This window comes from Cupriavidus sp. OTU4054, assembly GCF_038440175.1.
GTDB classification, from domain to species: Bacteria; Pseudomonadota; Gammaproteobacteria; order Burkholderiales; family Burkholderiaceae; genus Cupriavidus; species Cupriavidus pauculus_D.
On sequence record NZ_JASATF010000011.1, the window covers coordinates 56,635 to 112,940 of the forward strand.

The 56,306-nt window shown below is 59.4% G+C and carries 56 protein-coding genes (2 of these 56 only partly in view); 19 read left to right on the top strand and 37 right to left on the bottom strand.

What is annotated here, in order from left to right:
- The 20 genes from AAHB16_RS14840 to AAHB16_RS14935 all read right to left on the bottom strand — a co-directional run.
- Positions 1 to 273: the 5' portion of a hypothetical protein gene (locus AAHB16_RS14840; protein WP_342051263.1), read on the bottom strand. Its footprint begins 123 nt before the window's first position; only the first 273 of its 396 coding nucleotides appear in the window; its start codon is at positions 271 to 273; its stop codon lies off the left edge, out of view.
- Entirely contained in the window at positions 254 to 409 is a 156-nt protein-coding gene (locus AAHB16_RS14845) for a hypothetical protein (protein ID WP_342051264.1), read from the bottom strand. Before AAHB16_RS14845 ends, AAHB16_RS14840 begins: the two co-directional genes overlap by 20 nt.
- Positions 402 to 638 carry a hypothetical protein gene (locus AAHB16_RS14850; protein WP_342051265.1) on the bottom strand — a complete coding sequence of 79 codons (237 nt, stop codon included), beginning with the start codon at positions 636 to 638 and terminating at the stop codon, positions 402 to 404. The genes AAHB16_RS14845 and AAHB16_RS14850 overlap by 8 nt, the downstream gene beginning before the upstream one ends.
- A gap of 457 nt (positions 639 to 1,095) precedes the next feature.
- On the bottom strand, positions 1,096 to 1,950 hold the full coding sequence (locus AAHB16_RS14855) for a hypothetical protein (protein WP_342051266.1): 855 nt from the start codon (positions 1,948 to 1,950) through the stop codon (positions 1,096 to 1,098).
- A gap of 250 nt (positions 1,951 to 2,200) precedes the next feature.
- A complete protein-coding gene (locus AAHB16_RS14860; protein ID WP_342051267.1) occupies positions 2,201 to 2,521 on the bottom strand; it encodes a hypothetical protein in 321 nt (106 codons plus the stop codon).
- A 164-nt stretch (positions 2,522 to 2,685) separates the two neighbouring features.
- Positions 2,686 to 2,868: a hypothetical protein gene (locus AAHB16_RS14865; protein WP_342051268.1), complete on the bottom strand. Its 183-nt coding sequence runs from the start codon at positions 2,866 to 2,868 to the stop codon at positions 2,686 to 2,688.
- 745 nt (positions 2,869 to 3,613) lie between these two features.
- Positions 3,614 to 5,347 (bottom strand): phosphoadenosine phosphosulfate reductase domain-containing protein, encoded by a 1,734-nt coding sequence (locus tag AAHB16_RS14870; protein ID WP_342051269.1) that lies wholly within the window; start codon positions 5,345 to 5,347, stop codon positions 3,614 to 3,616.
- Between the two features lie 79 nt (positions 5,348 to 5,426).
- Entirely contained in the window at positions 5,427 to 7,457 is a 2,031-nt protein-coding gene (locus AAHB16_RS14875) for an H-NS family nucleoid-associated regulatory protein (RefSeq protein WP_342051270.1), read from the bottom strand.
- A gap of 49 nt (positions 7,458 to 7,506) precedes the next feature.
- Positions 7,507 to 7,911, bottom strand: a complete 405-nt coding sequence (locus AAHB16_RS14880) for a hypothetical protein (protein WP_342051271.1) — start codon at positions 7,909 to 7,911, stop codon at positions 7,507 to 7,509.
- Positions 7,912 to 8,202: 291 nt separating this feature from the next.
- The gene (locus AAHB16_RS14885; protein ID WP_342051272.1) at positions 8,203 to 8,424 is read right to left on the bottom strand and encodes a hypothetical protein; all 222 of its coding nucleotides are present in this window, start codon (positions 8,422 to 8,424) and stop codon (positions 8,203 to 8,205) included.
- 27 nt (positions 8,425 to 8,451) lie between these two features.
- Positions 8,452 to 8,820: a hypothetical protein gene (locus tag AAHB16_RS14890; RefSeq protein WP_342051273.1), complete on the bottom strand. Its 369-nt coding sequence runs from the start codon at positions 8,818 to 8,820 to the stop codon at positions 8,452 to 8,454.
- Positions 8,821 to 8,825: 5 nt separating this feature from the next.
- Positions 8,826 to 9,134: a hypothetical protein gene (locus tag AAHB16_RS14895; RefSeq protein WP_342051274.1), complete on the bottom strand. Its 309-nt coding sequence runs from the start codon at positions 9,132 to 9,134 to the stop codon at positions 8,826 to 8,828.
- Between the two features lie 7 nt (positions 9,135 to 9,141).
- A complete protein-coding gene (locus tag AAHB16_RS14900; RefSeq protein ID WP_342051275.1) occupies positions 9,142 to 9,318 on the bottom strand; it encodes a hypothetical protein in 177 nt (58 codons plus the stop codon).
- A gap of 72 nt (positions 9,319 to 9,390) precedes the next feature.
- Positions 9,391 to 9,864, bottom strand: a complete 474-nt coding sequence (locus tag AAHB16_RS14905) for a hypothetical protein (RefSeq protein ID WP_342051276.1) — start codon at positions 9,862 to 9,864, stop codon at positions 9,391 to 9,393.
- A gap of 119 nt (positions 9,865 to 9,983) precedes the next feature.
- Positions 9,984 to 10,208: a hypothetical protein gene (locus tag AAHB16_RS14910; RefSeq protein WP_342051277.1), complete on the bottom strand. Its 225-nt coding sequence runs from the start codon at positions 10,206 to 10,208 to the stop codon at positions 9,984 to 9,986.
- A gap of 15 nt (positions 10,209 to 10,223) precedes the next feature.
- Positions 10,224 to 10,490, bottom strand: coding sequence for a hypothetical protein (locus AAHB16_RS14915; protein WP_342051278.1), 267 nt, complete (start codon positions 10,488 to 10,490; stop codon positions 10,224 to 10,226).
- A 30-nt stretch (positions 10,491 to 10,520) separates the two neighbouring features.
- Positions 10,521 to 10,829 carry a hypothetical protein gene (locus AAHB16_RS14920; RefSeq protein WP_342051279.1) on the bottom strand — a complete coding sequence of 103 codons (309 nt, stop codon included), beginning with the start codon at positions 10,827 to 10,829 and terminating at the stop codon, positions 10,521 to 10,523.
- Positions 10,826 to 11,347, bottom strand: a complete 522-nt coding sequence (locus AAHB16_RS14925; RefSeq protein WP_342051280.1) for a hypothetical protein — start codon at positions 11,345 to 11,347, stop codon at positions 10,826 to 10,828. Before AAHB16_RS14925 ends, AAHB16_RS14920 begins: the two co-directional genes overlap by 4 nt.
- An 89-nt stretch (positions 11,348 to 11,436) precedes the next feature.
- Positions 11,437 to 11,838, bottom strand: coding sequence for a hypothetical protein (locus AAHB16_RS14930; RefSeq protein WP_342051281.1), 402 nt, complete (start codon positions 11,836 to 11,838; stop codon positions 11,437 to 11,439).
- A 311-nt stretch (positions 11,839 to 12,149) separates the two neighbouring features.
- Positions 12,150 to 12,515 (bottom strand): hypothetical protein, encoded by a 366-nt coding sequence (locus AAHB16_RS14935; protein WP_342051282.1) that lies wholly within the window; start codon positions 12,513 to 12,515, stop codon positions 12,150 to 12,152.
- 252 nt (positions 12,516 to 12,767) lie between these two features.
- Between AAHB16_RS14935 and AAHB16_RS14940 the strand changes: the two genes are divergently transcribed.
- The 4 genes from AAHB16_RS14940 to AAHB16_RS14955 are packed head-to-tail and all read left to right on the top strand — an operon-like array spanning position 12,768 to position 14,143.
- Positions 12,768 to 13,208, top strand: coding sequence for a phage protein NinX family protein (locus AAHB16_RS14940; RefSeq protein ID WP_342051283.1), 441 nt, complete (start codon positions 12,768 to 12,770; stop codon positions 13,206 to 13,208).
- A 21-nt stretch (positions 13,209 to 13,229) separates the two neighbouring features.
- The gene (locus tag AAHB16_RS14945) at positions 13,230 to 13,433 is read left to right on the top strand and encodes a hypothetical protein (protein WP_342051284.1); all 204 of its coding nucleotides are present in this window, start codon (positions 13,230 to 13,232) and stop codon (positions 13,431 to 13,433) included.
- Between the two features lie 48 nt (positions 13,434 to 13,481).
- Positions 13,482 to 13,742 (top strand): hypothetical protein, encoded by a 261-nt coding sequence (locus tag AAHB16_RS14950; RefSeq protein ID WP_342051285.1) that lies wholly within the window; start codon positions 13,482 to 13,484, stop codon positions 13,740 to 13,742.
- 11 nt (positions 13,743 to 13,753) lie between these two features.
- Positions 13,754 to 14,143: a hypothetical protein gene (locus AAHB16_RS14955; protein WP_342051286.1), complete on the top strand. Its 390-nt coding sequence runs from the start codon at positions 13,754 to 13,756 to the stop codon at positions 14,141 to 14,143.
- Positions 14,144 to 14,423: 280 nt separating this feature from the next.
- Here AAHB16_RS14955 and AAHB16_RS14960 read toward each other — a convergent pair whose 3' ends face one another.
- Together AAHB16_RS14960 and AAHB16_RS14965 are read right to left on the bottom strand one after the other, a co-directional pair.
- Entirely contained in the window at positions 14,424 to 14,810 is a 387-nt protein-coding gene (locus AAHB16_RS14960; protein WP_342051287.1) for a hypothetical protein, read from the bottom strand.
- Positions 14,811 to 14,832: 22 nt separating this feature from the next.
- Positions 14,833 to 15,198, bottom strand: coding sequence for a hypothetical protein (locus AAHB16_RS14965; protein ID WP_342051288.1), 366 nt, complete (start codon positions 15,196 to 15,198; stop codon positions 14,833 to 14,835).
- Between the two features lie 511 nt (positions 15,199 to 15,709).
- On the opposite strand from AAHB16_RS14965, the gene AAHB16_RS14970 reads away from it, so the two are divergent.
- Both AAHB16_RS14970 and AAHB16_RS14975 read left to right on the top strand, forming a co-directional pair.
- On the top strand, positions 15,710 to 16,183 hold the full coding sequence (locus AAHB16_RS14970; protein WP_342051289.1) for a hypothetical protein: 474 nt from the start codon (positions 15,710 to 15,712) through the stop codon (positions 16,181 to 16,183).
- 241 nt (positions 16,184 to 16,424) lie between these two features.
- Entirely contained in the window at positions 16,425 to 16,787 is a 363-nt protein-coding gene (locus AAHB16_RS14975) for a hypothetical protein (protein WP_342051290.1), read from the top strand.
- A gap of 310 nt (positions 16,788 to 17,097) precedes the next feature.
- On the opposite strand, the gene AAHB16_RS14980 is transcribed toward AAHB16_RS14975, so the two are convergent.
- Positions 17,098 to 18,471 carry a hypothetical protein gene (locus AAHB16_RS14980; protein WP_342051291.1) on the bottom strand — a complete coding sequence of 458 codons (1,374 nt, stop codon included), beginning with the start codon at positions 18,469 to 18,471 and terminating at the stop codon, positions 17,098 to 17,100.
- A gap of 814 nt (positions 18,472 to 19,285) precedes the next feature.
- On the bottom strand, positions 19,286 to 19,747 hold the full coding sequence (locus AAHB16_RS14985) for a hypothetical protein (RefSeq protein WP_342051292.1): 462 nt from the start codon (positions 19,745 to 19,747) through the stop codon (positions 19,286 to 19,288).
- 234 nt (positions 19,748 to 19,981) lie between these two features.
- Here AAHB16_RS14985 and AAHB16_RS14990 point away from each other — a divergent pair, with 234 nt between their 5' ends.
- On the top strand, positions 19,982 to 20,644 hold the full coding sequence (locus AAHB16_RS14990; RefSeq protein ID WP_342051293.1) for a hypothetical protein: 663 nt from the start codon (positions 19,982 to 19,984) through the stop codon (positions 20,642 to 20,644).
- Positions 20,645 to 21,692: 1,048 nt separating this feature from the next.
- Here the strand turns inward: AAHB16_RS14990 and AAHB16_RS14995 are convergent.
- The 11 genes from AAHB16_RS14995 to AAHB16_RS15045 all read right to left on the bottom strand — a co-directional run bounded on the left by AAHB16_RS14995 (position 21,693) and on the right by AAHB16_RS15045 (position 39,333).
- On the bottom strand, positions 21,693 to 23,939 hold the full coding sequence (locus AAHB16_RS14995) for a DotA/TraY family protein (RefSeq protein WP_342051294.1): 2,247 nt from the start codon (positions 23,937 to 23,939) through the stop codon (positions 21,693 to 21,695).
- 76 nt (positions 23,940 to 24,015) lie between these two features.
- Positions 24,016 to 25,305, bottom strand: a complete 1,290-nt coding sequence (locus tag AAHB16_RS15000) for a hypothetical protein (RefSeq protein WP_342051295.1) — start codon at positions 25,303 to 25,305, stop codon at positions 24,016 to 24,018.
- A gap of 12 nt (positions 25,306 to 25,317) precedes the next feature.
- The gene (locus AAHB16_RS15005; RefSeq protein WP_342051296.1) at positions 25,318 to 25,620 is read right to left on the bottom strand and encodes a hypothetical protein; all 303 of its coding nucleotides are present in this window, start codon (positions 25,618 to 25,620) and stop codon (positions 25,318 to 25,320) included.
- Positions 25,621 to 25,780: 160 nt separating this feature from the next.
- Positions 25,781 to 27,094, bottom strand: coding sequence for a hypothetical protein (locus AAHB16_RS15010; RefSeq protein WP_342051297.1), 1,314 nt, complete (start codon positions 27,092 to 27,094; stop codon positions 25,781 to 25,783).
- Positions 27,063 to 27,581: a hypothetical protein gene (locus AAHB16_RS15015; RefSeq protein ID WP_342051298.1), complete on the bottom strand. Its 519-nt coding sequence runs from the start codon at positions 27,579 to 27,581 to the stop codon at positions 27,063 to 27,065. Before AAHB16_RS15015 ends, AAHB16_RS15010 begins: the two co-directional genes overlap by 32 nt.
- A gap of 37 nt (positions 27,582 to 27,618) precedes the next feature.
- Positions 27,619 to 28,335 (bottom strand): hypothetical protein, encoded by a 717-nt coding sequence (locus tag AAHB16_RS15020; RefSeq protein ID WP_342051299.1) that lies wholly within the window; start codon positions 28,333 to 28,335, stop codon positions 27,619 to 27,621.
- Between the two features lie 14 nt (positions 28,336 to 28,349).
- Positions 28,350 to 28,592 carry a hypothetical protein gene (locus tag AAHB16_RS15025; protein ID WP_342051300.1) on the bottom strand — a complete coding sequence of 81 codons (243 nt, stop codon included), beginning with the start codon at positions 28,590 to 28,592 and terminating at the stop codon, positions 28,350 to 28,352.
- Positions 28,593 to 28,638: 46 nt separating this feature from the next.
- On the bottom strand, positions 28,639 to 30,603 hold the full coding sequence (locus tag AAHB16_RS15030; RefSeq protein ID WP_342051301.1) for a DNA topoisomerase: 1,965 nt from the start codon (positions 30,601 to 30,603) through the stop codon (positions 28,639 to 28,641).
- Between the two features lie 53 nt (positions 30,604 to 30,656).
- On the bottom strand, positions 30,657 to 37,046 hold the full coding sequence (locus AAHB16_RS15035; protein WP_342051302.1) for a strawberry notch C-terminal domain-containing protein: 6,390 nt from the start codon (positions 37,044 to 37,046) through the stop codon (positions 30,657 to 30,659).
- A 145-nt stretch (positions 37,047 to 37,191) separates the two neighbouring features.
- A complete protein-coding gene (locus AAHB16_RS15040; protein ID WP_342051303.1) occupies positions 37,192 to 37,908 on the bottom strand; it encodes a hypothetical protein in 717 nt (238 codons plus the stop codon).
- A gap of 51 nt (positions 37,909 to 37,959) precedes the next feature.
- Entirely contained in the window at positions 37,960 to 39,333 is a 1,374-nt protein-coding gene (locus AAHB16_RS15045; RefSeq protein ID WP_342051304.1) for a YqaJ viral recombinase family protein, read from the bottom strand.
- A gap of 168 nt (positions 39,334 to 39,501) precedes the next feature.
- On the opposite strand from AAHB16_RS15045, the gene dnaG reads away from it, so the two are divergent.
- From dnaG to AAHB16_RS15085, 8 genes are all read left to right on the top strand, one after another.
- Positions 39,502 to 41,250 carry a DNA primase gene (gene dnaG / locus AAHB16_RS15050; protein WP_342051305.1) on the top strand — a complete coding sequence of 583 codons (1,749 nt, stop codon included), beginning with the start codon at positions 39,502 to 39,504 and terminating at the stop codon, positions 41,248 to 41,250.
- Positions 41,251 to 41,321: 71 nt separating this feature from the next.
- Complete coding sequence (locus tag AAHB16_RS15055; RefSeq protein WP_342051306.1) at positions 41,322 to 41,741, top strand: hypothetical protein; 420 nt, start codon at positions 41,322 to 41,324, stop codon at positions 41,739 to 41,741.
- Positions 41,741 to 42,229, top strand: a complete 489-nt coding sequence (locus tag AAHB16_RS15060; protein WP_342051307.1) for a hypothetical protein — start codon at positions 41,741 to 41,743, stop codon at positions 42,227 to 42,229. Before AAHB16_RS15055 ends, AAHB16_RS15060 begins: the two co-directional genes overlap by 1 nt.
- Positions 42,226 to 42,759, top strand: a complete 534-nt coding sequence (locus tag AAHB16_RS15065) for a lytic transglycosylase domain-containing protein (protein ID WP_342051308.1) — start codon at positions 42,226 to 42,228, stop codon at positions 42,757 to 42,759. Before AAHB16_RS15060 ends, AAHB16_RS15065 begins: the two co-directional genes overlap by 4 nt.
- Positions 42,759 to 44,168, top strand: a complete 1,410-nt coding sequence (locus AAHB16_RS15070) for a secretion/conjugation apparatus DotM-related subunit (protein WP_342051309.1) — start codon at positions 42,759 to 42,761, stop codon at positions 44,166 to 44,168. The genes AAHB16_RS15065 and AAHB16_RS15070 overlap by 1 nt, the downstream gene beginning before the upstream one ends.
- 21 nt (positions 44,169 to 44,189) lie before the next feature.
- Positions 44,190 to 45,317 carry a hypothetical protein gene (locus AAHB16_RS15075; protein ID WP_342051310.1) on the top strand — a complete coding sequence of 376 codons (1,128 nt, stop codon included), beginning with the start codon at positions 44,190 to 44,192 and terminating at the stop codon, positions 45,315 to 45,317.
- A complete protein-coding gene (locus tag AAHB16_RS15080; RefSeq protein WP_342051311.1) occupies positions 45,314 to 45,793 on the top strand; it encodes a hypothetical protein in 480 nt (159 codons plus the stop codon). Before AAHB16_RS15075 ends, AAHB16_RS15080 begins: the two co-directional genes overlap by 4 nt.
- A gap of 249 nt (positions 45,794 to 46,042) precedes the next feature.
- On the top strand, positions 46,043 to 48,739 hold the full coding sequence (locus tag AAHB16_RS15085; protein ID WP_342051312.1) for a TraM recognition domain-containing protein: 2,697 nt from the start codon (positions 46,043 to 46,045) through the stop codon (positions 48,737 to 48,739).
- A gap of 68 nt (positions 48,740 to 48,807) precedes the next feature.
- Here AAHB16_RS15085 and AAHB16_RS15090 read toward each other — a convergent pair whose 3' ends face one another.
- Together AAHB16_RS15090 and AAHB16_RS15095 are read right to left on the bottom strand one after the other, a co-directional pair.
- Positions 48,808 to 49,887 (bottom strand): hypothetical protein, encoded by a 1,080-nt coding sequence (locus AAHB16_RS15090; protein WP_342051313.1) that lies wholly within the window; start codon positions 49,885 to 49,887, stop codon positions 48,808 to 48,810.
- A 40-nt stretch (positions 49,888 to 49,927) separates the two neighbouring features.
- The gene (locus AAHB16_RS15095) at positions 49,928 to 52,027 is read right to left on the bottom strand and encodes a helicase-related protein (protein WP_342051314.1); all 2,100 of its coding nucleotides are present in this window, start codon (positions 52,025 to 52,027) and stop codon (positions 49,928 to 49,930) included.
- 96 nt (positions 52,028 to 52,123) lie between these two features.
- Between AAHB16_RS15095 and AAHB16_RS15100 the strand changes: the two genes are divergently transcribed.
- From AAHB16_RS15100 to AAHB16_RS15115, 4 genes are all read left to right on the top strand, one after another.
- Positions 52,124 to 53,770 carry a hypothetical protein gene (locus AAHB16_RS15100; RefSeq protein WP_342051315.1) on the top strand — a complete coding sequence of 549 codons (1,647 nt, stop codon included), beginning with the start codon at positions 52,124 to 52,126 and terminating at the stop codon, positions 53,768 to 53,770.
- Between the two features lie 75 nt (positions 53,771 to 53,845).
- Positions 53,846 to 54,799: a hypothetical protein gene (locus AAHB16_RS15105; protein ID WP_342051316.1), complete on the top strand. Its 954-nt coding sequence runs from the start codon at positions 53,846 to 53,848 to the stop codon at positions 54,797 to 54,799.
- A gap of 80 nt (positions 54,800 to 54,879) precedes the next feature.
- On the top strand, positions 54,880 to 55,833 hold the full coding sequence (locus tag AAHB16_RS15110) for a recombination-associated protein RdgC (RefSeq protein WP_342051317.1): 954 nt from the start codon (positions 54,880 to 54,882) through the stop codon (positions 55,831 to 55,833).
- On the top strand, positions 55,775 to 56,306 hold the 5' portion of the coding sequence (locus tag AAHB16_RS15115) for a hypothetical protein (protein WP_342051318.1). Its footprint extends 575 nt past the window's final position; 532 of the gene's 1,107 nt are visible here — the first part of the coding sequence; its start codon is at positions 55,775 to 55,777; its stop codon lies beyond the right edge, outside the window. Before AAHB16_RS15110 ends, AAHB16_RS15115 begins: the two co-directional genes overlap by 59 nt.

Here is a 56,306-nt window from a genome sequence, read left to right on the forward strand (position 1 = left end):
CGGTTCGGCCTGCCGCGCAGGCGGGCCTTCGTGGCAGAAGCCTTGAAGTGCTTCCTTCCATTCCTGCGGGATCATGGCCAGCACCTCCGCCACACAAGCCGGCGAGGTACACGTCAGCACAACGTCCGCGATCACATCAGCAATCTCCTCATTTCGCGCCATTGCCGACTTCGCGGTCTCGCGGGCCGTCAAACCCGGGACCGGCGCCGCCTCACACGGGACCACGCCCAGGCATGGCGCATGGCTGGAAAGATCAGCCTGCATTGCAGTCATCAGGCAGGGTATCGATAAGAATCTCGATCTCCTCGATCAGCGTGCGCAGATCCCGCTTCGTTGCGGATGCCGCGCGGGCGGTGTTACTCCAATACTTCTTCACGTTCGCGAGGAGCGTGTCGTATTCGTCAGGCATGACGGTTATCCTTTGCGTTGAGCTCGCTCGCCAGGCTTTCGATCTGCTCGGTCGAGAAGCGAGCAGTGAGGTTCAGCGCCGCGGTGATGCGGCGCGCCATTTCCGCTTTGCCTTCCTCGGGCATGCTGTGGTTGTATGTGGTGGTCGCCACGCCGGCGTCCTGATCGGCAAATCGAATCGAGTTCCCGCCAAGCCCCGTCTGCACATAGGTCCGTCCCTCGAACATCATGGCGCCCTCGTTGGGTCCGACGACTTGTGAACGCGAAACAGTGCCCGCACAGGCCGCTCGCAGTCCATGCAACGTGGATCGCCTTCTCTCCGTACCTCGTAGCCGTCTGTGTCGATGCAGTCTCCTTCCCAAGTCGTAAATCGCTTTGCTGTGAAAGCGATGGTCGTGGAGAATCCCGCTTTGCCACCGCAATGCGGGCATTCGCTTACGCTCATGGTTGGCTGCATGCTTCAGCGCTCCTCGCCGCTTCTGCACGCGAGCTGCGGATTTCGGCCACTGGCAGCCTTGTCGCACTCGCACATGCTGCCCTTCTCGCCGTGTACGACCGCTGCAGCGCGGTCTCGTTCGTCCATGCATTCATCGCAAAGCCATTCGCTGCATAGCTTCACAATGGCGTGAGATGGCAGTCCAGAAAAGTCCTGGGTAAGATCGTCGTCTTTGCAGCAGTTGGTGCAGATCACGGCGCCTCCTCCCGATGAGGAATGGCGCTGACTTCCATCAAAGCGTGGGCGGCAATCGTAATGATTGCTGGCTCGATGTAATAGCCCTGGCGCTTAGCCTCCTTGACGCTGCGCGTGCCGCCGCGAAGAAACTTCTTCAACTGGTGATCGGGATCGTCGCCCTCGTGCGCTACGTTCACGTTGATGAACTCGCTGTCGCACATGAGCGCCCACGCGGCAAACACGCGCGGGGGGGCGGCCTTGTCGCCAGTCGCGGGCGCTGTCTGAGCCCGCTGTTGGACAAAGCTTGCTTGCAGCACAGCACGAGCAAATGCGAGCCTCCAAGTCCGCACCGCGCGCGTATCAAGACGGGCATCCTGTACGTGGTAGCCGTGCCTGTGCGCGAGTGTTTCTGCGGCGATGTCGTGGATAGCGTCGATCTGGTCGTTGCTCAACGTCTCTCGCTCGTCGCCGGTTGGGCCGCCAGTGAGTGACGCTTCGTAGGGTTCGGCGGATCTGGCATCCTTGGCAAGCGCTGGATCGATGCCCCCACGCGCGAGGGCCGCGGCAATGCTGGCGGCAAATCCCACTAAGCTCGTGTTGAACTTCTCGGACCATTCGGACTTATGCCGGCGCGATGAAATGATGCCGTGCATCGCTGCGAAGTCTAGGACCGCGTCTTTCGTTAGAAGACTAGGCTCCGCGGCCTCGCTAAGCAGCGACTCACGAAACTTCGCGAGGCGCTGCTCGAACAGATCCGACAGATCTGGGTCGGCCTGCATCACGGCGCTACGATGCAACTGCAGCAGCTCGCGCCATGCTCGATCACGCTGCGTGTCGGATGATCCGCCCTCCTCGACTGCTGTTGTCATCTTCCAATCCTGTTAAAAATCTTGTCGTGGATAACCTTGACCTGCTCGAACTCAGCATTCGTCACGTCAATCACCTGACTCCGTTTGCGACGCTGCTTCAGAGAGCGGACGAGCACCATCTCCTGCGTTGTCAACCTGTCAAGCACGATCAACCGGATCACCCTATCTAGCATCAGATTCGGGTTTGGATGAGGGGCCGAGCATTGCTCAGCATTCGGCGCTCCGTTGCTCACTTCGGGACCATTCCCAGTCATGCCTGTCGCATACGTCTGTGCCACGTAGTTTTTGCGGGTTTTGACATCAAACCCTTCTTGCGCAACTCATAGGCGCGAGTCATCACGGTATGAATGGTGCGCTCCAGCGCCAGGCTAACTTGCTCAGGACCAAGCCGATCATAGTTGTCGACCAGAAACCTTTGATCCGTAGTCGTCCACGGCTGCTTCTGCTTCCCGTGAAAATCCGGGTGATAGTTCAGCCGCCCGTACTTGTCGTAGGTCACCGGCAAATCTTGCTCGCAAGGCGCTAACCTCAGCATCTGTTCGCCTCTAATTTCATTTTTCGCATCATCCATATACTTCGCTTTATATATGCTACCAACAAAGGAAGAAGCCGGGCAAATGCAGTTCTTAGTCAGCCCGGATCGAGAACGAGGCGGTGCACCCTTCCTTGCCATCGTCGGCGCCGAGCACTTCTCCCTAGTCGGGTAGGCGGGCAGATACGACGACGGCGATCCTTCTACTCGCTCTCCGGAGCTTCAGCTGGGGCGAATTCGCTAAGCATCTCATCCCATAGCCCCGCATTCCCGACGCCGAGATCAAGAGGCCAGTTCTGCGGGTCAACAGCATTCATCGCCCGCCAATGGCGCTCGAACGCGATTAGGCGGGCTCTTTCCTGCTCCACAAACTGATCCAGTGTCATCGCGATTACCTTGTCTACCCTTGCCTGTCGCTAACCACGGGGGGTGCCGGCCGCCGCCGCGGCATCCAGTGAGTCACGTCCTCGAAGTTCAGCTCACCGTCTTCGGTCTCCCAGTAATCCGGACTCCAGCCTTGGCGCCATTGCTTCGATCCAGCAACGACTTTTCCGTAAGTCGTATGAACCCAAAGGGGCTCCCCGGACTCCGGCCAGGCCTCCCCCACTGGCGTCCAACTGGACGGCGGCGGGCCGGCCAGCAACTCAAGCGTGGCGTCGATGTCCCGCCGGCGCCGGCTCACGTCCTCGTCGCGCGAGCCAACGGCACCATACTGCGGGCGGACCGCCTCAAGTAGCGCTACAAGGTCCGGACCGCCGGCATCGCACACCAGGTCGGCGAGCGATCTGGCGGTCTCTTCATGTTCAATTGCACTCATGATGGTTAGCTCTCAGTGGATTCGGCTTTAGCGGGTGCTCATACACCGCGACTACCACTCATGCGGGCGTCGAAGCAGTCCGCAAGTCGATTTGTCGTCTTGCGATCCACGCTGGAGATCTCCGGGCCGTACATTTGGCTGAGCTCCGTGTTAGCGGGCAGCTTGCGCACTGCTTCACGGATCAGAATGAGTTCGCTCTCTGTGAAATCGACTAGCATCGTGTGTAGCAGGAGTGGATTGCCGTAAGGCTTACGATACAGACTTCGTGGGGACCCCCGCAACGAAAGGCCCAGCTATGCTGATGCCTTTGCTTGTCAGGCTGCTTCGGCAAGGAGAGTGTTCTCAGGTGGTGCCGGAACGCAACGCGCGGCCAGTCGATCAAGCGGAGGTTGGCCGTGCAACCCGTTCTGCTGCCGCCACTCGGTGCGTCGCAGAATGCCGTCCCACCTGGCATGCGCGCCTTTCGCCAGGGTGACAAACCCAAAGCGCAGGTAGATGCGCGCTGCTGCAGTCCATTCAGCGCTCTCGCGATGGTAGTCTTCGATGTGACGGTCTGCTTCGAACTCCATAAAGAGCGTAGCGCCCTCTTCGTCGATTTCGAAATGTTTCGTGGTATCAAAATCGGTCACGATCCGGCCATCTCGGGTAAAGCGCGTCCCGGTACCGCAGCCCTCTTCGGCCAAGGCCATCGGAGCGTCGAACAGCCCCGCGACCCGCGGTGAATCGACGCCATCCCAATCCTTCCCAACGAAGACTCGTCCATACGATGGGAGCGGTGTCTTCTGGAACCGCTTCACCTTTGGTGGAAACTTCAGATTCCCGCGTTCGACCTCGCGCGCGATCCATAGCGAGTGAAATGGCCTGTGCAGACCATAGGCTGACCAAAGCATATCGATCGCGAACAACTCCTTCAGATTGACGTAGCAAAACTTCGCCGCCGCTGGCAGCGTCGCCTGGATCGACAGTGCGTACCAGAGGAGATCCTCGAGCATCTGCGGCGAGTAAGTGTCCGCGGCGATGGTGATGTAGCCATCCTTGTCGATGGTGCGGCCGACGTAGGAGCGGCGCGACCAGTCATACTGCGTATTTGCGATGAAGTCACGAAATGCGAGCATCGGCTTCATGTATCCATAGCGGTCAGAATCGCTCTCGACCATATTCATGAGCGATTTATCAGACTGCACCTTGGTACACGTCACGCAGCCAGATCGTGCTCCGCAACCCCCGCGCTTGCGCGCGTCCATCATGTCAGAGGACACGACAACGCAGGAGCTGCCGCCGGCATCCCGATAGAAGCGCATCGTCTCGGCGAAATCTGAGTAGGCCGGGATCAGGGCAGCCGAGCAGTAGCTAAGATAGGTCCAGACATCGTCGGAAGTCCACGAAAGGATGGGCGACAGGCGCATCGCGCCCTCTTCGTTAGTCCAGATGCCGTCATCGCGTTCGCCGCGTGATGCGATGCTGGCGGCTCGAGCCGCAGACTCCTCAAGCCGGACGCCGGTCATAAGTACTGCCGACTTGCTTGTCAGGCGCCGCAGCTCGACTCGGGCGGACGCAGAAAGTCGATCGCCCACGCGCACTTTCCAGTCTACGCTGCAATCACCTCGAGTGTCGGGAAACGCTGGTAGACCCCGGCCGCCGATCACACGGCAGGCGAAGGCCGAGTAGAGAGTCGGGCGCCCCACGCGGACCGTCAGGGGGATGCCTTGGGCGGCAGCATACATGCGCATCTTCGCGATCTCGGATGCCGCCAGTGCCTGAACTTCGGGGTTCTCGACGGTGATCGAGCTATGGTTGATGAGGAGCGGCGGGCAAGCCAACCCGCTCTGCAGCCTGGCCCGTGCCGCGTTGAGCATCAGGTTCGCCACGACACTCGAATCCTTACCGCTAGACCAAGCGCAAATCAATGGGTGCCCCGCCTCGAGGACTGCGTCGATCGCAGCCATCGCGCGTTGCTCCAACTCGTCTGGGGTCCAATTGGCGACGGCTACGGGCACCGAGGCCGGTGGACCGGCCAACGGGAAAAGGGTGAGCTGCGAGGCTTGCATGTTGGGTTGCATCGGCTGGTGATATGCAACCCAACATACGGATACGAAGGGGACCCTCGCAAGCCGCCGTAGGCGAAAACTACTCGGTGACGACCTCCGCAGTCACGAGGAAGTCATCTGCGATTTTCCCGTTCTCGATGGCAGCGACAAGCCACGCGGGCTGCTTGCCTCGACCGGTCCATGTGTTGCCATTGGAGTCTCGATATCGCACCGGCACTCTTGTGCCACGCGGGGCCACCTCGGTCTTCACCACCCGAGCCAACATGGTTGGCAACCAGCCGGTACCGGCGAGGGCCGACTCCCCGTGCTTGTCCAGCTCGCCCTTCTTCAGCTTGGCGAGCTTATCGCAGTCCTGAGTCGCGTCCACCTCTTTGATGACTGCAATGGCGGTCTCTTTTCGAACATGCTTGAAGTAACTACCAGCGCTCGCTTCCCACCATTTCGCCATATCGAGATCCGTTGCTGCCTCGAGCTCGGACACCGGCCGGCTATTCTCCTGGTGTTGGATGCCATCGACCGAGGACGCTGTACAGAACGCAAGGATCTCGATCACAGTCTCCATAGGTTGCTCTTGAAGCCACGCGAATAGTTCGGACGGGTCTTCGGGCAGAAGCTCGCGAAGGCCCTCTCTGAGCGCGTCCATTTGACGCCATGCCTTCGACTGCTCGATATCGTCGGCGTGCTGCTGCAGGTTGAACGTCTGGACATGTGCGTGGATCCTGACGCCGCTTTGGCCGAAATGCCCGCTATAGAACACGGTGCTGGCCAGCGAGTAGCAGAGTGCATCCAGCGCGAGCCGGTGGCTCTCCGCAAGCGTGGCCTGTAGGGCCACCGTCCGATGCGCCGATAGCTTCCGGACGAGCGACTCGGAATGTGCGGGTTTGCCGGACTCGGTTACGGTAACACCCGGCTCGACCGGCTTCGGCTTGGCCACTTCCTTGATGAGGCCTCGATGGATCGCCAATCGGCCTGCATTGTCCAGGCCGATGATCACACCCGCCTTTTTCATCTGCCGATCACTGAAAGACAGCGCCCTCGCTTTGATAGCGTCAATCTTCGCCTTGATATCGTCGATCTGCTGGGACACCACCTCGTACGAATCCGATGCGTCGTCCTCGTCCAGCGCGTCTGCATCGCTCTGCAGAGCCTGCTGTTCGGTTTCAAGCGCAGCTACCTCGGCTTGTTCATCGGCCGACAGGGGGCGCTCCGACGGCTTGCTCTTGCTCAGTTGATGAAGATCGCCGCTGCTGACTGTACGGCGGACGTCCACCCACGACCAGCCTTCAGCGCGGACCTCATCGGCAATCGCGGCAAGCTTTTCATTGAACATTCTGTCCAGAAGCAGATGATCTGCCATGTAGCCGTCTCCGCGCGCCGAGAAGAGATCGCGCACGACGTGGCCGCCAGCAGCTTCATAAGCGTCCAGCCCGACAAACCGCGCAACATCGTTATCCGCCGTGGCAACGGTACCCTCGGTTAGGCTCTCACGCAGCAACCTCGCACTACGCTTCCAGACCGGCCCCTTCAATGCGTTATCCCAAACCCGCTCTTGGATATCGTGGCGGTCCGTGATGGCGAGCGCCTGAAGTTGGTCGAGCTTCAGATGTCCGTCGCGGTACCCCTGCAGTAGCCTAGGTGACACGTTGGCGAGGGTCAGCCGGCGGCGGACAACCAACGGTGTGACCCCAAATGCGGCACCGATGTCTTCGATGGAAATCCCCGCCTCGCGCTGCCGCTGGAAGGCTTCGAACTCGTCGGCGGGATGCATCGGTTCCCGGCCGCTATTCTCTGCCAGGCTGGCTAGCTCAGCGGTCTCTCTGGCAACGATCTTCAGAGGTACCGGATAGTCGGGAGACAGTTCGCCGAGCTGCAGTAGAAATGTAAGAGCACGGCACCGTCGGCCGCCCCCGATGACGCCGAATCGAGTTGGCATCCCCTCTGCAACCTCCGGCACGACCAGAAGATTCTGCAGGACCCCTTGCGAGCGGATAAGGGCGACAAGCTCACTGATGTCACTCCGGTCGTTGCGCCGGGCATTCAGCGGCGAAATGAATAGCGAGCTCAACGGCGCGTTCAGCGTCTGGCCGGGGGTGTACTGGGTCGTCGTCATTTGCAATGTCCTTTTAAGTCGTCTCGAGCGCGGAGGGTCGGTGGTCGCGTTACGCCGCTTTTGCGAGCGACTCACGTTGCGACGCGAGCTCCGAAAGGAACACCGGGTCAACGACCGGATCTGCAGGGCGCGGCATCCAGTACCACGGTGTGAGGCTGCCTTCCCAGCCCGGCTCTCCACCGGCACTGCCGTCGTAGTAATGGTCGATGTAGGTATGGCCATTCCAGAAGCACAGGCATTCCACGCCGTCACCAACCGGCGCACGATCCTTGATGGAGATCCAGCCGGCCGACGACGACATGGCGTGCAGCTTGTCGGCAAACGTCTTGCCGTCATGCCAAGCGTGATTGCCGATCTCCCGATACCCGCGGTTGCCGGGACGAGCTTCCCCGAACATCGTGTCCAGATAGGCGTTGACGGCTGCGGAAATGGCTGCGGAATTATTGGGTTGCATGTGACCTCACGGATCGTTGTTCTGTAAGGCCACAGTACTGATTTGCATAGGAACCCCGCAAATCGAGACGATAGGAGGTTGCTGCCCACCCCCGCGGTCGCAGAGCGCGCTCGAGGACTAGGGCGGCGAGTTGCTCCAAGGATGAGCGGGGTGGTGGAGTGCTTGACTTCGGACTGCGCCGAGGGACGCGCGTATCAAACCCTGTGGCCTGGCGGTCTTCCTGCGTCGTTCAGCCTTCCGGCCAAGTGCGACGACAATGGCATTGCGAAGCCGGGTGATCTGAGCGAACGGCTACAGCCCAGTCAGGTGGCCTGCGATGAACTGCCGAAACTCCCCAGGCGCCAGCTGAATCGGCATCATGCCCTCGGCAACGAGAAAGCCCGTCAACTGATCGGCAAAATCTGGAACTGGCCAATCGGTGCCGTCGCTTGTGGACCGGCACCGCGCCGCGAGGGCCGCATCGATGGAGAGCTTCGCACGTTCCGAAAAGCCAAATCGCAAGATGCCGTTCATGATGGCCCGCCGGCAGGGATCGCTGCTCTATTCTTCCAGAGGAGCGATAACGTCATGCAGCGCTTTAGCTTCGCGCCATAACTCCGTGCGCTGGATATCTGTCATCCGAGACCAGATTTTGGTCGCGCTCGAGGCCGTTACCTCGATACCAGAAGGCTCAAGATAGCTCCCGCCCGGATCAAGAATCGCTTCGAGATAGACGATCACGACAGTGCAAAAATCGTTCTCGCCGCGCAATTCGAGCCGATGTTCTTCCAAGCCTGCATGGAAGCGCTCCATTGCGACTAGGTCATCCTCGGATGGCTGCTCGATCCAGGTGGCAATCTGCTCGCGCGTGAACTCTTTCAAGAGCAGCGCCGCGAGAACTGGCGAGAGAGGGTGGCTGACATCAACCATGGGACTCATACACCTGACTTCATCACACACTCGCTGACTGGACCGCGCTGCTTGGGCGAGCTTCGGCAAACCCGTAGATCGTCGGCTGCACGACGGATGCGAGTCGCCGCAGCCTTCGGCGTGTCACCTACCTGACTCCAGTCGTGGTGCCACCATGCAATGATTGAGGCTGCTGTGGCTGCGTTCTTCGCACCGACAACGGACTCGACTTCCGCTGCCACGCTGGCCCACCAGGCGGCACCCTCACCGTCGCTCGCGTTCGCGTCGACGGCGCGACGATAAATCGCCTTTACGGCATCAAGCGCGATGTCCATGCCTCTCCTACTCATGGTCTCGAAGATCGGCGAGAGAAGCTTCCAGCGTCTCCGCTGCATCTGCATGCAGACCCGCGGTTGGCTCGTCGAGCCGGACACCCGACGGCATCCGGCGCGATTCCGCCGTGTCGCGGAGTATGTTTATCGCAAGTCGCAGCGCATTTGCGGTGGTCATGGGCGACATGTTCATTTCCTATGGCTTAGGTCGTGCCGGAATCGCCTGTCAAAAAACGCTTGAGGCCCTTTCCATGCCTCATTAATCGAGTCCAGGAATGACAGACTTAGAGGTACATTTGCAACCTTCGTCGCGCCCTGGCAATGTCCAGACACCGGCCAGAAGCATACCCTTGCTGACCTCATAGGTCTTGCCGCTAGCGGCCTTGTGCGCTTGATCCTGGTGGATATCCTTATCGGATGGATCTTTGGGATTCGACATGCACGGTGCGCCAGAATATAGCCAGACTGCCGTCCGAATACCTAACGATAGCTGCTTTTCTGCATTGAGCGTCGCAGTGGCTGCATTGTGTATCAGTCTCGATATCTCACCAGCACGGCTCTTGGTCATGCTGTCGCAGCCGGATTCAAGCAACGCTAGAGACAGGGACGAAAGGTCACGCCCCTTACTAATGGATTGAAGGGCAGCTTCGAAGACCATCGCTCGACTAGATTCACTGATTTCAGGAATCTGCTCGAGCGTCCGATGTACTTCGTCCTGAACGCGGCTGCTCAAGGTAGTCGTTGAGGAGCGACTATTCGATGACGCTTCCCGCTGTTTCGCTCTGAAGAATCTGAAGAGACCCATCCCCACCCTCCATTCTGCCTTCTACTTGCTCCGTTGCCTTCTCGTCATCAGGCGACTTGGCGATAGATGGTCGGCCCAGCGATCAGGCCCACCTCAACCAAGACGAGTTTCCCATAGTACCTGGTGGACTCACGGACTTCGTACCCATCTTCATCCGCCCCCATCGACTCCAGGTGCTCCGACACGGTGGCCACTTCATTGCGCACGGCTGCCAGGTTCCGCATCACCAGATCAGCCTGGAGGGACTGCAGGCATTCACGTAAGGTTGCCACGACTTCTCCTTATTCTCAGATCGGCGTCACGCCAGAATGGTCGCACGATACTTGGCCCGCAGCAGCAAGTCCGGCAACGGCGCAAGAACTTCCGACATGAATTGAAACCTCTACACAGCACTCTACGCCATGCTCGCGCACCGCACGGTCGTACGCCACCTGCGCAAGCTCCAGATGCGCCTTGTCGCCGGCAGCTAGGGCCTGAATTGCCGCCTTCTCAGCGGGAGTCAGATTCGTACTCATCGTCTCCGAATTCCCTACGTCCAGTTTGTTGCCGTTCACATTATCCACGCCTCGCCGAGATCATGAACGCTACGCTTCCCGGATCGAGGGATCGATTGTGACAAAGTCGCTATCCTGGCGCTGGGAATCGGCGAACACGCCGCCCTTTGCCACGGCTTTGGCCTTGAGGCGCGCAATTTGCTCCTCGGCCGCTTTCAGTCCGGTCGGATCGTCACGGTAGGCGCCATCGACGATGCTGTTCTCGATCTGCGTCCATGCATCGCACTGCGAACACAGCCCCGGCATGTCTTGATCGGTGAAGCGAGTCCGGCGGGTGCATACGTTGCACCGGAAGACCGGGCTTTGTGTAGCACCGCGCCGCTTGAACCAGTTGTTCATGGGTTTGCTCCTTTCCGGGCATTCGCCCAAGGCGTTTTTGGCGGCGGCGCAAATCGAGGCATACGGGATGCCTCGCCGGCAGCGTCCTGCTCCCCTACCATCGCTAAGACCTGTGGATGCTCAAGGGCTCCGAGATCGTTGTGAGCAAGCAGCTTCCGGTAATCCGAAGCCATGGCCTGCGTGCTGTGCATCTCGAGGAACGCAGCGTAGATAGCCGGGGTCATGTGCTTCGGCGCCTGGCGGCCAGTGTAGAGGTAGGCAAGTTCGCGCACGTGGCTGGCCAATCCGGGCATTGCATCCCGACAGTTCACCAAGTCGTACCGACCACGGTATGTCGCGCCATTCGCCCACTCGACGAAAAACTCGCACTTCTCACAGGCACTGTCGCGGGCGACAGCCTCGGACCAGCGCTGCATCGTGGCATCAGCCTGCTCCCACGATGCTACGCGCTCGGTGATGCCGCTGGCGGATGTGCCTTCGACGCGGGTGAGAGAGATGGAGGTTACTCGGCTTCGCATGGCGATTCCTCTTCGTTGTGTTCCGTATCAGCGGGCACCGAGACGAGATCGAGCTCGGTGGAGGCCCGCACCAACTTCTCGGCAATGTCCTAGAACTGCGGATGACCAGCCAGCGCGTCCGGCACTTCAATCCATGGGCTGGTCCGATAGGCGCCGTCTCGGGTGCAGTCAGCCCTGTAGTCATCTGCGTCGGCCGCAGTGTCCAGCGAATGGACATACAGTTCAGTACTCGCACCACCCTCCTGGATCACGACGAAGTGAGACTGCGGCATCGGGGTCGTCTTTTGGTCGACCTTGACCTCGATTTCGTCCGGCTTCATCGTGATCTGATGCGCCAGCCATTGCCAGTACCCGGACACGGTTTCTTCTTGCGCCACGGCCACGCGCCACATTGCGCGGGTGAGCTCCGGATGCTCGCCATCGCCGGCGGTGTTGTAGATGTCATCGAGCTGCTCGGCGCTCAGGCCGGTGCCCTCGAAAACTGCTGTCATCGGTCACGCTCCTTCTTCGGAAAATTCTCGTGAGGCGCTGGGAAGAACGGCATGGCCGCGCGAATTCGAGCCCACAACGGTCCACGCCCCGCCGGCTGTCCTCGTAGGCCGTAGGGTTTGCCGCCCGCCAAGCCGGATCGCGCTCCTGGGCGATCAGGGTGCGCACCGCACCAGCGGAGGCATTGAGGCGCTCGATCTCCGCGCTAAGCCTGCGTAAGTCGGCGCACACCTTGTCCGCTGCCGCCGCGTCTCGTTCCCTTAGGGCAGCGGCCAGCCGCCACTGCATCGAGTTGGCGAGCTGCTTGATCGAGCTAGCTTGCATGGGAAATGCCCGGCGTCGCGCCTGCCATCGTTCGAGCACTGTTCTCTGCCTCGAGCAGTTCGGTGTGCAGAGCCTCGAAGACGACCTGAGTGATAAGCCGATTCGCGTACCGTTCCTGTCGCTCGAGGGCCGAGCGAGTCGGATCGCCGACTTCGGTGATCATCCGCCCAAGCCTGCTGACCATGGCGTAATGGAGGCCGCAGCCCATGTACGGCTTGTTGCCGAGCGCGAAAACACGAGCAGCCAGGGTCGGTAGGCGCTGGGCAGCGCGGCGGCGCCACTTCTCCCATTCCCGGTCCGCTTTCCGGTCCGCTTCCCAGTTCTTGATGTCCTCTTGCGTGAGCGCTGCCGTCATGGTCTCTCCCTGCCATCCCCAATCTGTTCGGATCAACATATCTATTTCAGGTGGACCCAAGCAAGTCGAAGTTCGAGCCGCGCGCGGCGCCGCTCACCAAGGGGACACGATCCGGCGTCTCGAAACCATACACATCAAATTTGCGTGGTTATATTAGGTGTGTATATATTTAGATTCATGGGTTGACATGCCGCCCACCGAGTCGGCGGGCGTGGCAGTTAAGAAGTGAGAATCAGCAGGGGGTATCGGATCGTGGCACTCGTAAAGACGCAAGACCTGGCAGACGCCGCTCTTGATTGGGCAGTCGGGAAGGCCGAGGGCATGGAAGTGTCGATCAATGGTGGACGCGTGTGGATTGGCTCAAAGCGTCCCTTCGATCCGTCGGTGAGCTGGGGCGACGGAGGCCCGATTATCGGGCGAGAAGGCATTGCTACGCGGAAGCATCAAGCATCTGGCACTTGGTACGCGATGGCCCTCGCTGACATCGGCGATATGCAAACCCCCAATTGGAACGAGATGACGGCTCGCGGTGGTGAGCGCTACGGTGCCTATTCGTACCAAGTGCATAAGCGTCGTCAGCGATTCGGTGGACCTACCATGCTCGTCGCCGCTATGCGCTGCTATGTCGCGAGCAAGGCGGGTGCGGAGGTCGATGTGCCAGACGATCTGTTGGCTTGCAGCCTCGCTCTCTAACCTCTACGCGGAGATTGACCAATGGCTGCGAAGCCGAAGATTGGCCGTGTCACTGAGCCGGGCGAAGGAGAGGTTCACGGCGAACCCGATGCTCTCTCCGGGAATGTCACCCTGTGCGGATTATCTGACTTCATTGGCGCGAAGGTCGGTGAGTCCACCAATGTGCCGGTTACCTGTGCCGCGTGCATTTCTATCTTTGAATGGTGCAACAAGCACCGCTCCTAAACACATACAGCCGTCTGCGGCGGACTATTGAGCGACCGGATACATAACATGAACGAACTTATCATCGCGGCACGCGCCGTCGTAGAAAACTGGGAGGCCGGCAATCTGGCCGGCGCCGTGCGCATGCTGCAAGGCGCGCTCGATGGGCTCCCCGAGCAAACCACAGCCACGTCTGAGCAAATCGCAGTTGCGAAAGACTACACCGGTTGGTCAGACGAGCTTTGCTTCCACGATGACGCGGAAATTTCCTTGGCCGACAATGGCCACTGGATCAGCTGCTGGCAGTGGATTCCGCAAATTCCTGACTGAAAGGAACGTTGATGTTTCGCGTCTACCTCAGATCCCCGGATCAGACGGTCGATCCGGAGTCGAAAACCAACACAAAGAGCCCGGAGGCTGCCGCCGAGGCCTTTGCGGAGATCATCTCGCGCAGGGAGTTCGATGGAAAGAAGATGGCCGCCGTGCTGACCCATAACGGAAAGCAACTAGCCCTCCATCGGTTCGACCGGAAGCCCGGCAGTGCAGACCACTGGCGTGATCGGATGGGAGACATCCCTTGGCCACCGGGTTTGGTGGGGCGCCCTGCAGAGATGGAGGGCGGAAAGCGGGTCAACGTCTACCTCGACGCCCAGAGCCTTGCTCGAGCCGCGCGCCTGGGGGACGGTAACGTTTCGGAGGGAATCCGCCGCGCATTGGCTCGGGATGACTAAGGTCCGCCGAATCGCGCGCAAGCGCTGCAGCGCGATGGGATGAAGAGACCACGTAGCTCGCCCGCCTTGACCTCGGCGCCGCAGTTCCTGCACACGTGTCGCCAGACGCCCCCCAAAAAGAATCCGCCACACCTGGGGCAGTGATCCGTCGCGTCGGCAACCTGGGCGGGAGCGGCCCCCGGCGATACGTGGCGAACCGAGTGAAGCCGCTCACCGAACTGCTCGATATCATTGATGCACCGTGGCGTGGCGCAACGCTTCGAGGATGTCGTTCCCACTTTCAACGTCCCGTTGCTGGTTGAGCCAGCGCGCCCTGCGACAAGATCGAATCGATGCCGACCAGTGCCGCTACGAACTCACAGTCAGGGCCGGGCAGAACCCCCTCGCGCTTGCTGTACACGTGATCCCACATCGTCCGCTCGATGAGCGCGCGCAGATTGCGCAATTGATGCGCCATGCGAGCCTTGTGGCCAGAGAACTTGGCGACGGCGGCCTCATGCCCGCATTGATCGCAAATGACATGGCTTTTGTCGGTCCAATCCTGATCGCTCACGATGTCAGTGCCCTCGGGCAGTAAGCGGGCAACGGTCTGGACCTCGACATTGAGGCTCGTGTCGCTTCCACATTTCGGGCATGCAAGTCCGTGGTTCTCAAGAACGGATCTCATCCGATTCTCCATTTGGGTTTGCTCAAAGTTTGCGATAGGCCGTAGGGGGTAAGGCGAGCGCGGCGTCTTGGCGCGCGGGGCTGGCGGCGCGGGCACGGCGTGATGTGCGAGCGGCCAGCCACAGAACTGGCGAGTAGGTCGCGACGAGGCAAAGCGTGCTGACCCAAGCCGGCGGCGCAGTGATGCTGGCGGAGTACCCGAGCGTCGTTAGCAGCGCGAGCAGGAAGGCGGTGGCCACGTTGGCGACTCGCTCACCCTCGAACGCTTCTCCGGCATCACCAGCGATCTTCATCTGGCACCCCACCAAGGCGGCAATCGGCGAGACCAACATGGAGGGCATTAACGCGATGGTGACGAAGGAGTAGGCGAATTCGTAGCTGGATTGCATGGGGACTCCCGTTATGTGAATTGACAAACCCAACTTACTGATCTGGTAGGGAACCTCGCAAATCTGTCCACGGGCGACTCATCGGTGGCGGTATGGCACCCGGGGTCGTAGCTGTCATGGCCTAAGCGCTGAGCCTGCGAGTCGTGCAAAAACTGGCCTTAGACACCCAGTCGTCGATGCGGCAATGTCCGCAAGAAATAACCAAGGGGTGTACTGATATGGGGAATGGCCGGTTTCAAGGTCATGTAGGTGCTGGATTGCTACAGGAGCAGCGCACCACCGGAACGGACTCTTCGCTGGAGGCGCTGCTCGAAGACAGCCGATTTGAGATGGATACTAGGGCGGTGGCTGCGTGGCTGGCTCTCCAGCCCGTTGGCTGGAGTATTCAGACAGGGGATATCGGAACCAGGTTTGGCCTTAGCCCGGAACGCTGGAAGCGCGTAGTTTGCTTGGGTCAAGGCACGCTCGTTAGGATGACTTCATCAGCATCGAAATATGAGGTCAATGGCCAATGAGCAGCATGCAAAAGGTTCCACCGCATGAATTGAGCTCGGACATTCATCCGGCAGCGCTTTACATCGAGGCATTCACGAGCCATGAGTTTCCCAAGGTTCGCTGGGCAAAGGTCCATCTGACGCCGAAATGGATCGACCGCCTGCTGCAACTCCGCCAGGCGTGTGTGGCCATGAATCTTTCTGATGCACGTGCGTTTGGCGGGCCAGCTCAGTGGAGCGGCGAGTCGCAGTGGCGCCCTGATCTCCCCCACCTCCGCGTGACGCCCCACGACTTCTGGTTCGAGGTGACGCCCAAGAATGTCGATGCGATTGTTCAGACGCAAGCCGTTCCATTCGAGATCTTTTTCACACTGTTGCGGCAGGATCGAGATGGCCAGTGCGACTCGGACGAGTTCAAATGGATCAATGGCGCTCTGTACTGTGACGGATCGAGTGCAGAGCTGCTCGCGGACGACGTTGCGTCAAGCTGACTCCAATCTGAGTATGGCTCGGCAAACCCGGCTGCTCCGGGGCCTGTGCTATCAGCGCTCTGGGCTGAAGCTTGTTGAGCGGCCTCGTAGCCAGGCAAGCCGCCGGCGGGTGCTCTCTCCGAGGTTCCGCCCGGTAGCAAGTCATACGCATGGGCCGTCCACTTCGGCTTCACATCTGCGCGCAGGGTTTGCGTGGTTCCATACCGGATCAGTAGGCTAGTCACACCGAAAGAGGTCGCAGATGGAATCGAAAGAGATCCAGTTTGCTGTCGCGCACGTTGCCGCTGGCTGGATGGTCGCCCAGGCGTCCGAACTGGAGCAGCTTCGTGAACTCGCTGCCGCGGCTCAAACTGTTACCCGAGACTGGCCGCAGGTCGTGACTGATGAGAATATGAGTGGCACGGATGCCGTAGACTGGATTGGACGCCTGTACCGTCAGGCGGCTCAGGCTCAAGGTATGAATACCGAGCAGGTCGATCCGGACGACGTGGCGGAATGGGTCGGGCTGCACTACGGCAAGGACTACAACGCCGAGTCGAATGGGGCTAAGGCCGAGTGGATTCGCCGTTGCCAGGAAGCTCATCAGCAATCAAACGACGAGTAGCCAAGCCCGACGACGGAGCCGTGACATAGCCTGGGCAATCGGTCCCAGCTCCGATGCTTATCGGCAAACGATCTGGATCTGGCGGAGTTGGCGCGCTCGCATGCGCCCGGCTGAATGAGCGGTAATCCAACTTCGCAAAGGGCTTTGCGTCGATCCCTTCAAGTAACGGCGAACCGCGGACAATGGGAGATTACCTGACACTCAGCCCCCGCCAGACATCCCTGCAATCAATACCACGCTTGCCAGAATGACTTGCGCCAGTTCATTCTGTGCACAGGGAAGCGCTATGGGACCATCCGCATTTCGGGAGTCATTCAGTGCCACTCGTCGTCCCACGGAGTCCCGCCATTTCGCGGCCAGAATCGGTTTCTCGATCGGCGGGTTTGTCCCCGCCGCCTCGCGCACTTCGATGGGAGTATATTGCCTTTCCATAATATCCACTCGCTTTGGAAGGCGCATTACCCATTTCCTCAGCTGTCGCAGAAACACCTTGACGCGCCTTCCTATTCGAGCCGAATTGGCCACGCATTTGATAGAGAGTAAAGCGCTGTCTACCTTTTCCGAATACCGCAATCGAGGATCGCCAGAGATATTGGCGCGCACGAGAATAGATCGCGGGAAATTCTTCTCCCGCGTTCAATAGGGTCCTCACCTTGGTCATAAACGCATTCACCAGTGGCCTGTCTGATTCATCAATTGAAACCAGCCGATATTTCGCTGGTTGCTGCGAATCTTCTGGAGTAATCGCATCTGGCTCCCGTTCAAGTCTGGCCAGGCCGGCCGTCCAGTCCGCTTCCTGTCGTCTCTGCTTTGCGGTCTTCACGCGCAGGTGCGATTGCGACTCATCAGACCAGACCGCCTCCACCCATTCCACAGGGCGCAATCCGGCGGCCAGCCCAGCTCGGAGCCACGCGGCAACCAAGGCGCCAGCAGCCAAATGATTGGACGACGACTCCGCCTGCTTATCGAGATACCGCAGCAGTCGGTCGAAATCCCGCCTTGCGAACGTCCTTTTGCGTTGAGACTTTGTTGAGTACCGAGTCGCGGTGGTACCGGGTTTGGGGCCTTTGAATCCGTCCTTAGGACAACCCGTGAGCAGGATTACCCGCGCCTGCATCGCCTCCGAACTGTCGTGCATGCCGTCGAGCCAATAGAGCACCGCAGCCCGGGTTGTGTTGAAAGTCGAATTGCGTAGTTCCGGTACTCGGCGTAGCAACAGGTCCACGATCTCCAGCGGGCCAACCGGCCGGTGTCGGATTGCACCCTCATCCTCAGCGACAACTCGCCTCCATAACGAGTCCACCGCCCAGCGGTAGCGACGCAGCATGACATCCGACACTCGCTGCGGTATGGGGCCGAATGTCGTCTCACCCGTCGCGCGCACGTCGTGTTGCCTTCGGCCAGTCTTCCCTGGCTCCAGTAGATCAGCTTGCGGCTGGCCGGTCTCACGGGTTTGATCTTGCAGTAGTCCATCGGGTCGATGGCTCATCTGCGTCAGGACGTAATCTGGGATCTGCCCCCTCTCGGCGGGTGACCTGAGATCGACGAACTTAGGGATCCAGTTCTGGGGGGCCTCATCTTGCCGGCAATCCTCACCTAGATTGGACCTCGATTCCGGCTCAAACTCCCCGGGGACATCATGTTCACAGTCAATCATCTTCCGCCATTCCGAGAAGGGACGCATTTGCATCCTCGACTTCACTACACAGGTAACGTAACACACGTTTTCTGCTATGGCCGAATTGTAATATTTTGACGGCCAAAAACGTAACAAATTTGACTGTTCTTTGGCATTAGTTCAAAGCGAGCTTCTTATCAATCAGCTGCCTCGAATTCGCCCACTGCATCGACCGATGGACAAGAAATACGAATGCCTGTGGACGGTCCCGTTGAACTGTTTAAATCTAAGCCGTGTAGCAAGAGACCATCAAAGCCCTCGATGTCACATATCAAACATCTATGTAACATTGGAAGAGCATAGTTTCCGCCTAAATGTAACGTATCTTTGCCTCGTTCTACACTAACTTTTGTCTTTCCGATCAAACGCTTAGCCATTAACTAGATGGCTCGATGTGTGCTCTTAGTTTTTGATCGAGTCGATCCTAGTATTTAATTCCTCCCACTTAGCATTTGATAGCGGCCCACAGAAATATCCAAATCGGATCGGCCCCTGCAGTAGGGTTATGAGCCGGGTGTGCGATCGAAAGCGCCTCAAAGCATTTAGAGGCGCCTCAAAGCGCTTCGGCGCGCTCAAGCGCGCTCGGGCGCGCTACGACGCACCAAGGCGCGTTAAAACGCGTTAGAGCGCGCAACGGGAGGGGGGCGGGTATGGGATGCCCGCGACCTTGTGGAGCTAGCTAAGGCACGAGAACGCGAGGCGTCGGCAGCGGCGACTCGCGGGACATTGGAGCTGGCGTGTGCCAGGTGATGAGGGGAAGCCGGCCATCAAGCCGGCAGGATGAAGAGGTCTACTGGATGGCCTAAGCAGAGGAACTTGCTCACTGTGCGCGTTGCCGCGGCCCGTATTCTCGTTTGCGCGCCTCCCGCAGATCGTTATAGATCTGAGCGCTGTCTACTTTGGCCTGCGATACCAGAGCGGCGATCCTGCTGGCTGCAACAATTGGCGCTACCGAATCGCCCGCAGCCCGGGCGTGGGCTCTTGCCTGATTCACGGTCAGCATGATCCGACGCTGACTGCTGTCCGAGTCCTGACTGGTGCAATGACCAGCAAAGGCGAGAAGGTCTAGAGCGGTACGACTCGTGTTTTGAAGTCCGCTCAGCAGCCATTCGCAGTCCCCCCCCCAACTTTCCAGCCGCGGCGATTGGAGATGCTGGTCTATGGCGGAGAAGGCTTGTGACATCTCCATCGCGAGGCGCTCAGAGCTCGCAACAACTGCTGTGCCCAAACGCTGGAGGAAATGCCCCTGAAGAACGGAAGGGTCAGGCGTCGATGAGATCATGTTGAAATTTCCTTTGCCATGCTAGTTGGCAATATACTCGCCTCCGCTCTCTGCGTCTAACTGCTGTACGGTCGCCGATGATGGTCCTCAAAGAAAGATTTGCGTGGTACCCCCACTACTACGGCATCATATAAGCGTGGGGTAGAAGCCCGTATGGACCGGGTAAGCTGCTTGCCTATCTGTACACAAATGCTGATGCTGCGCCAGTCCCGGGTAGCTCGAACTGGGGAAAATATGAAGTTTACCAATCACAACTTATCCGAAAAGGGATTGGCTCCTTTCACTGCGGTAATGGCCGGCCTTGGAACTGGCGTCGTGGCCGCGCAGACTGCCGCCGTTAAAGGGATTTTGGGTTCGCGCCTGTTGACCATGGCTGTATTGCTGCCCTCTGCGGCATTTGCGGCCTTCGTGCTCGGCTACTCCCCTATCGGCTTAGGGCGCGTCCTTCTCACCGGCGATTTGACGCCGATACGAGGGAGCGCGGCTCACGCTCATATATTGGCCTGTGCCATAGCGATATTCGCGCTGGTTACGACCGCCTTGTACATCAAGGCATATAAGTTCGGATCAGGTGTTTTTAGCTACGCAAGCGGCTGGATAGTGCGGCTCGGCATTATCGGCGGCCTTGTGTTGGCGGCCGTTGCTGGCTTACTCGGGTATGAAAGGACCGCTGCGTATATCGCTGCAGCTCTGGTCGCGTCGTACCCATTGATGGTCGCGGAGAACCTCGCGGTCGTGATAGCCAAGCATCCCGTTGCAGTCGGGCAACCGGTTGCCGAGATCGAGAAGTATCTCTGGCAAGGTCTTCCCGGCGTCGTTGCGAAGCTATGCGTTTGGATTGGCTTTGCGGTCGTGGTTCTCCGAGCCCTGATTTGGTTCACCTACCTTCGTCATTGATGTCTAACCTACTTACAAGATTAGGCCCCACTCCGGGGCCTATTTCTTTTGGTACCACGGTAATCTGAGGGTTAGTTGAGGGTCGTAGACCGACCATTTGGCCTTCCTCCGGAAGCTCCTGCTTCTGTCGCAGTCGCCCCCGAAGGCAGTGCTTTATCACCTACCGCTGGCAGAGTGCCCTCGAGGTTAAAGTCGGATCGACTATATACCTCCGGCCACAACCTCACGTTCAAGCAAAAATGTCAGAACAACACACACTCCGCGAGGGGACCATGAACCCTTCCCGTCTCGCGGGACGAACGTATCGGCCCTGATGAAAACTCTCCGGGCTGCCTTTGTCGCGAACCTAGGATGCTCGACCGGCCGCTACCGACGCTGCGTGCCATGGCAAGTCGATTAGCGTTGCCGCCCCGAAGTGGAGAGGCTGCCTGGTCCGCATCCGCAGCAAATTCCGAACGAAGTATTGGTTCGTGGATAAGTGCAGCGACCGGCCCGGGTCTATCCGTTTCGGAGAGCTCTACGGGTTATACGGGGTCGCCCCTAACACTGCTCGGTACCCGTCGTGGATGTTGGGCCGTATAGGGTTGCCCGCCACGTGTACCGCACCGAATGAAAGCCGTACCTGTCAGTTTCCCGCTAGCTCATACATTCGACGCGCTGTAATACGACCATCAGCCTCGAGTTGCGCCGCGCCAGAAAGGGTCTGAGCTGCCGGTGAAAAACGCAATGCCCGATACGCCGCTGTGCCCCAGCACTAGCGCCGTTTCGTCGCTCATTGGGCGCGGCGTGGGCGGCGGTTGGGCCGAGCAGCGGTAGCGCTACACCTGCCTGCAGCACGCCGGCGCAACCGCGGGCCGGGACTTGCGCCACCAGGCGATCCGCCAGCGGATGCTTTATGCGTTAAGCGTCGGCGAGCGTAAGTGGCCTGTATGTAGACGCATCAGTACAGCTTGGGCTCAAAAGTGTATGCAATAAAGACGACACCCGCGCTCATTAAGGCAGCGCGGGTGGCGGCAGGTACCACTTTCAAGACTGTATTGCCAGATCGCTATTTCGGCATGCTGGCGTGCCCGCCCCAACGGGCGAACGTTTGAACGGTCCCTTCAACTTTATGGTCGAGTTCCTTGGCCATGCGCGCTTCCATGCCATTGCCAAACCAAGCGATAACGCGATCCGGAAGTTCATAGATGAGGTTGAACAGGACTTGGACCAGCATGATCGTCAGCATCAAGAAGATGCAAAAGAATCCGCAAATGCTGAGCACGCCCGTCGTTGAGTTCCCTTGGACATTAGCCATCGCTGGCCCGAACATCTGAAACAGCAGCGTGCCAACCAGGACCGACGCCGCGGAAGCGAAGAAGAAGCCGAGGACCATGAGTCCGGGGCGCAGCAGCATGTTCAAGACGTACAAATAGCCTTTCTCCGTCCGCTGACCAAGTCCCTCCCCTTCCGCGTGCAAGTGGGAGAATGCCCATATCTGTGCGGCAATCAAGCCCTCAATGAAGCTGGCGAAATAGCTCACCAAGCCAGTGAACCAGGTGATGAAGGGGATGAACGGCACATAGAACGAAAGGATCATGCCGATCACCATCAGCGCGCCAAGAAGTACCGGAGCAAACCCGGCAAGATCAGACGCGATCGTTCCGAAGATGCCGCCCATCTTTAGGAGTTTTCCACCCGCCTCCGCCGCTTTGCTTGCGAGGCCGCCACTCTCTGATCCCGTCAGCCCTCCGGTTGCGGGAGCAACGGCTCCACGAACGGCGGCAACTGCGACGTAAGCGCCCTGCACGCCCACGAGGAGCCAATCCCCGAGGTTCTTGGCAGCAATCAACGGGTTGATCATCCCATTCCCACCGGAATTGCCTGCCACTCCGTTGGTGATGGCCATAACGATGGACTGTCCCACCGAGCAATTCCCTGTGGCGGTACCAGCGCCGACCGACTCGCCCGCTTTGTTGGTCGCGTCACCGATAAAGTTCGGAAGAACGCTAGGTTCATCGCAAAAATCGCCAGTTCTGCTTGCTAACGCCGTGCTTCCTTTGATCCCCAAGGACTTTAGCCCATCGGCCACTGACTCAATACGCTGGCCGCCGGCGACAGCAAGGGAGTCCTCAGGACTCTGCACCTGAAGGGTGGTCTGGGTCATGGCGGTCTGAACGGCGGCATTCATCTCCGCGAAAGCGCTGTACCACGAGCCGATGGTCGCCCAACCGCCTTCTTTCATGTTCGCAAGTGCCCGGTCCTTCATCGAGCTATCTTCCTTCGAGTCACCTCGAATCGCGGCCATGAAACGATTTTGAGCGCCGACCATTAGCTTCGCAATATCCATGTCCGGATATGGTGGGACGGGGTTTACGCGCATGTGGGTCTGAGGATCTTCAGCCACATAGGTATCAAACCATGCCTGCGCCAACGGTTTGATATTGGCATTCACTGAGTCAAGGGCAGACGGATACTGCTGATTCGTGCGGTCAGCAATGGCGGCGATCTTTTCATAATCCACCGCGGCATTTCGGAAGCCGATAAGGCTGGATCCGGAGCGGGTGCCGCTACCTCGAGTGATGATCGTGATGCTGCCGCACGAGTCCGGCGCCACCAACTTTGCGCCGTCGAAAGCAATCTCCTGCGTCGCCTGGCCGGTCTTGGATCGGTAGTCGTTGGTCAGCAACGTACACACGTGCATCGCGAAAAGTTCCCGGCCGAGTTCGCCAGTAAAGCCGACCGTGCCAACTCCCTGGGCGATGGCAGGCGGAGGCACAAGCGCTTCAAATTCCGCGGCACGGTCAATTGCTGTCGTCGACAACAAATTCGCGATGCCAATTCCAAGGATACCTACCGTCATCATCACGGCCTGCGCGAGCGAGAAGCCACCGAAGACGGGCAGCATTCCTCCCACGCCCATTGTCATACGGATGGGCAACCAGAGCGTGCTTAAGCGCTTCCCGAGAACCTCCCCTTCATGTGCTGTCTGTGCAATCCCAGACAACACGTGATAGCCAACCCACGACGCTCCGATGACAAACAGGCACGCATTGAAGATGAAGAACATGCTCCCAAGCAACTCCGTCGGCGGGCCAACCGCGGCAAACGGATTCTGCCCGAACTGGCCGAGCATGTTATTCAGTATGTTGCGGGCCTTATCGTCAGCCCCTGAGCCGGCGTCTTCGATCTGGCCGTAGGTTGGCATGTCGCCGACTGCCTGTGCCCAGGTATGTGCCGACCACGCAATGAGCACAACGCCCATCACTATCGACAACCAGAGCAGCGCTTGTTTGCGCCTGATGGAGCGATCCATTATTCCCTCTCCCCTCAGAAAAAGGATTGCCCGCACAATTGGCGGGCATTACCTCAGTGGTGTTGAACGATGCGAACTACCGGTTTGCTGCGGCGCCAGACTTCAAGCTATTGAGGTAACCCTGAAGCACCGGCCGAAGGTTCTGCTGGATCAGCGTTCCATAGATCTGTCCGAGCAGCACATTGGTGTGCTTCTGCTCTTGGATCTTTAGATAGTCCATTCTCCTGCCCAACGCCGCGATGTACAGCTGCTCGCGCATTTGAGCCTCCGGGCCTCCCGCCGTCATTTGCTTGAACCAGTCTTCATTTCCAATTCGCATCTCTGCTGAAATGAACAACAGGTCCGCATCGGATACACCCTTCGTCGCCCAGTTCGGGAAGTTCTGGTCGAGGTATTTTTTCAGCCAGGTGCCGAAGGTAGGATCGGCAAGCGCCTGTGTGACGAACTGCAGGTTGGCTTGGCGAGCCGTCATCCAAGCCCCGTAATCGTTGACGGGCTTCTTGGCCATCGACATGCGTGCCTCATAGACGTTCTTCAGCCCTAGATAGGCCTGTCCATTTAGTGTCTTGAGTTCCTCTGCACCCACCATCCGAGGTGGCAACGGATCTCCGATGTTGTTCAGATATGCCGACATCGCTTCCCCTTCATCACCGACGGGGTCAATCGTAAGTCGGCGCTTCTCGGACCCAAGTACCTGCGGCCCATCAAAGAGTGTGTCGGCGCGGATATCAGCATCGACGAATCGGTTCTTGTTCGAAGGATTCACACCTGCCCCCCGGCAGAGGAATCGCCGCACCTGGTCGCCAACCGCACCACCTCCTGCGAAGGAGCCGCACGATCCGATCCCGATGTCCGCGGCCTGCTTATTTGGATCCGAAGGTGGCAACTGCTCTTTTCGAGCAACCTCGGCGGCCGTTATCTGGCGGGGCGTATATGTGTTCTTCGCCGATGGCGCGGCGGCGGAACCCTCACCAATTCCCGTCCCAGCTGAGGATGATCCGCCCCCACCGCCTCCCTTGGCAGTCGAAACAACGCCGCATTGTGTCGGCGGGTAGCGATTCTGCGTACGATTTCGCTCTGTCTCGCTCACAGTGCCACGGGTGGTCGTGCTCACCTGGTCAGCTGCCTTTGCTGTCTGAGTGGCCACAAGCTTCCCCTGCTCCCCAATGGCCTTCACGACATCGGATCGCATCGTGTCGATACGATCCGTCACGTAGTCCCTGCTTGAATCAATCCGATCTAGGATTTGCATCTTTCCGGCGACGTCCACACTGCAAACCATAACGGCCGAGGCTGATTGAGCAGCAAGGAGCATCGCAGCTCCAATGCCGAACTCGAGCGCCGCCGCGCAATACGTGTGTCTCATGCTCGAGCTCCTTTACAAACCCATCATGCTACTCAGGCGATCCCAGATGTTGCCGCCTGACTGATTAGCCGCTTGGGTTGCGGTTGACTTCGCCGAATTGAGGGCAGACGTAGCAGCGTTCGTGGCTGCATTGGTCGCCGCGTTGGTTGCTTGCGTTCCAGCATTCTTCGCAACCTGCGAGATGTCCGGAACGCTACGACTCGAAAGAGCACCGCATGCCGACGACTGAAGGTTCTTCACCAGGCCGTTGAGAATGCTGTCGATGGTCGAACCCATCCCAATACTGGCACCGGAACCATAGCCGAAGTCAAGCATGCACTTTTGCGCCGCTTGGCTCGAATCCGAGATCTTCTGGTCCGAGTTGTCAATCCGGTTCACTTCACGATTGATCCCCGTCTGTCGTGCAGTCTCCAAAGCAGCGCAAGACTGATCGCTATTGCTGTCCGCGTGAGCGGCTGCCGCGGCGACGGCTAGACTAGCCACGCTGACGAAAATTGAACGACGGACGAGTACCCTGAGCCTGCTGATTCTTGTCATTTCCATGGTTATGATTACCTTCCTTTTCTGCGCCATCGGCCGATCCATCCGAGCTGGCGGTGCCCCGGGTTGATTGCACGGACGAGGGAGATTCCTTCACAAAATCCTTGAACAGATGCACATCGAGTTTCTGCATCGCCTCGGTTTCGACCTTCACAAAGACGTTTCGGGCACGCAGTGTCGACTTCTCTATCAGTGCCTTGTACAACGTTGTCGCCGAAGCTAGAGCCTGCTGACTCAGCATCTCATTCCGGTGGGCGTTGTCGAGCACGCGCGCAGTCAACAGCCGATATTCGGCGCCAACAAGTGTCGCGGCCCGCCCCATGGCGCCTTGCATCCAAGAAGTGGCCATGTCAATGTCCGGCACCTCGACCTTGTTTTCATTGACGATCTTGATCACGCCAGCCAGGAGGTCCGACGCGACGTCCTCCGGCGCGCGACCGAATGAAAAAACTGCGTTCGGCTCGGCGTTCGGATCCCATTTGAGGATCTTGACGCTCTTCACATCGTCGAGAAGAGACCAGACCGCTTTGGTTGCCGACACCTGCAGACGACTTCGCGCGACGTCGCGCTCATCCGCTTTGCGGTAGTCCGCCGCATGATGAAAAAGGTCAACGACCTGCTGATCGATGGCTGGCACGAAGCCGTTGAAGATGTCATCGCTCAGTGCAAGGAGCGGCTCCGCGTCGAACTTCCCGGTCTTCGACCATTGCTCATGGATGTAGAAGCAAGCTTGCTGCAGTAAGCGCGCGCGGAGGTAATCCGGAACTCTTGCGCCCGGGCCCACCAACGCGCGCGCGAGCCGGTCTGCCGTCACATGCGCGCCCTCAACAAGGTGATTGAGCGTTGCCACCCTGACTTCACGCGGCACTTCGGGCCCACTGCCGGGATCCAGCGCAACCGCAGCCGCGAGTTGCGTTAGGCTCTTGGCTGCGGCCGCAGTAATCTGCAGCTCCTTGCGCGGCAGCACGCTGGCTCCGAATGGCGTTGGCTTCGATGCGTACCGGTCCTTGTCGAGCGCTGGCGGCGTCTCGACCGAAGTCCGGCCTTTCACGCGTACGATCGGCGTTACCGTTGCTTCTGCAGCGAGGCCGCTGCCAAGTTGGGTGCCCGTTGCTGCAGCTAGGTCGCCAGATGGCATTCCTGTCGGCACGAGACCCCGTCTCGCCATCTTCACAATCGCCGAGGAGGGGATCCCGATGCGCTCCCGGCCGTCCGATTCAGGTACGTTGCTGCTCGATGGCGTCGGCATGATCACTCTCCTTCTCAACACGTGGCGAAGCAGATTCCCGTCTGAAGTTTGGATTGAAGCGTTCCGGCAGAGGGATCTCCGGAAGGCCGCTTGCGTACCAATCGATCTGATCGAATGCCTGGATATGCGTTGCAAGATCAAGGTCGGCGCCATTCGATAGGCCCAATACCCTGGTGGCCCCTTCGATGATGGCGAGAATGCGCATAGTCGACGCGACATCCGTCCCGATTCCCGGGAAGCTGGCGTTAAGCCCGAACATCGCTTCCTCATCAGTGCTCAAGCTGATACCAAGGGAGCCGCTGTCGGGGTATGCCCCTTCCATTCGCTGCCAGACACGTTCAGCCTCGATGGCGATCACAGGACCAAACGACTCTGGCTGAAAAACAGCGACCGCAGGAATGTCTGCATCACCGATGTGGAATCGAACTGACAGGCGCTCCGCATAGCGAGCAAGCAGGCGATACGGGCAGTACCTCTGCATTGGCATAACAACCTCGTGCGTAGCTGGAGAGTCTCTACCCATCTCACATTCCTCGGACACGTTCCGATCGCGCAGACCTTCCGTCATATGCGCTGACGTACTGATCCACCTCCTCTTGGTCTTCGAAAAGGGGCAACAGGTATTGGCCACCCGTCAGACCACGGACGGAAACAGAGCTCTGCACGGGTAGGGGTGGCACATCGACTGCCATCGCATCTGTCAGTGTGTGCGCCGAAACCTCGCCACGCTCGCGATCAGGGGGCGTCCATGCAGGGGAGAGAGAGGGCACCGAAACTACTTGGTCGTCCGCTTGAGTAACCGCAAATGCCGGTAGTTCATCATCCGACCCACGCTGCATGAAGCGGTATACCGTCGATTCGTACTCCGCTTCACGCATTGCCTCTTCGACCACAGCGAGAACACGCTTCGGGTCGACCTCGATTGCATCTCGTAGCCGGGCAGCCAGATCTTCAATCTCGGACGAGAACAAAAGCTCAACGCACATATCGAAGGTCACTCGGCAGTCTTCTGCGCCAGCGATCCAGGTACGAGCGTCATTCGCCAACTCTCGCTTTTCGGCCGATACGGCGCGACCGACGGCGTCCGCTTCGTGAACAGCAACGAAGTCCACCAACGCGGACCACAGCAAGCGGTTTGCGAATCGCGCCGCACCTTCGACATTCCATGCATCTTGGCCGTTGCCTCCGTCGACTTCCCGGGGCGTGTCGAGCGCATATGCTTTCTGGATCGCAGCTTTCATTTAGTTTTTACCTGTTACGCCGCAATAGTTTTACCGGTACGAAAGCGACGCATCATCGCGAGTTGCTGCTCCCGAAACTCTTCTTCGGAAAGGTTCATCTCCTTTCGCACTTCCCCAGTGGCTCTGCCCTCGACGAAGAGAGCGGTGAACATATGTCGATCCTGCGGCTGCGTCGCTATCGACGACAGCAGATCATTCAACAGGCTCTTTGCTCTCCCTTCTTTGGGCTCGCCGCGATTGATGCTGTTCTGGTTCACAATCTTCTCCGATATCTGTGGTCGTGTAGTGGGCTTGGACGGCGTGTCATGCAGCTTTCTTGGCCGCTCCGGTGCCCTTTTCGTTCGCTGCGGCTTGCCGTGGCGCTACTTGCATTCGAGCCCGCTCGATTACGGTCTTGACGTACTGAATCTGGGAGTCAATCACCCCCTGCATTTCGGCTTCTCCGCGGGCGATGGCGCTCAACATGAGTTCCCACTTAGCGGTGGTAGCCACGTCCGTTAGCCAAGGGGGCAACCGCCCAATGGTTTCCTTTCCGAACGGCGTGGATGTGATCTCATGGCGCTTCCCCTTTTTGGTAGACAACAGGAAGCCTCTCTTCAGTAGGTTTTGAAGAATAGGCCCCCGGGTGCGTGAGGTGCCAATGCCTTGCGTTTCCTGAAGCAGTTCCCGGTCGCGCTCGGTCTTTGCAAACTTGTAGGCCGAAATCATGTCCTCCATCAAGCTAGCCTCGTCATAGCGGCTCGGGGGCTTGGTCTGTCCGCTCTCGAGGGTGACGCCGGTGGCGGAGAGTTGCTGGCCGACTTCCAACTTTGGAAGTCTCCGGGGCGCGCCACTGTCCGTAGTCTCAGAATCCGCTGCCTCGGGCTTCTCCAGCTCGCGCCAGCCGAGCACCAGGTCGCGGCGCGCTGAGGCTCTGAACTCGTCCGGTCCGAACATCACAACGAGGCTGGTCTTCTCGTACTCGTAGGGGGCGTGAAATTGCGCGAGATATCGGGTCACCACCGTCTCGTACACGGCGCGCTCCGCGTACTCGGAATCCGAAAGCGCCGGCACGTGACCAGTAGGGATGATTGCAAAATGCTCATCCACCTTCCCATCGTCAAAAGCACGAGACCTCCTGCCCGGCTCAGCCTTTGCGCACTTTCCCGGGAACACGGACGCCAATTGCGCGATCACAGCGGGCGCATCTCCATGCATTGCCGAGGGGAGGTACTCGCAATCGGTACCCACGTAGGTAATTGCCTTGTGCTTCTCGTAGAGATTCTGAGCCGCCTTTGTTACCTGCTCGACGGATAGCCCGTGTTGCTTGGACGCGGTCGCCTGCAATCGACCCATGGAAAATGGCAGCGGTGGGTTTTCTCGTTCCACCTTTGTTGCTGCCACAGCGACCGTACCGGGGGCGCCGGCTTTAATCGCACCCACGATCCCAGTGGCTAAGGATCTGTCTGTCAAGCGGCCCGCCGAATCAAACCCGGCTGTCCCTGAGGCATCCTTCCGCTTCTCCCAGCGCAGCACCGTTCCGTCGGCCAGCGTCACAACGGGAACGTAGTAGGTCTGGGGCTTGAATGTCTGGATTGCCAGATCGCGCAGTACCACCATAGCGAGAACAGGCGACTGGACGCGCCCAACAGACATGGTCTTGATGCCGGTGAGTTGCTGGTAGGCCATCGACCCGTTCATGCCGAGCAACCAATCCATGATCTGGCGGGCGTTTGCGGCCATTCGCTGGCGAATCCAATGCGCTGCGCCGTTCTTTTCTAGCGCCGTCACAGAACGGTCAAGGTCTGACTCGGCTTTTGAGGTGATCTTTGCCCGCAAGAACCGGCTGTCTGCGGGATCGAAACCCCAATACAGGAACATCTCATCGAAGATGAGCTGCCCTTCTCGGTCAATATCGCAGGCATTAACGATCTGGCCAGCCTTCTTCGACAACTCGCCTATCAGGTTGAATCGCCTTGGCGGTCGCAGTTTTCCCTTCTCGTCAACGTCCGGCTTCGGCTCGAACTTGAACGGCTGTGGGATCAGAGGCAGAAACTCAAAATAGTTACCGGCATTCTGCTCTTTAGTAAGGTACGCGGAGGGCGGCAGCATCACTAGCATGTGCCCGAAGAGCGGACACACGACGTCGCCGGTGTCCAGTGCGAAATATCCATCCGCCGCCACGGTTTTCGAATTGAGGACCTTCGCGCGCTTTGTTCGAACCAAGGCGTGGACGATGTCCTTGCCGACGCTAGGCTTTTCGGGGATCCAGAGGCGCTCGATTCTCAACGCAAATTCCTCACCTTATTTCGTTTTCGTATTCTACCTCACAACATAAGAAGTTAGCCAAGGTCTCGCGGAGCGGCGACGATCGGGGCGGCGTGCTCAGTGTCGCCATAGACGTCGCCGGTCGCGTCCGCTCGGCCATCCATCTCCCCACTAAGATCAGCACGAGCTATCTGCGTCGACTCATGTTCTTGCTGAACCTCCATCGATGAGCCTGAATCGGCGGTGGCGGAGAGAAGCTGTCTAACCTGGTCGCGTCGTTCCTCCTGCTCCGCAACGCGCGCGGCGCGCTCCTGAGCCAACGGCCCGACGAGCTGCTCGTAGTAGCGTTGCTCCGCAAGCCGAGCTGTCCGGTAAGACCCCGGATTACGACGGGAGACATACAGCTGCAGTCCTTGGCTGCGTACCATTGCGTGAATAAGCCGCTCGCGGCCCTCCCACGTTTCCGGCAAACCAATGTGCATGACGGTTCGGCTCTCCGACTTCCCCGTTCTCGTGGCCGAGAGAGTCAAGGTGAGCGGGTACGTCTGGTCTGGGTGTGCTGACTCCCACGCCTTCTGGTCCCGTTCGACAGCCTGCTTCATCGTCTTTACGAACTTGGCTTTCTCGGACTTCTCGAGGTCCATCTCGACACGTTTGTTGGCCAAATCAATATTGAACCAGTTCTCGTTCTTCGCCCCGGATTGGCCAGTCGACAGCGCAGACTTGAATGAGACATGCGCGTAGACGCGACCGGAATCGACGTGATCCCGGTCGCCGCGACTGCTGACGGCCGCTTCAATGAAGTTAATGATCATGCCCTTTTGATGCAGCCGCAAAGGCATGGACATAACGCTGAACTCGGATTCACCGCCCCAACCCCGCTTGTGAATCGAGATTGCCCGGTGGCGCTGCCCCGTTTCATCGGTGTAGGTGATTGCGGTGCCCTTCTTTGTAGCAGCAGCCCACTCCGCAGCCTGGAACAGATTGCCCACCAGCAGTGACCGAGTCATCCGCACCGGGCCTGGCTCGAAGTCCCTGAAGCGTCGCGCTGCGTCATGCAACTCATACCGCTTCGATCGGCTGAACAGACTGCCATCGATATGGATGCGGTGGAATTCCGGCGCAGGGCCGGCCCGGCGCAGCAAGTGCGATGCGGAGAGAATGACGGGCTTTTCTTCGCCAGGACTCGCCAAGTGGAAACGCCACTTGGACAGCATGCTTTCTTCGTTGGACGGCGGCATATCAACGCCCACGATGATCATTCGACGGTCGGCAAAGAAGTGGGCAAATTTGCTGCCCTCCTCCTCGCGGACCCAGATCTGAGTGCCAGGTGTGAGGTACGGAAGGACCGTTTCGGCAAACAGCTTTCGCTGGTGAGATTCCTTGACAGCGTTGTGCTCGCTATCGGCCAGTGCTTGCTCGATCGTCCCGAACTTGGTCTGCGAGAGACCAATCAGCTTCTTTGCTTCGAGCACCTCGGCGGCCTTGCGCGCGGCTGGCATGAATGTGAGTGCCTCGAACTTCGGATCATTGCCCCACTCCCGTTGGAACCGCTCAACCCACCATGAGTGACCGGGAATTTCGTCAGCGCTCCAGGTGCCGAGCTTACGCAACGCAGCCGAACAGGCCTGGCCGTCGCTAGCGACAGCGGCCTTCACATTCATGCGCCATTGGATGCCGGCCGGTTTGCCCTCCATTTGCGCTGCCTCGGGGTTCGAGTGCCAGATCGTTGCTGTCTCACCAGAACGCGACATCAGCGCCATGAGCCGCAACTCAGTCTCGGTACCGGGGACACGGGCGCCGAACGTCAGCATCTTCCCTCCGATCGCTGAAAGTCCTCGGAGCTTGGCGGCGGCCTCCCCATCCGAGGCCGAGATAGCCTCCGAGGGAATGGATTCGATGATTTCGTTAAAGATCGAACGGGCAAACTGCTCAGCCCTCTCCGGCGCACTAGCCTCTGCTTCCCTGTCCAGCGCGCGAAGCATTGGCGCGCTCATAGACCGAGTCACCCCCCGCACCGGCACGCGGCCTGTCAGCTCCGAGCCCTTCAGAGCGGCGATTTGCTCGGCGATACGAGCCTCGATCTGATCCCACTGCAACGGCTGGTAGTCTTTCTGGTATGCGACGTCGCGAAGGTAGACAGGGCCGTCGAACGCGCTCAGAAGATCAAGGTTCTGGTCCGTGCCCCACGCCAGCACCTCTCGATCGGTGCGTGCGCGCCAATCGTTGTCTTTGATGCCGGAGCTTTCCCCTGCGATCTCGCTCTGAATAACGGCATCGTCATAGGCCATATAGAGGTCGTCGTAGACCTTCTTCTGGTCCCGCGGCGACAGGAGCGCTATGCGCTGGGTAACCTTGTTGGCCAGTCCAGCTGCGTCCTGCGCGCTACGCAGCTCGATAGACATTCGCCCCGCAACACCGGGGTTCTCGAGCAGATAGTCTCGACACACCTCGTCTCCAAGGCGGTTCAGCAGGTCGGGCACATCTTCGATCAAGGCTGCGTTGTCACGCGAAGAGCGGATGTTCGCGGACAGGCCTGCGAGCTTCCGGTTCTGCATCATGAGCGTACGCATTTCCCCGTACAGGCCGGTGGTCAGGATGGAGATCCGTGGCGCGACAACCTGGTCGAAGCGGTTCACCCGACCGAACAACTGAATCCGCTCCGTAGGATTCTCGGGGATTTGGAACTCAATCAGCTCGCGCTGTTGAGTGTTACCGAAGCGCGGCGACGAGTGTAGAGACAATCCCGTGGCCGCTGCGCGGTTGATCGTCAACACGTCCAGGTTTCCCCAGTTGAAGTCTCGTACCGTGCGCATGACGTCTGTCTTCTTCCGGGCACGCTTGCTGATCTTGGCGAGGCCGGCTGGCTGGGCGGCGTCGACCGGAGTGAGCTGCAGGCTACGCCCGGAGATCTCACCAACTCGCTGTCCGGCCTGTTCCAGTCCCACCCTAATCACGTCCGCCGGCATAATCGGCATCTCCGGCAAAGTAGCAATCTTCGCCATGATTTGCTCAATGCCCGAGCGATACGCTGTGAGGTGCTCCCCAGTCACGCCGGGAACATCGGCGATGGCTAGTCCCCCAAGACGATCCTGGTCGTCGTCAACCCGAGCGGCACGGGCGTCGTCATCATCTGCACTGACCTCGACGGTCCGAATGGCGCCGAGACGACTCACCAGCGCCTTCATCAGGTCGCGCAACGTCGGCATCCGGATCGTGTCGATTTGCGATTGGGCACGGATGCGCTCATCAAGGATTTGGGTCGCTTGATTGACGAGCTCCGCATCGTGGCCGTCGCCATCTAGCGATACGCTTTGCGCCGCGCGCTGCATGCGAAGGGTCTCATCCTCGATGAGTTGCCTCACCATCGCTTCGCCCGTGTCCTCGAAAACGATCACGGGGCGGCGGCCAGCTTCAATCGCCTTCAGAGCGCGCTCGATGGCGTGGTCAGCCGACAAGGCTGCCAGCGTACGCCGCATCGCCTGATAGATTGCACCGCCGGTGCCGAAGCGGGACGCGAAGAGACGTCCAGCCGCTTGAGTGGCGCTGGCACGTGCGCGTCCAACCCGCGTCCTCGCATTATCGCGAGCAGCCACTTTCGCTTGCGTCAGTTCGCGACGCAGCCCTTGCAGCAGCGCGTCGGCCACCTCGAGGCCGGCAGTGTGGTGCGAGATGAGGCCCAGCATGGCCTCCTCTTCAGCTGATGGCCGTGCTTCGGGGGCGCGTGCAGCGACGAATTCAGCATGCCTGCTCTCCGCCGCACGCAGATTTTCCTCGGTGATGGCTCGAGCCGCGGCCTGCTCGTTGACGCGACGCTCAAGGGACTCGATCTCTTCGAGTTCTCGCCTCTCTTCGGCTGCCTCGGCTTTTCGGATTTCTTCGCGCGCGGCCTGAGCGGCCAACAGCAGCGACTTTGTCTGGGTGTTCGCGCGCTGCAGAAGGTGATCAATCTCACCCGATACCATGGCCATCATCCCGAGAATCTCGGACACCAGACCCGCTACCGCCGTATTTCGATCGGTACGAGGCGAGTCGACTTCGACCACAAAGTCGATCTTCGACAAGTCGTGTTCGCGACGGATGAAGCCGCCATCCCGGGCCAGCATCGCCGAGAAGACTTCGCCAAATTCCTCGCCGCCGCGGTTCATAGCGTCGGTGACCTGCTGAATATTCACCGACTCCGGGAACGCCCGAGAGTAAATGTGTAGGTTCTTCGCGGCCTTCGCCCAGGTTGCCGACGAATAGACGACGCCCCACGCGCTCTCTGCAATCTGATGGACCCGTTCGGCAGTGTTCGAATCCGATCCCGCGGCGAAGTGGGCCTCATCGAAGAACACCAACGCATCTTGGCAGTGGTTTAGCAGCCAGTCGCCCTTTGGAGAATCCTTGGAATTGACCTGCGAGTAGGTCGTGAAGATGATGTTAGCCCCGATTTCTTCCGGCGACAGATTCTCGGCGAGGATCGCCTTCATCCGTGCTGCGGGTACCGGCTCTGCAAGTACCATCCCCTCGCCGGCAATGTCGAGGATCTGACCATCTTGATTGGTGATGAACGGCCTGAAGCGGCCCCACTCCTCAATGTCGAGCAGATCGCGCGCCAGATCCGAGAACAGGTTTGCGCGATCGGTAAAGAAGATCACCGGTCGGCCCTGCTTATGAGCCCAGGCGGCAAGTGCGCTGAGGCTGCGGCCCTTGCCAATACCCGTTTCATCGCCAAGAATTGCGCCTCGACCCTGCTGAACCCGATTGATCATCAGCGAGATCGCGTCAATTTGTTCGGGCGAGAAGCGCTCAGGTAGGGTCTCATAGCCCATCCCCAGCTCATGCGCAACGAAATCGTCGATCTGGCCCCGCTCCTCCTCGAGCTTTGCAAGTGCATAGCTGAGCGATGCCTGGAGATTCTTCGGTACCATGGTGCTGCCTGGGCCCGTGCGCGAGAAGGCTGTGTACGGGCGCTGGTAACGGTTCTCCTCCCTCAGATCGCCAACCTTAATCGGCTCGTCTGGGTCGACCGCAACCTCGGTGGCGTTCTCGCGCAGGGTAAGGGTCTCATCTACGACGGTTTTAACACCGTCCCAGTCGAAGCAAACCGGCAGCTTTTCAGCTTCGGCATATCGCCGATCGTCGGCACGCCGCTGCCGATTCAGGAAGACAATCACCCGCGTACCGTTTGGAGCCCCACCCGGTTGAGTCAACGCCCGCGAAACGTCGAAGGCATACTCAACTGTGCCCACCGCCTCAAGCGAAGCGATGTATTGGCGAAAGTCGGCGGAAAGGCGGCCAGAGTCCGATTGCATCTCGCCGGCGTCGAGCGTCAATACCGCCCGCGCGCCGGGCAGTAGCGACGCGGCAAGGGCCTCGGGCGCTGCTACCCCCTCGCCGCGAGCAGCGGCTTGCCAGTCAACATTGTGGGCAAGCACGCCATCGTGCCGTGCGTTCGGTTCGATTTCGTCGGCCCACGTAACCCCAAGGTTCCAGTGGATGTTGGCCTCGGCCAGTGCTCCGTCAGAGCCGGACCGAACGGCGAGGACCTTCATGCCCCGCGGGAGATTCGCGAATCCGGCGCCGTTGCCAGCGGCTGGCACAAGCACGCTGGGTTCCGGATCGCCCTCCTGTGCTGGCGCAATCCCCAGCAGCCGCTGTGCAGCCAAGGCGATAGGCATCGGTACTGGTGCGGCCCCAACTTCTCGGGTGACGGCGCCGCCTGGCATAGACTCGTAGATGTGGACCGCATCACCCCACGCGGCCGCCGCGCCTTCGTGCTCTCGCATGAGGTATTCGATGAAAGCGGCCTCGATAGCGCTCCACGCCAAGCGCATGCTGGCCGCGTCGGTCGGCGCGTCAGGAAAGGTTGCGCGCACGAAGCGATGAAAGTCGGCCTCGCGCTGAATCTCCCCTAGGTTGACTTCACGTAGAAAGCCTTGGGCGCAGGCGATCAGATCACGCTCGGTCGACGCCCGCAGGAACGATGTGGGACCCATACCGGCGCCTTCCCGGATCATCGCACCACCATCGGTGACCAAAGAGCGGCCGGTGATGTCCTCGAAGATCCGCGCTCCATCGGCGTTCCTGCCAAGAAACAGTCCGCTCTCGATCAACCTTGCGAGCTCGGCAGCTTCGTCCTCACGTCGCTGGCTAGCGGACTCCTCACGAGTCGCACGGGAACGGCGGGCAGCGTCGAGATCAATGAAGAACTCGCCGCGGGTCATGACCCGCGTCGCTGCGTTTGGCCAAATGGATCTGAACTCGCTCGGGCGCGCCTGCTCACCATCGCGGAACGGACGGATCAGATATGCGCCAGTGGGGCTCGAGCGAAACTTCAATTCCTCGATGACCCTTGTGAACAAGCGTGTGCCGGGCTTGATTCCGGTAATGACGTACAGCAAGCGGCTATCCAGCGAGGCTACTCGCAGCCGTACGCCAACCGGGTCATTCAGGTCGATCCATTTTGTCGTGGCAGACATCGCTCACTCCGATGCAATGATTTGGACTCCGTGCACCGGAGACCGATGACTGGGCTCACCCAGAAATTTCAGATGGAAAAAGGGCCCGACGCCGACTAGCGCCAGGCCCCAACAGGCGCCGCGTCTTCGCGCCCTGAGAAGCCTGTTAAGCGGCTTCGCGCTGATGTGCTGCCCGCGCGATGTCGTCCGGATCGATGAAGTCCTCGTCCGAAGCACCTTGATGCTCATGCTGGTCGGGCTTCTTTGCAGCCTCGCGCAATTGATCGCAGGTCGCTTTCAGGTATGCCGTCGCTCCGTCAACCCACTCATTCAGAGCAGCGTAGTTGCGTTCCTTCGAGTCCCGGCCACCTTCCAGCTTGAGGAATGGCGCTTCGGGCAGGCCCGCCAACGGCTCTCCGGTTTCGTCCGAGCCGTAGTTCGGCTGCACGGGCTCGCCGTCCTGCTTGACGCTTACCCACGCCATATCCGACTGAACCACCTTCTCGCCAATCTTCTCGCCGGCCTTGGTGAGGCCCGGGGTGATCGAGAAGGGGCGGGTAAGATCGGTGCCGAGCAACTTCGCGAGAAGTCGCGCACCAAAGTACGTAGCGTCACCGCCGGACTTCAACGAGAAGCTGACGGCCGTGTTGTCTGCGAAATAGACCGTGCCGACGGTCTTGTCCTTGTACTGCGGGTTGTTGCTCGGCTGCTCGCGGATCTGGAAGCCGTTGATCTGGCCTTCGATCGTGTCCACCTGCTGATAGACAGCCTTGCCGGAGGTCGGGTCACGCTCCCCGGTATTGAGCTTCATGGTGCCTTCCTTAGCATTGATCTCGGCGAACTGCACTTTTCCTTGGCCGGGGCCGCGTTGCGTGAATGCCATGATGATGTCCTTTAGGGATAGAGATGGGCTTGATGAGAACGACCGGGCCGATTAGGCGCGCTCGCGTTGGATGGCGGGCACCTCATGCACCGACTGCCCGTCGTCTTCCTCGCCGTCGCTCTGTTGCGGTGAAACGAGCGGGGCAAAGTTCGATTCGACCCACGCTTCAGCCTGGGTCTTGAGGTTCTTGTCCGTGGCAATCTTGATTGTCTCGGTCTCCACGGAATCTGCATCGTGTCCATGCTCGGCTAAAGCCTGGTAGATCTTTGAGCTGTCATACGATGGCATAACGAATTGGTCGAGACCCACTCCCATCTCGGTCAGGTATGCGACCATCTTTTCCGCGTCGTACTTCGGCTTTCCAGTCGCCTTCTTGGTGCACGTTGAAAGCACCGCGTCTCCAAGCAACTCTCTGGCCTTCTCGATGTTCACCGACGCGCTTGCCGTCACCGCCAGGTTTCCACTGAACACCAGGCGCTCACCGCCGAAGCGCAACTTGGACAGCCCGAGACCGTCGACAAGGCGCTTGCGCTCGACATCAGCCGCACTCTCCAGTGCCTTGGAAAGGGCGAGCAATCGGGCGATCCGGCCGGCGTGCGGTGACCACGCTTCTCGGTCACCATCGTCAATTTCCATCCGCTTGGAGCGGACGTACGGTGGGACTTCTCCACGCAAAACGCAAGCCCAATAGTGATCACCCGCCTCCCGAATCAGATCGCAGAGCTCGGAGCGGATTGGCACGAAGTCGTTGCGCAGCCGCCAGTTCGCCCAATCAAATTGCGATAGGATCGCGCCGTTGATGTGGATGTTCTGCTCGGCACACAGGATTGCGCCCTGATGGAGCTGGGTGGTGTATTGGAAAGAAACGGCTTCTGCGTCGTCGACGGACGTCGGCGCTTTGTAGTCAGCCAAGTACCGGCCTTGTACTGGGACGTCGCCTGCCGACGTCTCCATAGACTGTCGCGGCAATACGACAAGATCGTCTGGCGAATATCGCATCCACGCGCGGGTCCCCTTCGCACTAGCCAGCTTCTTGAAAGCAACGGCGTCGCGAGTCGTGCCAAATTGACGGTAGAACCGCGCACGATGACTCTCCTCGTACTCCGTTCCTCGGCGCATCGCCGGCGTCGTGGGAGTCGGAGGAGCTTTTAGCAGCTTCTCCATCGCCCAGTCGTGGGCGCTGAACATGAAGTCTGCTCGGTGACCGAGATAGTTGCGCACCAGTCCCCCAATCTCGCTGCCGCCGATCCCCCCGGCTCGGGTCATGTGCCACGACGCCTCGTGCGGCATGTGCGCAATCACATAGTCGGTCCATTGATTGGCATCGGCCAAGTCGATAGCGTCCCGCTGCGGGAGCTGGTCGAGCTGCGCGACAAGCTGCCGACGCAATTGCTGAAGCGCGGACGGATCCGGATTGGTGGTCATCGATGGTCCCCGTAGACCGCCACGGTCTACGATGAAAACGGAAGTATCCGTTTATCTTGCGTTTTAGTATGTTAGTTCGCAATTTAATAACAGCTCAACCGAGTGTCAAGGGCCTTACATCATCTTGCGTGTTAGTATGCCAATACACAATAGATAGTCACGCGATCAATGAGCTTCTCAGCCCGCAAGCCTGGTCCTCGTTTCGAACCCCGACCACGTCTGACTGACGCATTTATTGCAAGCGTCAACGCAGCCACCGATCTGGAGGACCTGGTGTCTGAGTCCGTAGATTTGCGGCGGAGTGGGAGCACTGTCATGGCGAAATGTCCGTTCCACAGTGACAGCACAGCATCCCTATCCGTTTCGTCAGAGAAGGGATTCTTCAATTGCTTTGGCTGCGGCGCCGGCGGCAACGCGGTGAGGTGGACGCAGCTCGCGTACGGCCTCTCGTTCCCCAAAGCTGTGCAATTTCTGTCTGAACGGGCTGGGATCCCGTTCCCATACCCTGGGGCCGTTCCTCACGCAAACCCGCGGGTCGCTCCGGTGGTAAAGGCTAAACTTGATGCCCCACTGCTGCCCTCCGTCCCGGCCGAGAACCTTTACCAAGTAACCAGGATCGCAGCCGATGCGTACATCGCCGCCCTCTCCCGTTCGCCCGACGCAATCGCATACCTTGAACGCCGGGGAATCACCCCGGAGATCGCTCGGCGTTACGTTATCGGCTTCGCTCCCGACGAGTTTGGCTTTCTAAAGGGCGCGTTCGGCGACTATGCAAGGAATTCTGACCTTATCGCCGCAGGCTTGTCGAAGGAGAAAGTGAGTCCGGAGCGCTCCACTCGCTGGGACTTCTTTCGGAAACGGATCATTTTCGGAGTTCGGGACAAGGACGGACGGCCGATCGCCTTCGGAGGACGTGTTCTCCCCGGTGATGACGGTCCGAAATACCTCAACACCCCCGAAACCGACATCTTCCGTAAGGGTGAGGTCGTCTATGGACTGTACGAGGCGGTAAGCGCTATCCGCACTGCCCGGCGTGCCTGCGTTGTTGAAGGCTACATGGATGTGCTTTCGCTTGCCGGAAAAGGGGTTAGGAACTCCGTCGCCTGCATGGGTACCGCGCTGACCGAGAATCAGATCGAGCAGATCCTTGCCCATACAAAGGATGTGCTCTTTGTCATGGACGGCGACGCCGCGGGGCGCAAGGCCATGCTACGCGCACTGCTTCTAGTCATCCCCTACGCCGCAGCCAATCGGTTCCAGTTCCTCTTGCTCCCAGATAATCTCGATCCAGACGAGTTTGTCAGAGCCCACGGCCCTGGTGTATTCCGAGAGGATCACCATCTCGGCCTTGGCGAAGCCTTGAGCAAGCTTCTCGCTGAGCAAGTCGACGCTGCGGATGACGTAGGTAAGCGCAGCTTGCTGCAGCGGGCGGTCCGTGCAGTTGAGAAGCTAGCCGCCTCCAACCCGCTAGCTGCCGACCTCAAGGCGCGTGTGGGCCGAATCGAGGCGCTCTCATCCCCCACGCTCGGGCCAGCACCTGGCCGCTCTGCGACGAAACCTGACGCCAAGCCTGCCATCCCTCCTGCGGGGGAACAGTTGTTAAATGCCGCAATGCGACTCCCGACGGAGGCCGCTCGAGCTCGCATTACCGTCAACTCTGTTTTCGGTGCCGGAGCTGGCCCGGATATGGTCGAGCGGGGATTTCTCGCCAGGCTTGACGCAGCCATCGCGGCAGGAAAGGCGGTCCCAGTGCAATGCACGGAGCCGGAACGACGCTCATATGAGCGCGTGCTTGACGCCAGTGGCGCTATTGCCAGTGAGATCCGTCGTTGCAGGGAAGCCGCGGCGGCCGAGCGTCGAATCGCTCGCGGAGAGCCGTCTGACTCCGCATATCTTTCCACGCGGACTCGAGAATGACGGCCCAGCAACTGGTGACTACTATTATTTCGTAGTACCATGCTGCCGTGAAATATAAGAGAGACTTGCCGATGAACATTATCGAAGGTGAGACCCCCGGATTATTCGCCGACGGCGTAGCGACCGTGCTCTATGGCACCCAAGGTCCGCTCGGCCGCGCGCAGCTCGAACGAACTGCGCTGCGCAAGATGCTCGCTGGCCTGCCGCGGATAGTGGGGCAATCCGACCCGGCTCGGAGTCATGCATTGGAGCAGATCGACGAACTACTCAGGCGGCTCTCGGGTGACGTCTTACTCGAAGCAGCACGCGCATTCCAAGGAATCGACCCCAAACTTATCGAAGAGATTCCCGAGTTGGCCAAGATGCGCGATCACGTGGCGATCAGTCGCTCCTGGGCAGCTCTCTTCAATCCTAACAGCCTCTCGCGTCTCGCCTCCGCGATTCGGGATGAACGCACGCTTCCGCCTGACGGCGACAACGGAGACGCCTGATGGGAGCTCTCGGCGCCGTGGCGAAGATCATCGCCGCACCGTATATCAGGCTCGCCTCCGAGTCCGTCGAAGCTGGCAGGCGCGTGAGGACCGCATACGAGCAGCTTCAAGGGTTGAAGGCACACGAAACCGCTTCTCCGCTGATCGTCGACGCAGACAACGAGCGCGCAGCGTTTGATGCGTTATTCGCTCTCAACAAATGGACGGACCAGCAGTTGGCGGTGCAAAGGAGCGCGATTGTTCGTGCCAAGTGGGCGATGCTGGCTACATCGTGGGTGATGGTCTGCTTGATGCTCGGAGTTGTGTTTTTCTTCCCAGGCGTCGTAGGCGCCTTGATCGGCGTCTTCGGGTTTGGACTTGCTTCCCTGATCTGCTGCGCGCGCATGGTTCAGTGCGCCCTCTTTCAGACCCAGATCGACCTTCGAGCTCTCATCAGCTTTCGCGCCTTCCTCGCGCGTGACGACTTCTTTCATCGCCTATTCAAGTGAAAACCCACCGCCTGATATCCACAATTGCGGTGTCCTCGCTGCTGCTTGCGACGGCTAGCGGAAATGCGCAGACCTCGGCTGCTGTCATGGAGGCACCGCGTCAGATCCAATTGCCCTCGCACATTCCGGCGCAGTGCGTCTCCGATGCCGCCACTCGTTACGACGTTCCCGCTGTCGCGCTACTTGCCATCATGAAGGTCGAGTCGGGCGGTCGCATTGGCGCTCTTGGCCAAAACACGGACGGCAGCGAAGACTGGGGGCCTGCCCAAGTGAACAGCCGCTCGTGGGGGCGGATTATGGTCGAACGCTTCGGCATCCCTAAGTCAGAACTCATGACAAATATGTGCCAAGCGCTGATGGTGCAAGGCTATGCATTGCGCTCTGAGTGGGATTGGTGTCGTCGGGCCGGTAGGGCAGACATCTGGTGTGCCATTGGCAAGTACCACTCGCCGACCCGGAAATACCAAGACATCTACGTTCGCAAGGTCTGGGGGGCATACCAGAGCATTCTATTGCGCGGGGTGTTTTGATGGCACAGACATCAAAGAGGGAGGAGGACAGCGTTTTAGCATGGACGCTGCTGATTCTCGGGGTCGTAGCGCTCTTCGTTGGCATGATCTGGTTGGTGGGCTCCCATCTCGTCGTCTACTACTTCACCCCAGTTTTAGACGTTCTCGCCGCTCCCTATCGGTGGTTACCGCGATCGGCTGTCGGCACCATTCCTGCCGACCTTGACGCGACCTTAATCCTCTACCGCGCCTATCCGAATCGGATCGCTCTACTTGACTGGTTGGGCTACTGCAATGTCGCGTTGCGCCCAGCGGCCGTCGCGTTTCTCGGCGTGGCAGCACTACTATTCTTCCGGCAAGTTCGGAAGGTTGAACGGTCGCGCCTGAACAAAAAGATGTCGCCCGAACGACTGGCCGAAGACATGATCACCGTCTTTACGGACATCGCGCCTGTGGTCAAGATCCAGAAGGCTCTGATTGACGACCGGCTGCCCGGTTGGCGTCGCCAGACTTTCCCGGACGAGTTTTTGCGCCAGGCCCGTGTGGGCGGCAAGCCGGTCCTCGTGATGGACGAGGCGTCCGAACGATTGGATGACCCGAACGCTGACCGCGATAGCCAACTCATCGTTCACCCTGAACGCCTTGATCAACACCTACAGGCTGATCGAATCATCCAGGTAGGTGACGAGCGCTTGTTGCAAAAGCGGTATCTCGGCAGGCAGATCGTCAACCTGATGCGCGACATGAAGAGCAAGCCCGAGGATGTCGTCTTTCCGGATAGATTGTCGGATGCTGGCAAGGTCATCTTCGCCATCATGGCCCCATACGCCTTTGGCGGCCCGGCTGGTCGCGCAGAAAGTCGGCGCCTTTACGACGCACTCAACCTGTCGGCGTTCGGATCGCCGACCGGAATGGCGAACTTGTCCATTCCCTTGGCGGCCGAGACCTTCGAGAAATGGCGAGCACACCCCCTCGCCCGGAATTTGGCAAAGATCCATCACTGGGAATACACGTTCCTCTTCGGACTGCTTAAGCAGGCGAGGCGTAACGGGAAGTTCGGCCCGTGGTCGTTCATCTGGATCAAGCCAACCGACCGCGTGATGTTCTACGTGCTCGACTCGGAGGGGCGCGAGACACCGCACACCGAAGGAGCAATGTCGTTCAGCCAGTCCGAGTTTGAACTACGGTGCGCCCGACTCGGATATCTACCAATTCGGCGGCGTGACGACAACACCTTCGAACACATCGTCTTATCAAAGTACGTCCATCAGGGATTGACCGAGGAATGGGAAGCCTGGAGGTCTGGTGCCGATGAGAACGAAGACTGGTGGCAAAAGAACGACGTATGGCGCTCCTCGAACAGCGCAATCCTCGACGCGTTTGCATCCATCAATGCAGCCCCTCCGCCGCCGCCCACCGGCGACAACTGATAGTCGATCCATTACCAAGCTATGACCAAAGATCAAGAGTTATTCACCGTTAAGGTTGTCCGTCTATCCGCCGCCGAATCCGGAGGGCTTGACACGATCTCCGTCGCAGCTGATATCCCGGGAGGCGGAGCAGCAACGACGGTTGTACCTACGTCATCGTTTGCCCAAGGGTACTCAATCTGGATCGATGAATCGGCTCGTCATTCCGGATTCTCGGCGGGCGGCAGGGTCAGTGCGTACACGGTAAATGTCAAAGTGACCGACACCTTCGCCACAAATATTCTTGAACTCCATGCGCCAAGCAGGGAACTGGCGCTCGCGGTCCAGCACGAGCTTTCCAAGCAGGTTCAAGCCGCGCTGCGTGGAGCACATACGCAAACCCAGCCCAGCCGAGCATCGTCGTTCGCCGCGGCGATGCCGGTGCACAGCATCGTCCGTCCCTCGTGGCGCAAGCGGGTGATCGTTAGTGGCGCTGCGGTAGTCGGCATTGCCGTAGTGGCGGTTGTGCTCGGGTTGGGGCATCGAGGCACACGATCGGAGCCGCTCGATCCCATCAATCCCGTTCTACAGGCGGATCCCTCGCAGGCTGCTTCGTTCGCGTCGCCCACTGGTCCACAACCGCTCGCACAGTTGATTCCAATTGCGCCGCCCACAGGTCCGGAGAAGGACATGGACGTCACAGGCAACCAACTCAACGACGTCGATATGGGAAATCTCAAGACAATGGGTGCGAAGGTCGGCATCCAGCTCCGAGCCGGTGAAGTGCCATTCTATGTGTTAGCGGATCCGGCTTGCGCCGCGTGCCGAGCTCTCGAGCCGATTTGGACTCAAGTCCCAGCCCACTACAAGCCGATCATCATCCCTGTTGGCTTCCAGACCGGTGGTGAGGCGTTGGCAATTGGTATCCAGTGCAGCAAGGATCGGGTGGCTGCTTGGAAGAAGACATTAGCAGGGGACGAGTCGCTCGCCGTAAAGCGGAGCGACTGTAAGGATGGCGCCACCAAAGTCACTGCCGGCAATCTGTTCTTTCACTATCTGCGGTTGACCGGCACTCCGACAATCATCGCACCGAATGGCGTCATTGCTTCCGGTGGAGATACGGTCGAGACCCTGACAGCCTTTCTGAAGCAGAACGAGGCTGCCAAATGAGCAGCGATATCGATCGTTTGGCTGATGCAGTCATGAAAGGCGCCGGAGGAATCGGCATGGAACGCTTCCTTGTGCCGAGTGCCGTGGAGAAGGTCCGGCAGGCGGTCAACTGCGGCGACGCGCGCCAGATCACAGAAATTCTTCTGGAGGTCGCAGGTGATGCGATCTCTATCGCGGCGGGCCGCTCGCCTGGTGGTGCGCCCGCGATAAATGCCTTGGCAGAAGCCATTGGGCCGAGCCTTGCTCATATCCGCCAAAAGAACCATCCCGACGATTCGAAGGCTGCCGCCATCCTCGCAACGTGGCGAGAAGCGCTGATCGACTGGTCAGTGTCAGGAATTGCAACAGGGGACACCGGCCAGGCTGACCTCTCGAAGATTGGGAGCTTGATCGGCTCCCCAATCGGGCGCGAGCATGCCGCGGCGGTATTCGTCGGCGCCATTGCCGTCTGCCAACACGTCCTCCGAGATCAATAAGCCCGGCGAATCCGGCCGTCGCAACCTTCATCATTGAGAGCCGTGACGAAGTTTATCGAGTCCCACCACGAAGTACCCATTAGCCGGCGCATAGCCGACGTGCGCCCTTGGAGTGAACGGACGCAGGAGTGGCTGTCAAAGCCCTCAAACTTTCTCTTTGTCGCTGGCCCGACGGTGTACCTATGCGCGGCCGCGCCGGTCCTACTGCCTCTGGTGGCTCCGGCGTTCCTCTTGGCGCATTGGAGCGTCATGAGCCTGAGAAATGCCCTCCCCTACCGGTACCCCGCCTCCAATGGCACCGTGGACCCAGACGGCAAGAAGGGGGACGGCATCCTGCTGATCGGAGATGTCCGCTCCGATTCGCCCTTCGAGAAGTTCAAGCAGTGCTGGCTTAGCGACGACGACCTGCGGAAGCACTGGCTGATTCTGGGGTCCACTGGCTCCGGAAAATCGGAGACGTTGAAGGGGATTTTCTATAACGCTCTCTGCTGGGGTTCTGGATTTTTTGCAGCGGACGGCAAGGCCGATAACAAGCTGCCTGCTGACGGGTACACGATGGCCCGTGCATTCGGGCGTGACGATTCATTTCTTGTCTTGAACTTCCTGTTGGGCGGCAAAACGCCTCAACAGGTCGCTCGGTCCCGACGCCGTCGCACGAACAAGATCAATCCTTTTTCAGGGGCCGACGCGGATACCATCATTCAGATGGGCGCGAACCTCTTGCCGAAGGCCGAGGGCGATGGCAAGGCCTGGCAAGAGAAGGCTCTAGCCCTCTGGCGCGCGGTGATTACCGCCCTGTGCTACAAGCGCGATACGCAAGGTACTGCGTTGTCAGTCGGGATGATCATTGACTATCTCGCTCTTCCCAAGATCGAGGAGTTGTACCTTGAGGGATACGACGAGGCACAGGAGCGCGCCGACAACTCCTGGTCCTATGGCTACGTAGGCATCAAGAATTACTTGGATTCTGGCTGCCCGGCCTACCAAGTAGAAAAGCTTCTGAAGAAGAACAATCGTATTGTCGATCCCGCGGCGGCACCGGCGGGACCAGCTCGCGGCGGCGCCCGTCCTCCGACGAACGACCAGGACAACGTCGCGTACGAGCAGCACGCCTATCGCACCGGCCAGCTTATGCCGGTGCTAAACCTGCTGGACAAGACCTACGGCTATATTTTTCGGTCTGCATTCTCCGAGATCGACATGATCGACGTGGCGCTCCACAATCGCATCCTCTTCCTGCTCATCCCCTCTCTTGAGAAGTCGAGCCAAGAAGCGGAGAACCTCGGCAAGCTGACGATAGCTTGTCTGCGGGTGATGATGGCCAAGAACCTCGGTTCAGAGTTGGAGGGTACGCGCGAAGAGCTCCTCGACTCCAAGGCGACCAACGCGCCGTACCCTTACATTGCCGCGCTCGACGAGCTTGGCTATTACTTTGCCGACGGCATCGCCGTGATGTTTGCTCAGGCGCGCAGTTTGGGTCTGTCGCTAATGGCTGCCACCCAGGACCTCGAGAAGCTCACGGAAGGCAGTAGAGCCGCGGAGGCGGGTGCCATGCTTGGCAACACCGTGAACAAGGTCTTCATGAAGATCGACGACCCCAAGAAGACTTGGGAGCTCGTGCGGGAAATCGTCGGTAAGGCCTACGTAAGCGTCTTCAATCGCTTTGAACAGGTTGGCCAGAACTTCCGACGTGATGATTCCACTTCGATCACCGAGGTTGAGCGGGTATCTTTCAAGGAGATGCAGACGATGACGCCTGGCCAAGGGGTCATAAATGCCCTTGGTGTAACCCAGCGAATCAGCACGTTCTATATGGGCGGCTGGCTTAACAAGCTGAACAATCAAAAGTTCCACATCAACCGGTTCCTCCAAGTGGCGCCGTCCACAGACGAAGACGTCGCGGCCCTCTGCATGCCTATCCGCACAACTAGCACAGGTGGGTCAATCGACGTGCACCAACGTATGCTCGACCAGCTGCGATATGTGCGCGAGGTTCCGCCCCTTTCTCACGTCGCCTCCGCTACGTCAGCGCCCGTCCTTCCGCTCTTCCAGACACTTGGTAATGTCGCGAAGGCGCTGGACACTGTCGAGAAAGAAGTCCCGCCGATGGAGCGTGGGATTGTCCTTTACTTGGCTGCCAAACATGCACTCGGTTTAGGTGGAACATTCCCCAAGGGCTACGCCGTGCCGGGACTACCTGGCGCCGCACCCACGAATCCCGCCCAGTCCACGGACGAGGCGATCTCGCAGGGAGAACTGCTTGGGGAAGGGCGTGAGGCAGCTGCCCGCGCGCCGGTGACGCACTTTGCTGCGGTGTTGGCGACGGAGGGTACATTCGACACCGTTTCCGGTGTGCTGGACGAACATGGCCTTCCGGATCCCCTCGCACTGATGCGCCGCCCGGTAGCCGAGGTCCTCGGGCCGCCGCCAATGACTCACGTACGCGAAGACTTCGTGTTCGCCCCGCCGCCTCCATTGCAGTTCGACGAGGAGGACGAAGTCCCCGCGGCTCCTATGACCGCTGGAACACCGGGAGGATGGCCGAGTGGCCTAGATGACTTGGTCGACCCTGCAGACATGACGCCGGACCAGCAACTTGACGCGATTCTTGGCAGCGAGGCCAGCGAATCGTTGCGCCAGCCACCAGGCTCGCCGCGGTGGATTGCAGATTCCGTGCTAGCGGCCCATGGTATGGAGCATCAGCCTCGATCGGCCGATGCCTCAGTCGTTGGCCTCTCTGACGAGGCAATGTCCGAACTGGTGAACGTTGAAGCGGAGCTAGGAAGCCCGACACCAGCTGCGTCAGCGCACACGATGCAGCAGATCCTTGCGGCGCAGGTTACGCCAAACACTATTGGCCAAGGCGAGCTCACCGTTGAGCAGCTAGACGCGTTCTTCGCGCGGTTTGCGCCTCTGCCCGACGACGACCAAACTACAGCGACATAACGACACCGGCCAAACCATGAGCGGGGAGCCTTGAGAGAAACGGTCTCTCAAGGCCCTCTGAGGCTCGCCTACTGCGCAGGACGATCCCGCTTCGCCAAATACGCGTCATCAGGGTCCTGGATATCATCCGGGTCCACTGCATGGCCACCTGCCGGCCGTTGCGTAGGCGGTCCGAAAGTCAGGCCCTTGGGTTTGGCGGGCGCCTCGCCAGCGGGCTTTCCTGCGTTCGCGGCGATCTCTTGGATGCCCATTTTCGCGGCCCTCATAGCAAGATTTGCGGCGAGTTGCTGAACAAGTTGTGGCTCTTTCAGGAAAGCTTCGACAATCTGCTTCGCTTCCGGCATCAAGGCCTGTCGTGTCCCCGGCTCCTCCATACCAAAGATCATCATCCGAGCCAGGTCGCGGCGGTTCAAGCCAAGCCCGTTATTGTGATCAGCGATGCCAGCTTCCTTGAGCTTCTGCTCGAGCTGGCCGATCAGCGCCTGGGCCTGCGCTTCGTGGTCCCGCTCCATCGCAAGACGCATAACGAGTTCGGCGACCTTGTCCGGCCCTCCGTCTTTGCCCATCATTGCCTGCGCCTGCTTCAGGATCTCGGGATCCTTGAGCACCTCGGCGCCAAGCGCGGGCCAGCGGTGCGCGATCTCTTCGGCTGCACGGCGCAAGGCATCCGCCGGAAAACCATGTTGCTGCGCCGCCCCGACCCCGACGGCCTGCGCCGCTGCAGCGCTTCCAGACGCGGCAGTCGCCTCAGCATATACGGGCGTTGGATTACCGCGTCCCATGAACTTCGCAGTAACAGGATCGGCTCCAACCGCCCCCTGGTGGTCAGATGATTCCGGTGCAACGCCAGCCACCGTTGCTGTCGCCGCTTCTCCGGACCCAACACCTTCGGAGCTGCCGCTGAAGAGGCGCTGGATGTATGCCAAGACAGCCTTCATGAACCGCTTAATCCAGTCAACAACTTGGCCTACAAAGGACCCGCTCTTGTCGAGGATCGAATAGCCGCCAGTCCAGCCCTGCTTCTCAGTGCCGGTTGCCTGCGCCGCTGCTTGAGCGACAGGCCGTTTCTGCCCCGGCGCCGTAGAGGTGTCGAGATCCTTGTACTCAACGTCTTCCGGCTGTCCGCCGGCGAAGGAAATTGCAACCATGGTTTCTCCCTTTTGTGAACTGCGGGTCCCAAGGACCCTCTTAGTTGAAGAGCCGATCCTGCGAATGGCGCCTATTAGTCGAGCCTTCCCTCTCCTCTGCCCGCTCGAGCGTCCCCGGGAGGTCAATCCTGTTATCGAGGAGATCTCGGGGGCGGATCGGAATGAGCTTGAATACGCTCGACGTAGCGCCGCTCTGGGCGGTGCCTTCGAGCTCGCCCGCTCCACGATTGATCAGGTCATGTGCTGCGAGCTCGAACCCGTTCGAAATTCGCGTCATGACATCCAGTCGCTTGCGGGTCTCCGCCGACAAACTAGTGAGGTCATCAACCATCAGAAAGCACTCACCGAGGCCTCCGGCGCGAGCCAAGCGGCCACGCATTTGGTGAAGCTGAGAGGTGCCGAAATGGTCTGCATCGCGAATCACCATGACAGCCACATCCGGTATGTCGATGCCGGTCTCAAACACGGTTGACCCGATGACTATCGGCGTACGACCGCTGCGTACGCCTTCGATAGCGTCGCGCTTGTCGTCGTCACTCATATCCCCGTAAAGGGTGGCCACCTTGCCAGGGAACGCCTTTTCGAACTGTTCAGCAGCTTTCAGTACCGACGAGCGGTTGGCATCAACATCACCATCTTTGCCAGGTGCGGTCTCAGTGCCAACTCGAGGCAGGAGGATCGCAGCCCGCTTACCAGACGCGATTGCAGTCTGGATTGCGCTAACCGTCCTCTTTCGCTGCCCAACATCGATGAGGAGGGTTTGAATCGACTTTTGAACCGGCTGCTCTTCAATCGTAAAAACCTGCACCCCGGGAAATAGCGACAGCGCCATGGTGCGTGGTATCGGTGTCGCAGACACATCGAGGACATGGGTCCAAGGGCCCACCATTCGCTCCCGAGTGGTCGTGTCGAGCTTGTGCTGCTCGTCCGCAATGAGGAAGTTCGGGATGTACTTGGCCTTCGCAGCTACCGTGGTCAATCCCGCGGTCCCGACGAGGATCGCCTGCGGGTCAACGATTTTCCCGCCAGCTTCTACTCGTTGCACGGCGACTTTGTCGCCGAAGCGGCGAACGATAGCGTTAGCGATCTGGTCGGCCAGAAGTGATGTCGGTGCGAGAATGGCCACACGAGCGCCCAACTGACAGGCGGCTACTGCAGGCGCGAGGTAGGCAAGCGTCTTGCCAGTCCCAACGTCACCACAGAGCAATCCCTTCATTGGCGTGCGGCTCTGTAAGGCAGCGGCGATACCGGCAGCGGCGCGTTCCTGGTCGCCGGTAGGCTCCTCTGGCTGAGACCGAAGCAAACCCGCGGCCCGATCGACGAGTTTCCCGCTTCCGCCGGCGCCGATCGCAGCATCCGGGTGCTCAACGCGTGCGTTCTGCCTCAAGGCCGCTGCCTGAATCGCTAAGCAGGCGATGCGCTTGGAGACAACGAGCGCGGCACTGCCCTCTTCCGGGGTCGTTGGCGCATGCAGCCCAGCCAACAGGTCCTCTAGATCGACAAATTGCGCCGGCGCCTCGCAAGCTTCGAGAATCTGCTCCTCGGACAGACCACATGCTTCGCAGATCGCGGCCACCGCGGCACTCAGCGCCAGATCAACATCCTGATCTAAGGCATGGCCTACCAGGGAGTTAACCGCGCTGCCCGCCACCCGGCCCTGAATGCCAAGGTAGACCGGCATGACTTTACCGACGTAGCGTGTGTCCAATTGCTCTACGTTGTCCAGGCACAGCTTTGACCCGAAGCGTACCGGCCGAGCCATGATCAGAAGGGAGTCACCAACCTTAGTGTCCTTCCATCCCCAGATCGAGCCGAAGATGCCCATAGTCGCCCGCATGCCCGCCGCGTCGGCCACCGAAATGTCGAGCCTGGCGGTCGCTTGCCCGAAGGGCGAGCTCAGCGGAACCTTGGAGCCCGACGAATAGCCGAGAATCGGCTCCCTGCCATCCTCCTCGTCGCGTTCGACTACACGCACCAGCATCGGAACAGCACGTTCGACTCCAGCCACCTCCGCAAAGCGTTGCGCTACTCGACGGAAATCCTGATGCCTGGCCGGGGCGCAGAGTAGCGCCTCTTCAATGCGGCGCAGGCCTAGCCGCGAGACGGTGCGCTCGAAGGTTGGATTGGACAAGATGGCCATTTCGTCGGCTTCAACAAATTTACACTTATAATCATACGACAAAATAACTTTGCGCCGATTGTTTGGCGTCCACTCGCCGTCTCTGACCTGACCCGTATGAGAAGCCCATATCGATACCTCAACGCCGGTCCCTCCTCCCGGCTCTTCAGCGTCCTGGCAGATCAAATCGCCAAGTCCCAGACGAAGGCTCCGGTTGCGCAGTGGATCTCTTTGATCGGAAAGCTGACGCAGAAGGGTGTGAAAGGCAACGAAATCGACGATTCGAATCTTTTGCCTACTTTGGCGCTTCGCGACCCAAAGCAATCGCTGACGCGCGAGGAATTGCTGCAACTGCTGGTGTCAACCACTCCCACGATCAAGGAGATCGAGTTGGCGCGGCCGAAGTACGAGAGGTACAAGCAGCCTGGTCCTAGCGTCTATCAGGAGACGCTATATGTCCTCAACAGTCAGCGAGCGAACATCGAAGACCGGATGGATGAAATTCGCTTCGAACTCGAGGAGCTGGACTTTGACTTGAATCGTCTCGCCCAGGACCCGGGCGCCGTAGTCCGGCTCGATGCTGAGCGCCGAGCATTGCTCGCATCTGTTGGGAAGGCTCACGATTTCTCGCAGCATCACTTTTCCGAAATGGAGGACCCAGAGCGTCCTGGGCAGCGAATCGCCAACCTCTTAGCTCATGCTCGGACGACCGTCCGCGGTGACCTCTTCATGGTTGAAGAGATCCAGTCGGACTGGGCACAGCGTGGGCGTCGCCAGGATTGGAACGGCATCCCCACAGGTCCTTTCGTGACGAATACCGAGCTCTGGTCAGGGCTGATTCTGCGCCGGACTCTTCAACGGGCGGCCGAAAATCCTGACATTCGCCGTGTCGCCTGGATCACGGGCAACATGCGAAATGGTTCGAACAATGAGAGTAACCCCGACGGCTTGAATGACTTTTACCTAAAGATCCTCCCGAAGATCGGCGACAAGGCTCTCAAAGGAAGTGATCAGAAGATCAGGATGACGACCGTCAAGTTCCAGGAGAATGGCCCCGAGCTCAGCGTGCCCGGGTTTGACATGACACCACAAGCAAGGGAGGCCCTCTTGAAGCCCCAGCCCATGTATTCCCGTGACGTGCTGCAGAGCACCCTCGCCGCGCTTAGCGACGATCTGCCCGAGCATCAGCAAGCCTATCTGAGCCGCGCCCGAGAGATGTTGGGCTCGGTCGCATCTGTCAGGCTAGCCTCGCAGATCTACGATGCGACAGGATTGGAGGTTGCGGGAAGCCAGATCAACCGAATGATCCTTCTGTCCCTGCGCGCTAAGGAACCCGATCGCGTTTTCTATCACGAGTGCTGGCACTACGCGCAAGAGCATCTCATCGAGCAAGAGAAAAACGAAGCGATCGATCGAGCGTTCCGGGTTGGATCTCCGCTACACGAATTGACCGTCAAATGCCTTGCCGAGCGCGGACTTCGCCAGGCCGCAGAGCAGTGCCATGACCCCCGCGAGGCAGCCGCACATGCGTTTTCACTCTGGAAGACTGGCGCGCTTGCGCTCCCCAGCGACGATGTGCGGGATTTTGCTGATGTTGCCGGAACGTTCGGTGTGATCGGGCGTACTGCCGACGGCTTCTTCACCTGGATGCGTCGGGTGGCCCGAGAGGCCAACGTCGAGAGCAGCGCGTCAGACGTTCAGCTCGTCGCGGCAGTTTTCGAGCAGTTGGCCGCCGGGAATTTGGCTGAGCACGGGCCGGGATGACTCGGATGACGACCGCCCGCAGGCCACACGACCGCGGATGCGATAGCCCCGTTCACCCGAGCCAAGGTCAAAACTATGGAACCCCAGATTATTGGTCTGAACGGTGTCTCGGCGTATGAACGCAAAGCGATTGCCGTCGAGTTGGAGAAACAGGCGCAAGCGCGGGGCCTGACGCTTCAGGTTGTAAGCCTTACTGGACTTCTTCTGGATGAGCTGGCGCGGGCTTTCCCGTCAGCTCGCAGTCTCCTCGAGATCGACCTCACGGGCCATGGATCCGACGAAGCCCACGAGGATTTGGCACTTAGCCATTGTGCAGATCGAGCGTTTGTCCGGAGCGCGATTGAGTATGCTGATGAACGGGACTTAGAGTTTGACGACCTAGGTCGCTTCCTTGCCAAGCCTCGCTCGGCAGCCCAGATCGCGCATTGGTGGCGCTGCGCCTATCGTGAGCGGCGAACGCCGGGTTATTTCTTCGAGGTCGCGCGCCGTGGATTTAAGGATATCCGCAGGAATGGAGGTGCCGACATCTATCTGGTAGAGGACGCTAACACGATGGATGTCTGTCGCCTGATAAGGGCTGCCGACGGCGAGAATTGGCTTGGGGGATTGGCTTTTGGCGACACTCGGGTCTTAGGGCCGACCGTTCGGGTTCCGGCTACGGCCTTGAAGAGCCAGTTGGCCATCTTCGTCCGCCAGGAATTTGCACGCAGCCGCATCGACTATGTCGCGGGTTGGGCCGGTCGCCAACACGCAAACTCACAGACCGATGCGGAGCAGCTTTTGCTCGACGCGGGGGTTTGGTTCGATCGCGCCTATAACCGGCATGGTGCTATGCCCGGCTCGGTGATCTACTTCAACCGTGGCCACGAACTGAACGTGGCGATTTACGACCCATCTATCGGATCGGTCAGCATTCTTGAGGACGGCCGCACTGATCGAACACCGGAGGCTCGTCGTATTGACGTACCCCTCACGTCGCCTTCCGCGGGACAGGATCGGCATTCGGCACCCCTCCGCCCACGCATCTAGAACGCCTTCATATCTTTCGTTGTATCAGCATTTTCCAAAATAACTGGCCCTAGCAGGTCGGTTTTCACCAAGGACGCACCATGTGGCTCAAGAACGCAACCGTGCTTCGGCTCGTACGCCTCGGCCAGCGTATCGAAACCCTCGACAGCGCGCTCAGCAAGCAGGCATTCACGCCTTGTGGCAGCAGTGATTTCACCGCAAGCGGCTGGGTTTCAACCTGTGCCGACGGCTCGCTGGCCCATGTCGTCGGCCAGCAAGTACTTCTTACTTTCTGCGTCGAGAAGAAAGTGTTACCAGGCGCGGTGGTGAAGGACGCCTTGGCTGCCCGAGCAGCGGACGTTCAAGCTCGCCAGGGATACAAGGTAGGTCGCAAGCAAATGAAGGAGCTGAAGGAAGAAATCACCCGGGAGCTCCTACCAAAAGCCTTTGCAACGCGCAGCAAGACAACGGTATGGATCGATTCGATCAACAGCTTGATCGTCATCGACGCACATGGCCCGAAGGTCGAAACAATCGTCGGAGCCCTGTTCGGTTCGATTGATCGACTCGAGGCTACTCCGTTGCACTGCAACTTATCGCCAGCTGCCGCTATGACCGATTGGCTCGCGAGCGACGAAGCACCTGCCGGCTTCACGGTTGACCAGGACGCAGAGCTCAAAGATTCACGAGAGGGAAAGTCCACAGTCAAGTTCGCCAACCACAGGCTCGAGGTGGCAGATTTAGGCCACCATTTGGCCGACGGCAAACGCTGCACCCAGTTGGCAATGACATGGGAAGACCGCGTTTCCTTCGTGCTCACAAGTAAGCTGGGCCTGAAGAAGATCAAGGCTCTCGACGTTATCAGAGACGAAGCCAAGGACGACAGTGACGACGCAGAGTCGAGATTCAATTCCGATTTTGTGCTGATGTCCGGCGAGCTTAGCAAGCTGGTGGCCTCCCTCATTGGAGCACTGGGAGGCGAGAAGCTGGTTCAGAGTGCACAACAACAACAACAACAACAACAAGAAGTTGAGGCGTTGCAGGCTGCAGCGTGACTTTCCACGAATGACAAAAAACCTCCATCTCGAAGAGATCCACCTGCCCGCTGACTGGACCGGTCAGTGTTTCGCCACAGTTAATGACGATGAAACATCGCTTTACGTCTCTCGGGCATCCGCAGCCGAGCCTTTAAGCATTGCGAAGAGTGGCTTGCTGAATCGCGATGTGCTAAAGGCGCTGGCTGTCGCCCTCACGGATGCTTGGCGAACCGGCCGTGGTCTTGCTCCTAAGCCCGACCTAGAGCCGTACGAAGTGCCACCAGGAGCAGAGGCTCCGATGCGGCGTCAGTCCGCGCAGCGGATGATGCTCAATACGTTCGGGGCCGCGCCGATCGTCAGGTTCATGCAGCACGCAAGCAATGTCGCTCGAGAAACAGACCCGCTATTGAAGGATCTCGTCTGGCAGCAGGTCCGCCGCGGTTACATGGTCGAGTACAGGCTCCTCGACCAAGAAGGCAAAGTGGTTGCAG

What these genes read in the sequence shown, in the direction of transcription:
- AAHB16_RS14845 (WP_342051264.1), bottom strand. Translation starts at nt 409, where the DNA reads ATGCCTGACGAATACGACACGCTCCTCGCGAACGTGAAGAAGTATTGG.
- AAHB16_RS14850 (WP_342051265.1), bottom strand. Translation starts at nt 638, where the DNA reads ATGATGTTCGAGGGACGGACCTATGTGCAGACGGGGCTTGGCGGGAAC.
- AAHB16_RS14855 (WP_342051266.1), bottom strand. Translation starts at nt 1,950, where the DNA reads ATGACAACAGCAGTCGAGGAGGGCGGATCATCCGACACGCAGCGTGAT.
- AAHB16_RS14860 (WP_342051267.1), bottom strand. Translation starts at nt 2,521, where the DNA reads ATGGATGATGCGAAAAATGAAATTAGAGGCGAACAGATGCTGAGGTTA.
- AAHB16_RS14865 (WP_342051268.1), bottom strand. Translation starts at nt 2,868, where the DNA reads ATGACACTGGATCAGTTTGTGGAGCAGGAAAGAGCCCGCCTAATCGCG.
- AAHB16_RS14870 (WP_342051269.1), bottom strand. Translation starts at nt 5,347, where the DNA reads ATGCAAGCCTCGCAGCTCACCCTTTTCCCGTTGGCCGGTCCACCGGCC.
- AAHB16_RS14875 (WP_342051270.1), bottom strand. Translation starts at nt 7,457, where the DNA reads ATGACGACGACCCAGTACACCCCCGGCCAGACGCTGAACGCGCCGTTG.
- AAHB16_RS14880 (WP_342051271.1), bottom strand. Translation starts at nt 7,911, where the DNA reads ATGCAACCCAATAATTCCGCAGCCATTTCCGCAGCCGTCAACGCCTAT.
- AAHB16_RS14885 (WP_342051272.1), bottom strand. Translation starts at nt 8,424, where the DNA reads ATGAACGGCATCTTGCGATTTGGCTTTTCGGAACGTGCGAAGCTCTCC.
- AAHB16_RS14890 (WP_342051273.1), bottom strand. Translation starts at nt 8,820, where the DNA reads ATGGTTGATGTCAGCCACCCTCTCTCGCCAGTTCTCGCGGCGCTGCTC.
- AAHB16_RS14895 (WP_342051274.1), bottom strand. Translation starts at nt 9,134, where the DNA reads ATGGACATCGCGCTTGATGCCGTAAAGGCGATTTATCGTCGCGCCGTC.
- AAHB16_RS14900 (WP_342051275.1), bottom strand. Translation starts at nt 9,318, where the DNA reads ATGTCGCCCATGACCACCGCAAATGCGCTGCGACTTGCGATAAACATA.
- AAHB16_RS14920 (WP_342051279.1), bottom strand. Translation starts at nt 10,829, where the DNA reads ATGAACAACTGGTTCAAGCGGCGCGGTGCTACACAAAGCCCGGTCTTC.
- AAHB16_RS14925 (WP_342051280.1), bottom strand. Translation starts at nt 11,347, where the DNA reads ATGCGAAGCCGAGTAACCTCCATCTCTCTCACCCGCGTCGAAGGCACA.
- AAHB16_RS14930 (WP_342051281.1), bottom strand. Translation starts at nt 11,838, where the DNA reads ATGACAGCAGTTTTCGAGGGCACCGGCCTGAGCGCCGAGCAGCTCGAT.
- AAHB16_RS14935 (WP_342051282.1), bottom strand. Translation starts at nt 12,515, where the DNA reads ATGACGGCAGCGCTCACGCAAGAGGACATCAAGAACTGGGAAGCGGAC.
- AAHB16_RS14945 (WP_342051284.1), top strand. Translation starts at nt 13,230, where the DNA reads ATGGCTGCGAAGCCGAAGATTGGCCGTGTCACTGAGCCGGGCGAAGGA.
- AAHB16_RS14950 (WP_342051285.1), top strand. Translation starts at nt 13,482, where the DNA reads ATGAACGAACTTATCATCGCGGCACGCGCCGTCGTAGAAAACTGGGAG.
- AAHB16_RS14955 (WP_342051286.1), top strand. Translation starts at nt 13,754, where the DNA reads ATGTTTCGCGTCTACCTCAGATCCCCGGATCAGACGGTCGATCCGGAG.
- AAHB16_RS14960 (WP_342051287.1), bottom strand. Translation starts at nt 14,810, where the DNA reads ATGAGATCCGTTCTTGAGAACCACGGACTTGCATGCCCGAAATGTGGA.
- AAHB16_RS14965 (WP_342051288.1), bottom strand. Translation starts at nt 15,198, where the DNA reads ATGCAATCCAGCTACGAATTCGCCTACTCCTTCGTCACCATCGCGTTA.
- AAHB16_RS14970 (WP_342051289.1), top strand. Translation starts at nt 15,710, where the DNA reads ATGAGCAGCATGCAAAAGGTTCCACCGCATGAATTGAGCTCGGACATT.
- AAHB16_RS14975 (WP_342051290.1), top strand. Translation starts at nt 16,425, where the DNA reads ATGGAATCGAAAGAGATCCAGTTTGCTGTCGCGCACGTTGCCGCTGGC.
- AAHB16_RS14980 (WP_342051291.1), bottom strand. Translation starts at nt 18,471, where the DNA reads ATGCGTCCCTTCTCGGAATGGCGGAAGATGATTGACTGTGAACATGAT.
- AAHB16_RS14985 (WP_342051292.1), bottom strand. Translation starts at nt 19,747, where the DNA reads ATGATCTCATCGACGCCTGACCCTTCCGTTCTTCAGGGGCATTTCCTC.
- AAHB16_RS14990 (WP_342051293.1), top strand. Translation starts at nt 19,982, where the DNA reads ATGAAGTTTACCAATCACAACTTATCCGAAAAGGGATTGGCTCCTTTC.
- AAHB16_RS14995 (WP_342051294.1), bottom strand. Translation starts at nt 23,939, where the DNA reads ATGGATCGCTCCATCAGGCGCAAACAAGCGCTGCTCTGGTTGTCGATA.
- AAHB16_RS15000 (WP_342051295.1), bottom strand. Translation starts at nt 25,305, where the DNA reads ATGAGACACACGTATTGCGCGGCGGCGCTCGAGTTCGGCATTGGAGCT.
- AAHB16_RS15005 (WP_342051296.1), bottom strand. Translation starts at nt 25,620, where the DNA reads ATGCTTGACTTCGGCTATGGTTCCGGTGCCAGTATTGGGATGGGTTCG.
- AAHB16_RS15010 (WP_342051297.1), bottom strand. Translation starts at nt 27,094, where the DNA reads ATGCCGACGCCATCGAGCAGCAACGTACCTGAATCGGACGGCCGGGAG.
- AAHB16_RS15015 (WP_342051298.1), bottom strand. Translation starts at nt 27,581, where the DNA reads ATGCCAATGCAGAGGTACTGCCCGTATCGCCTGCTTGCTCGCTATGCG.
- AAHB16_RS15020 (WP_342051299.1), bottom strand. Translation starts at nt 28,335, where the DNA reads ATGAAAGCTGCGATCCAGAAAGCATATGCGCTCGACACGCCCCGGGAA.
- AAHB16_RS15035 (WP_342051302.1), bottom strand. Translation starts at nt 37,046, where the DNA reads ATGTCTGCCACGACAAAATGGATCGACCTGAATGACCCGGTTGGCGTA.
- AAHB16_RS15040 (WP_342051303.1), bottom strand. Translation starts at nt 37,908, where the DNA reads ATGGCATTCACGCAACGCGGCCCCGGCCAAGGAAAAGTGCAGTTCGCC.
- AAHB16_RS15045 (WP_342051304.1), bottom strand. Translation starts at nt 39,333, where the DNA reads ATGACCACCAATCCGGATCCGTCCGCGCTTCAGCAATTGCGTCGGCAG.
- dnaG (WP_342051305.1), top strand. Translation starts at nt 39,502, where the DNA reads ATGAGCTTCTCAGCCCGCAAGCCTGGTCCTCGTTTCGAACCCCGACCA.
- AAHB16_RS15055 (WP_342051306.1), top strand. Translation starts at nt 41,322, where the DNA reads ATGAACATTATCGAAGGTGAGACCCCCGGATTATTCGCCGACGGCGTA.
- AAHB16_RS15060 (WP_342051307.1), top strand. Translation starts at nt 41,741, where the DNA reads ATGGGAGCTCTCGGCGCCGTGGCGAAGATCATCGCCGCACCGTATATC.
- AAHB16_RS15070 (WP_342051309.1), top strand. Translation starts at nt 42,759, where the DNA reads ATGGCACAGACATCAAAGAGGGAGGAGGACAGCGTTTTAGCATGGACG.
- AAHB16_RS15075 (WP_342051310.1), top strand. Translation starts at nt 44,190, where the DNA reads ATGACCAAAGATCAAGAGTTATTCACCGTTAAGGTTGTCCGTCTATCC.
- AAHB16_RS15080 (WP_342051311.1), top strand. Translation starts at nt 45,314, where the DNA reads ATGAGCAGCGATATCGATCGTTTGGCTGATGCAGTCATGAAAGGCGCC.
- AAHB16_RS15085 (WP_342051312.1), top strand. Translation starts at nt 46,043, where the DNA reads ATGAGCCTGAGAAATGCCCTCCCCTACCGGTACCCCGCCTCCAATGGC.
- AAHB16_RS15090 (WP_342051313.1), bottom strand. Translation starts at nt 49,887, where the DNA reads ATGGTTGCAATTTCCTTCGCCGGCGGACAGCCGGAAGACGTTGAGTAC.
- AAHB16_RS15095 (WP_342051314.1), bottom strand. Translation starts at nt 52,027, where the DNA reads ATGGCCATCTTGTCCAATCCAACCTTCGAGCGCACCGTCTCGCGGCTA.
- AAHB16_RS15100 (WP_342051315.1), top strand. Translation starts at nt 52,124, where the DNA reads ATGAGAAGCCCATATCGATACCTCAACGCCGGTCCCTCCTCCCGGCTC.
- AAHB16_RS15105 (WP_342051316.1), top strand. Translation starts at nt 53,846, where the DNA reads ATGGAACCCCAGATTATTGGTCTGAACGGTGTCTCGGCGTATGAACGC.
- AAHB16_RS15110 (WP_342051317.1), top strand. Translation starts at nt 54,880, where the DNA reads ATGTGGCTCAAGAACGCAACCGTGCTTCGGCTCGTACGCCTCGGCCAG.